We start from the raw sequence: 57671 nt of genomic DNA, 5'->3' as shown, positions 1-57671 counted from the left end.
GTATTTCCATAATTGGACCGGAAACCGCGTGACGTGCCGTGATTGGTTCCAGCTAAGTTTAAAAGAAGGCTTAACGGTTTTTCGCGATCAAGAATTCAGCTCCGATTTAGGCTCACGCGCTGTGAATCGAATTCACGCAATCAAAGTGATCAAGAATCAGCAATTTGCCGAAGATTCTGGCCCTATGTCCCATCCCATTCGTCCAGAATCTGTGATTGAGATGAATAATTTCTACACCGTCACTGTGTATAACAAGGGCGCTGAAGTGATCCGCATGATGCACACTTTGCTTGGCGAAGAAAAGTTTCAAGCGGGGATGAAACTGTATTTTAAACGCCACGATGGCCAAGCGGTCACCTGCGATGATTTTGTGGCGGCAATGGAAGATGCCAGCGGCGTAGATTTAACCCAATTCCGTTTATGGTATAGCCAAGCGGGCACGCCGATTGTGACTGCGATGGACAGTTTCGATGCGCTAACGGGCGTTTACCAATTAACCCTTAAACAAAGTTTAGCGAACTGTGCATCACCCTTGCATATCCCGTTCAGTATCGAACTGTTAGATGCCAAGGGCCACTCTTTAGTGAATGAAGTTCTCGACTTTACTCAAGCTGAACAAGTGTTTAGTTTTGAGGGATTAAGTCATAAGCCGGTGGCTTCACTGCTGCAAAACTTCTCCGCGCCCGTTAAATTGCAATATCGATTCAATGTGGATCAACTGGTTCACTTGATGCGTTTTGCCAGCAGCGAAGTGGCGCGCTGGGAAGCCTCAGTGACCTTAGTGAGCCAAGCGATTTGGCAAAATGTGGCGAGTTTACAGCAGCAACAAGCCATGACACTCGATCCCCGCGTGCGCGATAGTTTTAAAGGCGTGTTGTTAGACACTGAACTTGACCCAGCATTGATTGCCGAAATCTTAGCCATACCTACGGCATCTGCTTTGATTGAGCAAACAGAGAGCGTTGATCTCGATGCGTTAGCCTTAGCCCGTGAATTTGTGTTAACTGAGCTGGCTTCACACTCTGAAGATGAATTGATCGCGCTCTATCGCTCTTTGGTACCAGTCGATAGCACGCAGGCAAGAGCGCTTAAAAATCAGTGTTTAACGTGGTTAGCAAGAGTGTCGGATGAGGCTGAAGCGTTAGTGATTGCTCAGTTTGATAAAGCCAGCAATATGACTGATTCCCTCGGTGCACTGACTGCGGCGAACGTGGGTGATTTGCCTTGTCGCGATGAGTTGATGACCGCATTTGAGCTGCGTTGGCAGGACACGCCATTGGTAATGGATAAATGGTTTATGTTGCAAGCGACTCGTAATGCGCAAGATGTGATTGAATGTCTGCGTCAATTACAGCAGCACAAGCGTTTTAGTATGAGTAATCCAAACCGAGTGCGCGCGTTAGTGGGCAGTTTTGCGGCGGGTAATATTTACCAATTCCACCGTCAAGATGGTAAGGGTTATGCTTTCTTAACCGAATGCTTAATTACCCTTAATAAGCTCAATCCGCAGGTCGCGGCACGCATGGTGACGCCATTGATCCAGTTCCATAAATTCGACTTAGGCCGTCAAACCTTAATAAAAGCCTGTTTAGGGCAACTTTTGGCTTTACCTGACTTATCTAAGGATATGTACGAAAAAGTCTCTAAGGCATTGGCAAAATAGCGGTTTGTAGGAGGAGGGCGGCAATCGATGCCGCCCTGATATTATGGAATTGTATTTCAAACTAACGATCAGCTATCGAGATTTCTTACCTTACTATCAAGGGCTTGCTGATAAAATTGAGGTCCGCGAAACGCAAGGACGTATTTTGTGGATTAATGGCCGTCATTTCAGACGTTTTTTAACCGAAAATGGCATTCAAGGCTATTTCAAATTGGTTTTAGATGACAAGGGACAATTTGTTTCATTAAATCGAGTCTAGCCTGAATTTGTTTATTCGTGCTTAGAGTAATTACTTTAAACGGTCGGCTGATTATCAGGCTCGGTTTGTGATATTTAGTTTTTAAATATGTTAATGAATTATATGATTTTTTGATATCTTTTTCCGCTTCATTTCTCTCCCGCTTTTCTCTAATTTAAATCCCACCTTTTCAACTGCTGGCAAAAATGTACCTACATGCTTAATTCTTTAGAAAATTTTCTCTAACTGCGCCTTGCCCAAGGGGATTAATTGCTGTAACAATGATGTTACCTGTGAGCTAACAAGATGTTGGTTGTAATTCCTAAAACAAAGAATCCTGCAGGGTACGGAGAGCTAAAATGAAAATTGTTAAAAATAGTTTTAACAAATCGGCGCTTGCTTTGGGGGTGGCGTCGGCATTGAGTTTGTTAATGATCCCAAGCGTTAATGCAATATCTTTTGATTGGGGAGAGGTTGAGGGGACATTTGACTCAACTTGGACTGCTGGTGCGAGCTGGCGTGTTGGCGCGCGCGATTGGGAAGATCAAATTGGTAAGGTGAATCAACCCCAATTCGATTGGTCTAATTACAGCGCATTTGGCAATACAAAATATACTTCAGCTGAGATTTGGGCCCAGCCCGGGTCGTATTCCAGTAACAATGACTTAAGTAACTTACTTTATTCTCAAGGCGATACTACGTCTGAGATCGTCAAAGGTTTGCATGAATTATCGTTGAAATACAAAAACTACGGTTTGTTCGCCCGCGGTATGTATTTTTATGATCGTAAACTGAACGATGGCAATTATGACTACAACGATCCGATCACGGGTAAAGAATTTGACCCTTGCGAAGATAGCCGCGCTTCAGAAGTACAATGTAAAGATATCCGTTTATTAGATGCGTTTGTCTATGCCAACTTCGATTTGAATGAGGGTGCGAATCCATTATCTATTCGTGTTGGTAATCAAGTGGTGTCATGGGGTGAAAGTACACTGATTGCCCATGGGATCAGTGAAATTAACGCCGTGGATTTGAACATTCTTAACGCACCTGGTGCTGAGTTAAAAGAAGCGTTTAGACCGCAAGGTATGGTGTGGGCATCCCTTGGCCTGACAGATTCGTTAACGGTTGAAGCATTCTATCAATATGATTGGCAACCTATTTGGGTCCCAACTCCGGGCTCCATTTTTGCGACTAACGATTTTGCGGGTTTCGGTGGTTATGCTCAAAACGCTCAGCTTGGTTTTAACGCTAACCCTGACATCAACTTAGATTTTGTGATGCAAGAATATGAGCGTTTAGCGGGCATGATCGCCAGCGGCCAATCTATTCCGACGCAGCAATTGGTTTCTATGGCTTTAGCCTACCCAACGAAAGTGACGCTAGTGCAGGATGAAGAAGAACCAAGCAATGATGGCCAATACGGTATCAAGCTGGGTTATTACGCGCCTGAACTAGGTGAAACCGAATTTGGTTTCTATTTCATGAATTACCATAGTCGTCGTCCACTTATCAGTGGTACTGCTGCCGACTTTAGCACAGGTGCATTGTTATCTGATTTGGCGACGGTAGGCCAAAACTCGGGCAACATCAACCGTGAACTGCTGCTTAGCCTGAAGAGCTTCTCTAAGGCGCAAATCGTTTATCCCGAAGATATTAAACTCTACGGTTTCAGCTTCAACACCTTGATTGGTGATACGTCTGTCGCGGGTGAGATTGCCCATCGTCAAGATGAGCCACTGCAGATTGATGACGTTGAATTGCTGTTCGCCGGTATGCCACAACAGTTAGCCAATGCGGGGCTTCGTCCCGATCTTGATGGTATTTCACAGATTAAAGACGTTCAACCGGGTGAAACCGTGGATGGCTTTATTCGCGTGGATACCACACAGGCGCAGATGACTTTCACCCATCTATTTGGCCCAACCTTAGGTTTAGATAACTTAACTATGTTGGCCGAGGTTGGCGGTGTGTGGATCCACGATATGCCAGGTTTCGATGAGCTACGTCTCAATGGTCCCGGTACGTCACGTTCTGGCGGCAACCCAGATATGCCTGGCATCATTCAAGCCTTGCACAATGGTCCTGAAACTAACCCGTTCCCAACTGACTTTGCTTGGGGCTACCGTTTAGTGGCAAAAGCGGATTTCAACAACGTCTTTGCTGGGGTCAATATGTCGCCACGGGTCATTTTCTCCCATGACGTTGACGGTATTACTCCGGATCCTATGTTCCTGTTCACGGAAGGACGCAAGTCTGTCGCGCTAGGCGTTAACTTCGACTATCAAAACCGTTGGGGTGCAGATATCTCCTATAACAATTTCTTTGGCGGTGTCGGTACGACGAATGCGATGGCAGATCGTGATTATGTTTCATTCAATATCAAGTATTCGATCTAAAAGGACTCAAACAATGAAGAAACTGACGATATTGGCGAGTGCAGTGATGTTTGCACTCGTAGCGCCAGTCGCTATGGCTAAGGTATCAGAGGCTGACGCGGCTAAACTTGGCAATGAGCTCACCCCTTTAGGTGCTGAAAAGGCGGGTAACGCTGACGGTTCTATTCCTGCGTGGGATGGTGGTATCACTAAGCCTGTGGCGGGTTATACCAAAGGGATGCATCATCCAGATCCTTTCCCTGAGGATAAGATTGAATTCACCATTACCAATGCTAACAAAGCGCAATATAAAGACTTTTTAACACCGGGTCAGATGAAGTTGTTCGAACTTTATCCTGATACTTACAAGATGAATGTGTATAAGACTCGCCGTAGCGCATCTGTGCCGCAGTTTGTCTACGATGCGACTAAAGCTAACGCGACACGTGCAGAATTGATTGCACAGGGCAATGGTATTTCTGGCGCTGCTATTGGTATTCCATTCCCGATCCCTGCAAATGGCTTAGAAGCGATTTGGAACCACATTTTGCGTTTTCGTGGTATCGACATCGAGACTTCCCGTAGTCAAGCAGCACCAACGGCCGATGGAAGCTTTAGTTTGGTAGAAACGGCTGAGGAAATTCGTTTCGAGTATTCTCGTCCTGAAATGACTTTAGATCTGCTTAAAGCCAGCAATACGCTGTTCTACTTTAAGCAAGTGGTAACTCAGCCAGCCCGTTTAGCAGGTACTGCGTTATTGGTGAAAGAGACCATGGATCAAGAGGCCTTGCCACGCCAAGCTTGGACTTATAACACAGGACAACGTCGTGTCCGTAAAGCGCCAAACGTCGCTTTCGATACACCGGGTACAGTGTCTGATGGTTTGCGTACGACGGATGATTTCGACATGTTTAACGGATCTCCAGTGCGTTACAACTGGGAACTGGTTGGCAAAAAAGAAATTTATATCCCATACAACGATTACAAGCTGCACTCAGACAAACTGAAATATGACCAAATATTGAAACCTGGTCATGTGAACCCAGAATATGTTCGTTGGGAAAAACACCGCGTATGGCAAGTGAAGGCGACGTTGAAAGACGGTATGCGCCACATTTACAAAGTGCGCGATATGTACCTTGACGAAGATTCATGGCAAGTGTCGATAGCTGATCTCTACGACAACCGTGATCAGCTGTATCGTGTGGCCGTTGCACATGGCTTGAACTACTACGAAGTACCAACTCAATGGGACACGCTGGAAGTCTTCCATGATTTGCAATCCCGTCGTTATCTCGCCATGGGTTTAGACAACCAAAGTGGCATGTATAACTTCGATGCCAAACTGACCGAAGCTAACTTTACCCCTGATGCGTTGCGTCGTGAAGGTATCCGTTAATACGCCGTAAATAAAGGGGCGCTTTGCGCCCCTCATTAGTTTAAGGAAGTTTGTATGTCGTTTCGCATCCTTCAGTGTGTTGCTGCATTAAGTTTCGGTGGCGCTTTTTTCCCTTCTACCTTATCTGCAACTCCTTCTGATCCGATTTTTTCACAAATTCAACCGCTTGCGGCTTCATCTCTGATTTTAGATATTGCCAACGTGGGCAAAGGGTTAGTGGCTGTGGGTGAGCGCGGTCATGCTCTGGTGTATGACGGCAGTTGGCATCAAGTGGCGACGCCCGTAAGTTCACAGCTGACAAAAGTGTTTTTCCTTAATGACAAACTAGGCTGGGCCGTGGGCCATGATGCGACCATTTTACATACTCAGGATGGTGGCCAAACTTGGCAGCAGCAGATGCATTCGCCCGAGATTGAAAAGCCATTCCTCGATGTGGTGTTTTTAGACGAAAACAAGGGGGTCGCCATTGGTGCTTACGGTTTGTTTTATCGCACTAATGATGGTGGCGCCCATTGGAGTGATGAGTTCCATGAGGAGCTGTTAGCCGAAGAAGATGTGTCCTATTTAGCGGAGTTAAAAGACAGCGATCAATCTGCCTATGTGAGTGCGCGCGCGTCTTTACTACCGCACTTTAATCGTATTTTAACCTTGACTGACGGACGTTTATTACTGGTCGGCGAGTTAGGCCTAGTGGCGGTTTCTGGCGATAAAGGCAACACATTTGCGCGTACCAGTTTTGATTACGATGGCTCTATGTTTAATGCCATTGAAACGAAAGATGCCGTGTATGTGATGGGCCTTCGCGGGCATATATTCAAAGCTGATGTGAGTTTAAGTCAGTGGAATGAAATCGAACTGCCAGTTCAATCTTCAATCAATGGGGCTATGTCAGTGTCGGACGATGCGGTTTATCTCGTGGGTAATGCGGGGATTGTGATTAAACTGAACGAAGATGACACCAGCAGTATTGTTACTCGTCGCCAAGGGGAAAACTTAGTCTCTATTGCGAAGGATAATCAAGGGAATATGTGGTTATCCGGCAGCCAAGGGCTGTTTATTCTTAAGCCATAAAATTTTAAAACTACAATAACAGGGCCGAGAAGATGTTAGAAAAACTGGTCAACGGATTTGAGTCATTTTTATTCCGCAATCGTGCGTGGGTCGTCGGCATTTTTGTGTTTTTGACGTTGTTTTTAGGCTTTCAAGCCAGTCAACTCAAAATGGATGCGGCCTTCATCAAAAACATTCCACTGCACCACAGCTATATGCAGACCTACCTGAAACACCAAAAAGATTTTGGTGGCGCTAACAGCATTATGGTGGCGGTGGAAGATACCAGCGGCAATATTTTTAATGCGAACTATTTTGATACCTTAAAAAACGTGCACGATCAGCTGTTTTTTATACCTGGGGTTGATCGCGCGCAGGTGAAATCGATTTTTTCGCCTTCCACTCGTTTTACAGAAGTCGTTGAAGATGGTTTTGCTGGCGGGCCCGTTATTCCTGCGGATTTTTCGACCTCAGTATCTGGGCTCGAAACCGTGCGCGATAATATTGAAAAAGCGGGCATTGTTGGCCGATTAATTGCCAACGATTACAGTGCGGCCATGGTGTCGGCGCAGTTAATGGACTTTGATCCACAAACAGGTAAACCCTTAGATACCATTGCCTTTGCGGCGCAGCTCGAAAAAGAACTCAGGGGCAAGTTCGAAACCGACAAGGTTAAAATTCACATCATAGGTTTCGCCAAAATGGCCGGGGATGTGGCCGATGGTGCTAAGGGCGTATTGCTGTTCTTTGTGATCGCCATTTTGATCACCGCCGTCATGGTTTACCTCTTCTCTAAATCGATCATTCTGACCGTTTTACCCCTCGTCTGCAGTTTAACCGCTGTGGTCTGGCAGCTTGGATTATTGACTGTCATAGGCTTTGGCCTCGATCCCATGTCAATTTTGGTGCCGTTTTTGGTATTTGCCATCGGGGTCAGCCACGGGGTGCAGATGATCAACGCGGTAAGGCGCCGCGTGATGGACGGACAAACCACCAAAGCGGCGGCGGCTTCGGCATTTCGTAGTTTATTAGTACCAGGCGGTGTGGCTTTACTGTCTGATACTGTTGGTTTTATTACCCTGTTGTCGATTGATATCGGGATTATTCGCGAGCTCGCGATTTCGGCATCACTCGGTGTGGGCGTGATTATTTTCACTAACCTTATCCTGTTGCCTTTGGTGATTTCTTTTACTGAAATCAAAGTCAATAAAACCGCAGAGCCGACGGCTGAAGAAGTCCGCACTGAAGCGATTTGGCGTTTCTTAGCACGTTTTGCGACGCCTAAATACGCTGTAGTGGTGATTATTGCCACTGTAGTGTTGTATTTTGCCGGTCTGCAACAAGCCAATCAGATGAAGATTGGTGACTTACAGGGCGGGGCGCCAGCGTTACACCAAGATTCGCGCTATAACCTCGATACCTTCTTCATCACAGATCATTTCTCCATCACTACCGACGTGATGACTGTGATTGTTGAGGCGGCGCCCGAGGCTTGTACTTACCACGATGTGCTGACTCAAATTGATGAGTTTGAATGGTTAGTGCGTAATACGCCTGGGGTCGAGTCGACTGTGAGTCTGGCGTCGGTTGCTAAAAAAGTGAACGCAGGCTTTAACGAAGGTAATCCAAGGTGGGAAGTGCTGCCGCGCACGACCGCGAGTTTAGTGCAGGCCATTGGCCAAATTCCGACCACCTCGGGTTTGTTAAATGGCGATTGTTCTGTCATGCCTGTGTATCTGTTTATGAAAGATCATAAGGCAGAAACCATAGAAACTGTGGTCGCTAAGGTGAAAGCCGTCGCCGCGAAAATGGATAACGACAAGCTGCAGTTTAAACTGGCATCGGGTCCTGTAGGCGTGATGGCCGCGACCAACGAAGCAGTCGCCGAAGCGCAATTACCTATGATGTTATATGTCTATGGTGCCGTGTTTGTACTGTGCTTAATCAGCTTTAAATCCTTGAAAGCGACTGTAGCGGTAATTATCCCGCTGTATGTAGTGTCGACATTGGCGCAAGCCTTGATGACGCAACTGGATATTGGCTTAGCAGTCAGTACCTTACCTGTTATTGCACTGGGTGTCGGTATCGGTGTGGATTACGGTATTTATATCCTCTCGACCATGTCGTCTAAGCTCTCGAACGGTATGCCGGTGCAACAGGCATACTATGAGGCGTTGGTCGAACGGGGCAGTGCGGTGATCTTTACTGGCCTCACATTGGCGATTGGTGTCAGTACTTGGTTCTTCTCGGCACTTAAATTCCAAATGGACATGGGAATATTGTTAACATTCATGTTTGTGGTAAATATGCTCGGCGCCATAATTATCCTTCCTGCATTGGCCGCCGTTTTCTGGCGCCAACCTAAGTAGGGTCTACGAATGGGGAGCTTAGCTCCCCATTTGTTTTTGAATACTTAGTCTGCTTTATCGATTGTTTGGTCATTTGTCATTCATTGTTTACGCGAATACTGGATTTCAAGAGGATGTACCACTAAAATTTTCCTCGAAATACAGCGGTTTTAGTAATAAACTTCGCGCGATGATCCAGATCACATTAATTTATCTGAGATCGTTAAGCCGAAGCATCCAAATAATGAAAAAAGCGCTGCCATAGACGCTTAAGGAAACAGCAACATGGCCTTGAAAGATGCAATGCCTTCAGTACTACTTGAAAATGTAGTCAGTTTAATTCACGCTAAAGTCCCTAATTCACAAGCCAAGCAAGTTGAACAGTTCGCCACCTGCCTTTATGCCCACATGTCGAAAGACGATCTCAATGCGCGTAATGACAGTGATTTATACGGTGCGGTTCTCAGTTTATGGAACGCCCTGAACAAAACGCCAAAAGGTAACACTCACCTACGAGTGTTCAACCCTAGCCAGGCCAAACACGGCTGGCAATCTACCCACTCGATCATTGAAGTTATCCAACCTGACATGCCATTCTTGGTAGATTCAGTTGGTATGGCATTGAATCGTATGGGTATTACTGCTCACATGATGTTACACACTCCGCTGGCCATTGAGCGTTCAGATAGCGGTGTGACTAATGTCACTTATCTTAATCAGAGCCCAGAAAGCACTGAACATGTCGCCGTATTCTTGATTGAAATTGACCGTCAAAGCAGCACTGTTGATATCAAAGCATTAGAGCGCGAAATTCAGTCTGTGCTTGCCGATGTTGCTTCATCAGTCAATGACTGGGAAGCCATGTCTGCCAAGTTGGGTGAGATGATCAAGGAATTGCCAAAACGTCCGTTCCCGGGCGATAAGCAAGAGTTAGAAGAAGCGATTAACTTCCTGACTTACTTGAATAATCATCACTTTACGCTGTTAGGTTACCGCCAATACGATTTGAATCGTGTCGAAGGTGACGTTGAGTTAGTGCCTAATATCGCCTCTAGTTTAGGTTTGATGAACAAGCACACTAAAGCGCAACCTGAGCAAGGTTTGTTGCTATCTAGCTTCTCCGATAGCGCCCGCAAAGAAGCCTTAGATCACAGCTTGTTGATCCTCACTAAGAGCAGTGCCAAGAGCCGCGTACATCGCCCAGCGTATGTCGATTATATCGGCATCAAGCGTTTCGATAAGAAAGGCAATGTGGTTGGTGAAGATAGATTTATCGGTTTATATGCGTCAAACCTGTATAACCGCAGCCCACGTGAAATCCCACTGCTGAACGAAAAAGTGCAGCGTGTGTTAGATCGTTCAGGCTTAACCCCACGTTCACACGACTATAAAGCCCTGCTAAACATTCTTGAGAATTTACCTCGTGACGAGCTAATTCAAGCCAATGTTGATGATTTATCGCACATGGCCCATGGCGTGTTAGAAATGCAAGACAGAGACAAGCTGAAACTCTTTGTACGCAAAGATGGCTTTGGCCGTTTCTTATCCTGTTTAGTGTACGTTTCTAAGGATCGTTACAACACCAAACTCCGCCAAGATACTCAACGTATTCTGGCCCAGCATTTTAACAGCAAAGAAGATGTAGAGTTTACGACTTATTTCTCCGAGTCGACGCTAGCCCGCACTCACTACATAGTCAAAGTTGATAACAATAATATGGATGTAGATGTGGCTGCCATAGAGAACAACTTAATAGAAGCGGCTCGTTCGTGGGAAGATAAGTTAAGCACTGCGCTTAACAGTGCACTCGGTGAAGAAGCCGGCACTCATCTGACTAAGCGTTATTTCAATGCGTTTGAACAAAGCTATAAAGAAGATGTATTACCAAGCTCTGCCGTCGTTGACATGCAACAGCTCGAAGCACTGGATGACGAACACAAGCTCGGCATGTTGTTCTATCAACCGCAAGAAGCTGCACTGAACGACAACAAAGTGCGTTTAAAGTTATTCCATAAAGATGAGCCAATTCATCTTTCTGACGTGCTGCCAATGCTTGAAAACTTTGGTCTGCGCGTGATCAACGAGCGTCCATATGAAGTCACGACCTCAGACGGTTCTACCTTCTGGATCTTAGACTTCTTGATGACAGTTAAAGTCGTCAACACAGACAATATCGCCGATAGCCAAGATAGATTCCAAACTGCACTGTCACAAGTGTGGCAAAAGAAGTTAGAAGATGACGGTTTCAACCGTATTATTCTGGCGTCAGGCTTAACGGGCCGTGAAGTCTCGGTACTGCGCGCGTATGCCAAATACATGCGTCAAATCGATGCGACGTTCAGTCAGTCTTATATCGAAGAAACCTTCGGTCGTTACCCACAAATCGCTGATTTGTTGGTGAAGATGTTCATCCGTAAATTTAACCCTAAACTGAAAACCCGTACTCTGGGCAAGTTTATGGAACAGATCAATTTACGTTTAGACGAAGTGTCTAGCTTAGATGATGACCGTATTATTCGTCGTTATTTAGACTTGATTAACGCTACTTTGCGTACCAACTTCTACCAACAGGATGCTAAAGGCGAATCTAAGAGTTATATCTCGTTTAAATTCATGCCTTCACTGATCCCTGAAATGCCACGCCCACTGCCGAAATTCGAGATCTTCGTTTATTCGCCACGGGTTGAAGGTGTGCATTTACGTTACGGTAAAGTGGCCCGTGGTGGTCTGCGTTGGTCAGATCGTCGTGAAGACTTCCGTACCGAAGTATTAGGTCTGGTAAAAGCACAGCAAGTGAAAAACACTGTGATCGTGCCTGTGGGTGCTAAAGGTGGCTTTGTTTGTAAACAATTGCCAACCGAAGGCGGCCGTGAAGCTTTCTTCACCGAAGGTCAAGAATGCTACCGCATCTTTATCCGTGCCTTGCTCGATATTACCGATAACATTTTGAACGGTGAAATCGTCCATCCATTGGATGTGGTTCGTCACGATGAAGATGACCCATATTTAGTGGTTGCAGCCGATAAAGGCACTGCGACATTCTCTGATATCGCAAACTCGATTTCTCTTGAATACAACTTCTGGCTCGGTGATGCATTCGCATCAGGTGGCAGTAACGGTTATGACCATAAGAAAATGGGTATCACGGCCAAAGGCGGCTGGGAATCTGTTAAGCGTCATTTCCGCGAAGTCGGTATTGATTGCCAAACCACAGACTTTACCTGTTTAGGTATAGGTGACATGGCGGGCGACGTATTCGGTAACGGTATGTTGTTGTCTAAGCACACTAAACTGGTTGCAGCCTTTAACCACATGCATATCTTTATCGATCCAAATCCGGATACGGCATTAAGTTATGATGAACGGGCGCGTTTATTCGCTCTGCCACGTTCAAGCTGGGAAGATTACAACAGCAAGTTGATTTCTAAAGGTGGCGGTATTTTCCTACGTTCATCTAAATCCATTCCATTATCGGCAGAAATTAAGCAAATGTTGGCCACAGAGAAAACCTCTATGACCCCAACTGAGCTGATGAAAGAACTGCTGAAAATGCCAGTGGATTTGATCTGGAACGGCGGTATCGGTACCTATGTGAAATCTGCACGCGAAACCCATGCTGAAGTCGGCGATCGTGCTAACGATGCATTGCGTGTCAACGGTGGCGAACTGCGCGCTAAGATAGTCGGCGAGGGCGGTAACTTAGGTTGTACTCAGTTAGGTCGTATCGAATATGCGTCTAACGGCGGCCGTATCAACACTGACTTCGTGGATAACGTTGGTGGTGTGGACTGTTCAGATAACGAAGTGAACATCAAGATTTTGCTGAACGCTATGGTAACTGAAGGTGAACTGACGTTAAAACAACGTAACCGTTTACTGGAAGAAATGACTGAAGAAGTCGGCCACATCGTACTGCAAGACTGTAAAGATCAAACGCGTACTATCTCTGTGACTCAAGTGCGTGGTGCTGAGCAGTTAAAAGAGCAGATCCGCTTTATCCAGTATCTGGAAAAAGAAGGCAAGTTAGACAGAGCCTTAGAGTTCTTACCGTCTGACGACGAATTGGCTGAACGTTTAGCCAGTGGTCGTGCGTTAACACGTCCTGAGCTATCAGTACTGGTTGCCTATGCGAAGATGGTGCTGAAAGAGCAATTAGTGACCCCAGAAATCACTGAAGATACGCTGTTAAGCCAATTGCTTATTGCCTATTTCCCGAAAAAACTTCAGGAAAAATACAGCGACAAAATGGCAACCCATCCACTGCGTGGCGAAATCATTGCGACCTCACTCGCCAATGAACTCGTTAACGACATGGGCTTGAATTTTGTTCAACGTATGCAAGATGAGACAGGTGCCTCAGTTGCTGACGCGGCAATTTGCTACACTATGGCCCGCGAAGTATTTGGTTTAGCTGAATTAACTAAATCGATCACTGACTTAAACGGCATAGTTCCTGCTGTGGTTCAAGGTGAAATGCTGCATCAGTTACGCCGCAATATGCGTCGTGCTAGCCGCTGGTTCCTCCGTCACCGTAACCGCACTGGTAGCATCGAACAGACAGTTGCTTTCTTCAAACCTGTATTTGAACAAATTAAAGATAATGTTCATTTATATCTGGTTGAAGAAGAAGCTAAAGGTATCCAATCTGAGATCAATGCTTTGGTCAAAGAAAACGTACCACAAGCTGTGGCAACCATTGTGGCTAACATGAGCACCTTGTTCTCTGCCTTAGACATTGCCCAAATTGCCCAAACAGAAGATAAGACAGTTGCGCTAGTGGCTGAAACTTACTTCAAACTCGGCGCCCGCGTTGAGCTGCACTGGTTCTTAGAACAGATCAGTGCTCAACCTGTGGCTAACCATTGGCAAGCACTGGCTCGTGCCGCCTTTAGGGAAGAGTTGGATTGGCAACAACGTGCATTAAGTTCAGTGGTACTAAGAACCTGCAGTGCAACCTGTGATGCCGAAAGCGTGATTTCTCAGTGGATTGAGATCAATCAAGGCTTATTGGAAAGATGGTTCCACATGCTAGCTGACTTCAAAACGTCGCAAAGCCATGAGTTTGCTAAGTTCTCTGTCGCCCTACGTGAACTTAACCTTCTGATCCTTCACTGCGAAGGCCAAAAGTAAACTTATTATAACAATCAGAAGCCCTGGCGATCGCCGGGGCTTTTTTTAGGTCGAGGAAAGTACATGTTTTATAAAATCGCACAGAAAGTCATGTTTCAGATGGATCCTGAGCGAGCTCACCATCTTGCTATAGGTAGTCTAAAAATCACCGCCAATAGCCCGTTAACGTGCCTGTATGGACAAACGATTGCACCGGCCCCCGTGAGCGTTATGGGACTGACTTTTCCTAACCCAGTGGGACTCGCTGCGGGTATGGACAAGGACGGCGAATCGATTGATGCCTTTCATGCGATGGGATTTGGTCATGTTGAAGTGGGCACTGTGACCCCAAGACCACAACCTGGTAATGATTTACCCCGCCTATTTAGATTAAAGCCTGCTAAAGGCATTATTAATCGCATGGGGTTTAATAATAAAGGTGTCGATAATCTGGTCAAAAATTTGATCGCTAAAAAGACCGACATTATGGTTGGTGTCAATATTGGTAAAAATAAAGACACCCCAGTAGAACAAGGTAAAGACGATTATTTGATCTGTATGGATAAAGTTTATCTCCATGCGGCTTATATTGCGGTTAATATTTCATCACCCAATACCCCAGGATTGCGATCGCTACAATATGGCGATCTATTAGATGAGTTATTGAGCGCAATTAAAACTAAGCAACTTGAGCTGGCCGAAAAGCATAAAAAATACGTGCCCATCGCGCTTAAAATTGCCCCAGATTTAACCATCGAAGAAATTGAAAATATCGCGCAAGCTTTGATTAAAAACAAATTTGATGGCGCAATTGCGACTAATACTACCTTAACGCGTGATGGTGTTAGCGGTCTTGCTAATGCCAATGAAAGTGGCGGCTTAAGCGGCAAACCGTTGACAGAACTGTCTACCAAAGTGATCAAGCAGTTAGCGATATGTTTGAAAGGGCAGATCCCGATCATCGGCGTGGGCGGCATCAATAGTGCCGAAGATGCCTTGGCCAAATTTGATGCGGGCGCCGTTATGGTGCAGATTTATTCGGGTTTTATTTATCAAGGTCCGAAGTTAATTAAAGAAATTGTGAATGCATACCGCTTAAAATAATGATCTTAAGATCAATATAACGATCTAAAATAAGATCTTATTCTTTAACGGCGATCTAAAAGGATCCCTAGATCGCTGTTAAGATCCTATATTAGATCGACTAAGTAACTGTTAAATAATTTGTATTTTATTATTTTTATTTTGATATTGGATAAAATATCTACTATTATGTCCCAGTGTTCAAATATTGGGTCACCGTTATGTTATTAATGCCACAAAAAGATTGGCAATGGAAATATAACGATTCGTATGGTGTTTTAGGCGTATCGTTAGGTTCCGAGATAGAATTTCTGACGTCTTATAAAGCAAAATTACTCATTCCTGATGCCTTATCAAGCATGGAATTTAATATTGCGCACGCAAAATTCTATATGAGCTTACTCGATAGATTGCCTAAAACCCTGTCTTTGTCCGATGCCGCTATTGTTCAAATTGCCCTTAATGCCACCGCAGCCCATTTTATGCTGACACCGCAAATGCCAAAATCATGGTTTTTTGATACCAGTGATGTCTGTGTTTACAGCGATGTGGGTAAAGTCTTTGAGCTTAAATGCCAAAAGCAAAGAGTACTCGCCCTCGTGGTTGAAAATACCCTACAGTCCGCGTTAGTGATGTTATTGTCACCTGAATGTGTTTTGTCGGGTGCGAAAACCATGGTGCAGTTTGAAACCATCAAAGTGATGCATAATCGCTTACACCCACTGCGTGCGCAGCGCCACGTGGTCGCGGCATAACGGGGTTGTAGATCAAATAGTCATTGTTGATTTTTAATATCAACCATTAGGCATCAATTACTATTGTTTTTGATATCCATCACTAGCTGATTATTTGCTCAAATCCCTATGGCGCTGATGTGCTATCGATAGTATTTCCCCTAAGAAAATCCTTTTCTATCTCCATATTAATTTTCAACTCCTTGCTATTAAATGCCACTGAATGTTAGCTCGTGAGCCTTGCTACTCTTAATTCGGATTTTCTTTTTGTATAAAGCACTCTTTATCATACCAAGTAGGTTTGCCATGGCGTTCACTCGACGACTCGCAGCCAGTCCGTCCTTGGATGCTCGACCGCCCCATCCATGGGGCGGACGGTCGTCTCGCCAACCACCATGGCGTACCTTTTTGGCATTTGCGTAGTCTGTTGATTTGAAAGATTAGAGATTACATTTAACGGTGATTTACTTTGATTTTTTAGTGTTGTATGTGGAGCGCTAAAAGCCAAGAGAGTTATGGGTGTCAGGTCTTTTGATAACTTATTTTTTTGATAGCTTGAGATAATAGGTTTGAAAAACGTGTATGTCATTTTTGCTGATGGCATATCTAAACAAAAGCTGGCAAGTTCCTTTTATTACAGATAGTTAATCATGCGCGTTTTTACTGGTTTAATGAGGTAAACAGCGCAGCGCATAAATACTAAGACGTTATGTTTCTAGGCAGTTTCGCGAGTCAAATTAAATAAGGATCTAAAATGAGTAACCCTTACGAATCAAATTATGGTTATGAGAAATCACGACATACTCAAGAGTGTCACTGTGGGGCAGTGTTTGAAGTTGTGGCGCCCGGTCAAAAAGGGCACGAAGAGCCTGAAGAGTATTACTGTCCAGAATGTATGTGTGAATACCGAACACGCGCATCTAACTCCCCAGAAGTTACCCTAATTTCTCCAAGAACGGACGGTAAAACTGGCTATTGTAAAAAGTGATCCTAATTTGTCTTTACTTAAAACATAACAAAGCCAAGCACAATAGCCCAATGCAAAAAAACGCATTGGGCTGGACCTCGCTGTCGCTCGGCCCGTGTTGGCGGCGTTATAAATTCGGAGAAAATTCGTGGAAAATTTAGGCCCTTTTGCAGTTAGTATCATTGGCTCTATATCTACCGTGAGCATATTGGGTCTAATCGGTTATATTTCCCGCAACTGGATTATTGAAAGATTAAAGGCTTCTATCAAGCATGAATATGATCTAAAAATGCTAGAAGTGGAGAGTCAGAGGGAAGTGCGGCTTAAAGGTGAAGTAGTCGCAGAATTACTAGCCGAATGGATAAAGAAAAACGGAAAGCTTGATTACCACCAATTAAACCGGTTGTCGTTTCAAGCTTATCTTTGGCTTCCGAAAGAGTTAGCTGAAGACTTATCAAATTCTTTAGTTCACCAGAAAGGCTCAAAGGATGTTCGCTCTCTTTTGAAAGAGATCCGAACATACCTTCAAGGTGAAGATGATGGGCTTGCTTCTAAGCATGTAATTGTTTTTGATGAGCCTGATGTCCATAGCTCAACATTTTCTAGCAGTCAGGTTGCAAGTGAAGCAAGAGTAAAGCCGAAGCCGAGAAAGTGAGCGATTTATAACAAATAAGGATAGGTCGCGCGTAGCGGCGACCTTATCCCAAGTGTTGAACAAGCCCGAATTTAATAAGACACCCATTGTTAAATTTGGTTACCAGTATACGCAGGGGTTGATGAGATTAAGCACAATCACGTAAATGATCGTTCGTGACAGGGATATGATGGTCGAGCTTTTAGGTATGCTTTTTACTAGGAAATAGGACGGCGTGTCACTGCAATGAGTGTGCATAATCAAACTCCATCAACAAAAACGCCTGCAATTGCAGGCGTTTTGTTTATGTCTATTCGTTTTGCTTTTATGCGCTAGTGCGCTTTAAAAGCGGATTATTTTTTAATCCATTTGCCTTTGGCATCTTGCACATAGTTGCCTTTATCTGTGGCGGCTATGGCTTTTTCGCCGGCGAGCTTAGCGACGTCGGCAGGGGAGAGTTTGTTCTTCTTAGCGATGGTTTCGTAGTGGGCGCGACGTTTGTTATTTACGTCGTCCATCACGGCTTTGGCTTCGGGATTGGCTTGCACTAATCCTAAGTAGCCGTTGGCTTGTTCGCCTAAATAGCCCTGTGATTTAGCGTCTTGAAGTGACATGGCAAAAGCACTGAGGCTTAAGAAGCTGAGGGTTAATAGCAATAATAACTTTGTTTTGAGTCGGATTGATTTCATGGTGATTCCTCAATTCTTATTAAATTAGAACAGCTTATCGTCTGACAGGAGTTGGTCTAATTCCTTATCCACTTTGATCCGTATCTCATGTTCAATTTTCACATTGAGATTGATCACGATAGGTTTATCCGGCGGTTCTATTTTTACTGTGGGCGCACAGCCCTGCAATGCGGCGAGTGCGAACAATGCGACAAGCGCGCTTCGGGCACCTAGGCTAACTTGCTGTAATTGAATTATCTTCACTGAGGTTTCCTTGTTACTTCACTGATTTTTCGATTCTGTCCTGCAAGTCATTACCAATTTGCAGACTTCTAAATAATTGCAGCATGTTCTCTTCATGAGAGTAATTCAAGTGAATAGGACGTTCAACCCCTTGGCTGCGGCCTTTCACTTCGACGAGTAGCTTAGCATCACCGGCTTGGTCCATGTCAAAGCTGCTTGATAATTGACTGTATTGTAAGTGTTCTAGCGTCGAAAAGACAAAATCTAGGTATGGCTGAGATTGGCGCATCTGTTCAACCGCCGGATTACCCGAAATGGCGATTAAGCCGCCGGGGGCGCGGGCGGCGAGTTGACCGCCTGTGATCGACACTTTGCCGTTGATTAAATCGACGGGTAATACGCCATCAAATATGCCATCGGCATAGACGCCAATTTGCGGTTGAATGCGCAGAACCTCTTCCAGACTCATGGCCTGCAGCAGCAGATACGCATGGGATTTATCCTGCAATTTCAGATTAAATTCTGGTAGCAGGAACTGGCCGCTGAGTACTTTACCTTTGGCGGTCATGGAAACATCGGTGTCACTTAAGCCTGTGAGTTGTTGTATCCAATTGTCGGGCAGTTTCTCGGCATCTTTACCAAGGGCGATATCGGCTTCCACTTCGATATCGGTCAGTGGAAAGCCAGGATCAAACAGGTTAAAGGTCATCAGTGTCTGCGGACAATTGAGCTTACTGAGACTGCTAAAATAGCCTTTATCCTGCGGTTTTTTATGAGATTGGCCCCAAGTAAACTCACATTGCGCCTGCAGTTTCCCTCCCTCAAAGGTGGTGTCCTTATAAAAACCTTCAAGTTCGGTCATCGACTGAGTAATTTGCATGGCAAATTGGGTCTGATTGCGCTGTTGGGTTAAATTAAACTGTGCCTGTAATTGGTTATGACCCGTGACATTAAGCTCAGCAGGCAAGGGCTGGGTTTGATTGAGCAAGGACAATGCCTCGGTCATGCTGGTGTCGACAACCCATTGACCCGTCAGCACTAGAGGTTTGCTCGCGGTGGCAAGGTTCAGCTTGTGTTGGCTTTGCAGCTTAACCGTGCCCACTTGCCAGTGCTCATCACCAAAGAGCGTATTATTTTTCCAATCTAAGCTTTGTGCCAGCGTTAACTTGTCTAGCTTGAGTACGGTTTCTTTACGGCTTCGACCTTTGCTGCTGAGCTGTTTTTCGATATTGAGCTGATTGGCTTGCCATTCGAGTTGATTTTGCCAAGTGGCTGTGAGCAGCGAGTCGAGTGGGGCTTCGACCTCGGGCTTAAACTCAAATGACATGGCTTTTTGGAATGCAATCGAGAAACTGCCCGCGCTCATATCGGTTTTAGTTGTGATGCTCGTGTTTGTGCTTTTGTCAGCGCTAGCTTCTGTCACTTTCGTTTCAACAGCAGTTGTTTCAGCCTTTTTTGTATCAACAGCTGCTGTTTCACTAACAACCGTCTGTGTGGTTTGCGAAAAATGCAGCTGCTCCAGTGCCAAGTTCAAAGGCGGTAAGGCCAGTGTTAATTGGTTTGCAGTATCGGACGCGGGCACTGAAGTTTGTGCTGAGCTGGTATTTGAGTTGCGTTGTGAGCTTACGGTAAGCGGTGCAAGGGCGTTTATTGTGATACTGCCAAGGCTCACATCGGCATGTTTAGCCGCATTGTTATCTTGAGCGCTGAGCTGTTTAAGCTCGCCCACAGTGAACTGCAGCGTGTCGCCGGCATTTTGCTGTGTTTGGGTGGCAGCGCCGATAGGCGTCGTAATGAATTGCCATTCGGTTGAGCTTGGTGTCTGATTAAGGCTCAATTTGCCCGCAGTGGTTAACTGGCTGCTATTCCAGCTGAGATCTTGGGGCGTATTCGCCCACAATTCAGATAATTGCAGTGAGCTGGTTTGTTTAGCGTTAAGGCGCCAATCTGTTTTGAATGACAGCGTTTCGGCGGACTTGACCACTTCAACATTGGCCAAATCGATTTGAGTATCGAGTTTACTGCCTAAGGTTTTTAGTTGAATTCGGGGAAGCTTGAAGCTAAGCGGCTTATTATCAAGCGGCTTATTATCAAGCGGCTCATTCTTAAGCGGTTGACTCTGTGCATCTTGCTGGATTTGAGTCAGCGGATAATGCAGGGCTTCACTTAATGTCAGCGCGATTCCCACTGGTGCCTCTGTGCTTTTGAGCCCTGACAGTAGCTTCGCGATTTGACTCGCTGTCTGATTTTCAACTTGATTAGACACTTGCTCCGAAGCGGGCTTGGCTGCCGAGTTGGATGGAGGCTGAGTTAAAGGTTTAGCCAGCGTCTTATCGAGCAGCTGCATCAATCGCTGTTGCTGCGCGGCATTTGGCGTCAAGGCTAAGGTCAAGGGTTCAAGGCTTAGGTCAAGTTCGGCTAAATGTCCGGCAATCTTAAATGCTAACGTAGGTTTTGACCCAAGCTCGGGTTTTGGCGCAAGTTCTAACGCCGCCAACTGATTAAAGGTCAGCTTAGGATCAATTAGCTGGTGCTGGCTGATAAGTTCGCCCGAGGTCAATGTGATACGACTGTCGGACACTAATTGACCTTGTAGATCAATCGCTAATGCTTGCCACTCTTTATCAAGTTCCGTTAACGGACTCAGCACACTGTCTTGCGCTTGCCTCAGGCTGATTTGATGCAAGCTTGTAAGCAGCGGCGCGAGTGCAATCTGACTTGCCAGTTGCCACTGTTGGGCTGCGAGTGTGGCTTTGAGTTTGGCGATGCTTTCACCTTCGTGGCTAAACTCGCTGTTGATTTCCCCCGCGCCGTTAAGGCTCAACTTGTCCATCACCAAACGATAGGCGGGTAAATCATTGTGGGTGTCGAGTTGGTGAGCTTTGAGAATAAGGCTGGTTTTGCCGATATCGATGAGGGGTAATGATTTGATATCTAAGGCTAAGGCGGGGCCTTGTTCATCGATGGCATTTCGATTAGGTAAAAATAGCGATTGCCCTAACTCGACTTCAATATCACCCGTCGTGATTTGGGTGATTTTTTGAGTGAGGTAAGCGATTTGGCTGAACTGTTTCAGCTCAGCAAAGCTCTGCGGCCAATCAAGTTTTAGCTGAATATTCAGGTTATTCAGCCTGATATGGCTGTCATGCACCCTAAGGTTGGCAGAAGTAATGCGCCAATGTTCTAACTGACTTTTCCCTAATTCAATGTTAATCAGTTCGCTGTCCATGCCTACGAGAGCAAAGTTTGCCGCCTGCATGATCAGTTTTTCTGCCTGAGAATTCACAATCCACACAGTTAACGCCACGCCCGCCAAGATGCCCGTTAAGCTGGTCGCCAATAAGGTCTTTTTCAGTGGGAATTTACGGCGGCTTTGTGTTGCTACAGTGGCATACGTTCCAGAACCTGCAGCACCAGTGTGAGGGCCAGCGGATGTCTCCGTTGCCTCGTGTTGAGGTGCCTTGCTATCAGAGACACTGCTACGGCTTGGCTTGTTGTGGATTGGCATTGGGTTCGACTTCTTTCCTTATTCACTGAGCCCTGATCAAACTTGTGCCTTAGCATTGCACAAATACAATCACGCCTGCTGTGCATCGGTATCTTGCTGAGGTACTTTTTTAGCAACTGACTTTAGCAACTGACATTAGTAACCGTCTTTAGTCACTGACTCTAGGATCCGTCTTCTTCGCCGCTGTCGCCGCTGTCGCCGCTGTCGCCGCTGTCGCCGCTGTCGCCGCTGTCGCAGCGTGCACGAGCATCAGAGGCAGTTTAACACTCAAGGGCTTAGCTGACTAATGTGAAAGGATCATCGAATAGACAAGAGCCCGCTGTCAATAGTTGAAGCTTTACAGGCTCTTGTACCTAATCTGTTATTCGAGCTAGCGAATAGGGCTAACTAACTTTTGGTTAGTGAATTGGAGCTAGCTAAACATCTGCGCGCCAATCACCACGATTCCGCAAAGTGTGGCGAGCAGTAGGGCAAACTTACCGCCCGCGACCCGATATCCCGTCGGCAGATTGGCAGCATCTCGCATCTTGCGCTGTGTCCACACCATGGCCACGGGTAAAAAGATGGCGAGGATCACCAGTGCAATCGCCGCGTAGCCCAGGGCTGTGATAAAACCTTGTGGGTAGAAAAGCGCAAAACCTAAGGGCGGCAAAAAGGTGATGGCAGCGGTCAGACTACGGCCAGAAAAGTTATCCTCTCGCCTTAAGGTCGAGGCTATAAAATCAAACAAGCCTAAACTCACCCCTAAAAACGAAGTCGCAAGGGCGAGATCGGCAAACAAACTGATCGCGCTGCTTAAGTATTCGCTGTGCAGTACGCTTGCCAGTTGATTGATAAAGCTCGATAAACTTTGGTTTTCGAGCAATTGGCTTTGGCTCAATACGCCTTGGCTACCTACTTGCCACAAAAGATAAATGACCAGTGGTAAAGCGGAGCCGAGTAGCATGATCCTGCGCAGGGCTTTGACTTCAACGCCTAAGTAGCGCACCACTGATGGAATCGAGCCGTGGAAACCAAAGGAAGTAAAAATCACCGGAATAGCCGTAATAATCAAACCTTGGTTGAGCGGAAGTTCAAGCAAATGTGGGCTTTCTACCTGCGGCAGTAACAAGGCCAACATAAGCAGTAATGCCAATAGCTTAAGGGCAAACAAACCGCGGTTGATAAGGTCCACACAGTGAGTTCCCATGCCCACAATCGCCCCAATCAGCAGGGTAAACAGGATGGCGCCCGCCTGTGGTGGCAAACTTAGCCCTAGCCAAGTGCTCAGCTTTTGGTTCACTTGCTCACCGCCACCGGCAATGTAGGCGGCGCAAAGGGCGTACAGTAAAAACATCAAGGCGCTATTGGCGATCAACTGGCCCTTACGACCCAATAAGCGTTGCGCCAAGTGATTTAGGCTGGCATCGCTGGGGGCGAATTGATGGATTTCCACCATAAGCAGTGCCGTGTAGGCCATTAGCGCCCACAGGATCAACATGATGGCGGAGGACGTGCCAAAACCAAGTCCCGCCGATGCGATAGGCAAAGCCAGCATACCCGCGCCAATTGTGGTGCCTGCGATAAGCAGCAAACTGCCGAAAATTTTATTCTGTGTCATAACATAATCTCAAAAGCGTGTCGGATGAAAAAGAGCTAAAGATTTGATCCGAAAGTCACTGTCTTAAAATATTTTGATGCGATTCAATGTGAAACGATTCAAACACAAAATGATTTAAGCAAATGAGACAGTGGCGCTCAGCGGATCCGAAAGGATATGGCCACAATGGAAGGTCAGGCGAGGGAGCCTATCTATGCCATTGCGGCTACAGATAGGGAGTATAAAATGCTGTGAAACACATAAAACTTGCCTTAGCGTGTGTTGAGTAAAAACGGATAAGTGTTTTTATGCCTTGCCTTAATAACCTAACGGCAACGGAGGCTACCTTAGGGAATTGAGGTGTACTTGTCAACCATTACAGCAGTATTTTGTTTGTTTTTTGTCATGTGACTAAGCTGGAAGACATGCCTAACTCACGCTGAGTTTATGGTCAACGAGAGGAAGGAAAGAGGAGTTAGCTCGATTTATGGCAAGATAAAAAATGCCGCAGACTTGGCTTAGGTGTGCGGCATTTCAAGATGTAAGCGACCAGCGTGATATCAGAGCCAGTGAGCAGATTATGCTTTGCTCTGCAGTGCCTTTTGATGTCTTGCCAGCAAGTTTGCTGTGATGTCACTGAGGCTTAAGTCTTGATCTTCAAGCAATACCAGCAAGTGATAGATAAGATCTGAGGCTTCGTTAACCAGCTCTTCTTTATCGTGGGTCGCAGCGGCAAGGGCGGTTTCAAGACCTTCTTCCCCGACCTTTTGGGCGATACGTTTAGTGCCGCGCGCAAACAAAGACGCCGTGTAGCTGGAATCGGCACTTTGCCCTTTACGCGAGGTGATTAAGCTGGCTAGGTTGTTCAAAAATGGGTGCGCATTGTCATCTAACCAGCAACTTTCGGTGCCTTTGTGGCAGGTTGGGCCGTTGGGGATCACTTGCACTAACAGGCTGTCGTTATCGCAGTCCTTATCGATAGCCACCAACTTTAGCGTATTGCCCGAGGTTTCACCCTTAGTCCACAAGCGCTGTTTTGAGCGGCTGAAAAAGGTCACATCACCTGTGCTTAAGGTTTTTTCCAGCGCGGCCTTATCCATGTAACCGAGCATTAATACCTTGCCCGATAAGTGATTTTGGATCACGGCAGGAATAAGCCCATCCTGTTTGTCCCAATCCAGCTCGCTAAAATCCGCTTTAGTGTTTGTTTGCGTTGACATAGTGTTCACTCTTAATTTGTTTGTAGAACCTAGAACCTAGAACCTAGAACCGCTCTAGCGTCTAATCGCGATCCCTTCGGCCGCTAAATAGGCTTTTAATTCACCAATGTTGATAATCGCCTTGTGGAATACGCTCGCTGCCAGCGCCGCATCGACCTTGGCTTCAATAAATACATCGCGGAAATGCGCCATAGTCCCAGCGCCGCCCGAGGCAATTAACGGCACGTCGCAGATGGCGCGAACAAGACTTAACTGCTTGATATCGTAACCGCCGCGCACGCCGTCTTGGTTCATCACATTGAGCACGATTTCACCACAACCTCGTTTTTGCACTTCTTCAACCCAGTCTTGGGTAAACCATTGGGTATCTTTAGTCGCCGCTTCATCGCCGGTAAATTGCTTTACCTTATAGCTGTTGCTGGTGGCATCGAAAAAGGAGTCGATGCCAATCACGATACACTGGCGGCCGAACTCGTCCTGCAGGCGTGAGATCAAACTCGGATCGGTTAAGGCGGGCGAGTTAATTGAAATCTTATCCGCCCCAAAGGCTAATAATTCTCGGGCTTGGCTAATTGTTTTAATGCCACCTGCCACGCAGAAGGGAATATCAATCTGCTCGGCCACGCGGCTCACCCAAGATTTATCGACCACACGTTCGTGGGCGCTGGCGGTAATGTCATAAAACACCAGCTCATCGGCGCCTTCTTCGGCATAACGCGCGGCTAAGGGCACGATATCACCGACAATTTCGTGGTTACGAAACTGTACGCCTTTCACTACTTTACCGTCTTTGACATCTAAACAGGGGACTAGTCGTTTGGCCAGCATTGGATTGCCTCCACCACGTTAAACTGATTGATAAGCAAGGCTTTGCCTATAATGATGCCCGCCGCGCCGCTATCACGCACGGCGGCAACATCCTCAAGGGTTGCAATACCGCCGGAGGCTTGCCAAGCGATATCGGGATAACTCGCGGCAATTTCTTGATAAAGCGCGGTATTCGCGCCCGTTAAGGTGCCGTCACGGCTAATATCAGTTACTAGCGCATGCTTTAAGCCGACCGCGCTAAAGGTTTCTACGAGGGATTCTAAACTCTTACCGCCGCCACTTTGCCAACCGGATACGGCGACAATTTTCTCGCCGCTTTGGTTGATATTGACATCGAGTGCGAGGCAAATCGCTTCGCTGCCGTATTTGATAAACCATTGTTTGACTAACTCAGGTTCTTTCACCGCCAGTGAGCCAATCACCACACGTTTTACGCCGATATTTAATAATTCAGTGACTTGCTCTTCCGTGCGAATGCCGCCGCCCACTTGAATATTAGCGTTTAGTCCCGCCACGAGTTGACTGATAAGGAGAGTTTGGCGTTTAGCGGGATCTTTCGCGCCTGTTAAATCAACGATATGCAACCACTTCGCGCCTTGAGCCTCATAGGATTGCAGCTGCGCCAAAGGACTTAAATCAAAGGTGGTCTGCTGGCCGTAATCACCTTGATAGAGGCGGACGACATTGCCATCAATTAAATCAATTGCAGGAATAATCATAAGCTTAAATCCTTGGTTGATTTGTTTGTAAGTGATTTATTAATAAATGGTTTTTTGATGAGTAATTTATTCATTGGTCAGCCTTATTTACACCCGCTTGGCCATCAGCAGAGTTGCTTCGCAGCGCTTTGTTCATCAGAGCTTCGTTCATCTGTAACTCGTCCATCTGTAAAAAGTTACGCAGAATTTGCGCGCCCACGGCGGCACTTTTTTCGGGGTGGAACTGTACGCCCATAAAGTTGCCTTTGCCGATGGCGGCGCTAAAGCCTTCACCATAGGTACATTCGGCTAAGGTAAATTCGCTCAACGGCGCGCGGTAACTGTGGACGAAATATACATAACTGCCATCTTCAATACCCGCAAACAGCGGGTGAACGTTAGGGCTGTTGGCGCCTTGTGAGTTTGTCGTGAGCTTAAGTTGGTTCCAGCCCATGTGCGGCAAAGGTAGGCTTTCAGCTTTGAGTAACTGCGTATCCAGCTCACAAATGTCGGTTGGGATTATGCCTAAGCACTCACAATCTTGACCTTTGCCGCCGCGCTCCTTAGAAATTGCCGCCAACATTTGCATGCCAAGACATACGCCCAACACAGGTTGAGTCAGGCCTTGGATGAGTTCGACCAAGCCTTTTTCATGTAAGGACGCCATGGCGGCACCCGCTGTGCCCACACCCGGCAGCACCACACGTTTTGCCGCTTTGATTTTGGCTTTATCGTCTGTGACCAATACCTTAGCGCCTAAACGCTCGAAGGCGAAACGTACTGAGCTTAAATTGGCGCAGCCCGTGTCTATGATGACGGTTTCAGCATCTGATGATTCATTTGCTGTTAATTGCGGGCTAGCTGTTAATTGCTGGCCAGCTGTTAATAGAGTGTCTTGTTGCATCCTAACCTCTTAAACGATTTATGCTGATGCCTTAAAGTACGCCTTTGCTCGATGGCAGAATATCGCCTTCAACTTTAACTGCTTGGCGTAGCGCGCGGCCGAGCACTTTAAACAGGGCTTCAACCTTGTGGTGATCGTTATCGCCTTCGGTCGACACATGCAGCGTACAGCGCAGGCCATCGGCAAAGGAGCGGAAGAAGTGTGGCACCATTTCTGTGGCCATTTCGCCTACGTGCTCACGTTCAAAATCGGCCGAGAATTTGATAAAAGGACGGCCAGAGATATCCAGCAGACATTCGCCCTTGGCTTCGTCCATCGGCAGACTAAAGCCGAAACGGGCAATGCCGCGTTTGTCACCGAGCGCTTGGCGAAGGGCATCACCTATGGCTAGCGCAGTGTCTTCGACGCTGTGGTGATCGTCGATTTCTAAATCGCCATCGACTTTCACATCCATTCTAAAATTACCGTGGGTGGCAATTTGATCGAGCATGTGGTCGAAAAAGCCAATGCCTGTATCAATTTTACCTTTGACTGAACTGTCGAGATCCACAGTCACACGAATATCGGTTTCTTTGGTGGTACGCACGACCGTTGCGGTGCGGCCTTTATTGAGCAGCGCATCGGCGATGGCGTTCCAGCCCAACGTGTCGCGTTGATATTTCAGGCTTTTAATGCCCATGGTATTGCCCAGTTCCACATCGGTTTCGCGATCACCAATCACAGCTGATTGGGTGAAATCGATGCAGCCTTGGGTGAGATAGTCTTTTACTAGCCCAAGCTTAGGTTTACGGCAGCTGCAATTTTCATCGTTAAAGTGCGGGCAAATCACCACATCTTCGAAGTTCACCCCTTGGCTTTTGAGGATTTGCATCATCATATTGTGGGGCGCGTCGAAATCTTCCTGCGGGAAAGACGGTGTGCCAAGGCCGTCTTGATTGCTGACCATGACTAAACGAAATCCTGCCTTTTGCAGACGTAGCAAAGCGGGGATCACCTGTGGCTCAAACACTAATTTAGCCAGACTATCGACCTGTTTGTCGGTGACGGGTTCTTCAATCAAGGTGCCATCGCGGTCGATAAACAGAATTTTTTGTGCAACGTTCGGGATAAATTGTGGGTTCATGGCTCTACCTTCAAATTCAATTCGTTTAGCTAATGCTTAACCTGATTTACCTTCAGTGCTGCATTCGCTTTTTATTGGTTTTATTAGTTTTTATGTTCAGTTACTTATTATTCGTTTCTGGTGATTGCTCAGTGCGTTGCGATTCAAATAAATTCACTAACACATCGGTATCCGCCTTTGAACTGAAGCTAAAGCGGATAGCCTTGGCAAGCCTTGGATCTTTGTAGGCGCGAGCGACAACACCGCTGCCTTGCAGTAACGCCGCGACCTTGGCGACATCATCAAATTCAGCCAGCACATAATTGCCGTTAGGCTTAAGCACGCGGGCTCGAGAATCTGAGCTATTCGATTTTGAACAATAAGCGCTGATCGCCGCTGTGAGTCTGGCGCCTTGCTTATTTAATTGTGCAACTTGCACTTTCATCCGCGCAATGCCAGCGCTTGATAGCGCCTGTGTGGCGACTTCACTCACGGGCAGCGGCACAGGATAGGGCGCAATCACGCGCATAATGATTTCGACTACGGCCTCGTTTGCCAGCATAAAACCACAGCGTGCGCCGGCGAGTGCGAAGGCTTTTGACAGGGTGCGCAGTACCACCAGATTCGGATAGCTTTCCAGCAAATCCGCCACGCTGTATTCGGGGCAAAACTCAATATAGGCCTCATCGATGACCACAAGCGAATCGGGCAGGGCTTTGATTGCTTGCTCGATAATGGCTTTGTCGATCACTGTGCCAGTCGGGTTATTGGGATTGCAGATAAACACCAGTTTTGCGCCGCGAACGTCCACGGCATAGCTTGACGGCAAGCCATATTCCGCGCTGAGATTTAATGCTTTAACGTCCACATTAAAGGTGTTCGCACTGATGGCATACATGCCGTACGTCGGGCCAAAGCAGGCGATGCTGTCGACGCCTGGAATACAAAAGGCGCGAATTAACAGTTCAATCGCTTCATCGGCGCCGCGGCTGGCGACTATCTTACTGGCGCTTACGCCACTGTATTCGCTGTAGGCATTGATAAGCTGCGGCGGTTGGCATTCTGGGTAACGATTCAATTTTGATAAATCGAGTGCTGCCGTATCGACATTATTGAAGGGGGATTCGTTGGCATTGATCCAAATATCACCACGACCGCCCAGCCTGCGGGCACTCTGGTAGGGCGTTAAATCCAGTAACTCAGGGCGCGCTAGGCGCTCTGCTAAATTTAGCGACGCCGATTGCGCTAACGTTGATGGTGCTAACATCGATGCTAATGCTGCGGGTTCTGCTGTTTTTTCCATGCTGCTCACTTGGCTCATTTTCTTCACTCAGCTCTATTTTCAATCACTTAAGCGCTAATCATTTAAGATCTAGGCGGATCATTTCTCTAGGCTAGCTAGACGAATGGCTACGGCATTTTTGTGCGCATCGAGCAATTCGTTACTGGCTAACGTCATGACCGCTTGCCCCAATCCGATTAAGCCCTTAGCGCTGAGTTCCTGCACGGTAAAGCGGCGGCTAAAATCGGCTAATGACAGGCTCGACACGGCGCGGCTGTAACCGTAAGTCGGCAGCACGTGGTTGGTGCCACTGGCATAATCGCCAACTGATTCAGGTGTATAAGCGCCTAAAAACACTGAGCCAGCGGCGCGAATGTTTTTCAATACCTCACGTGGAAAGCGCGTTTGAATGATCAAGTGCTCAGGCCCATATTGATTAGAAACCTGCGCGGCTTGCAGCATATCGTCCACAACAAAGGTGCGACTGCTGAGGAGCGCCGTTGTAGCTATATCACAACGCGGCAGGACGGCGAGTTGTCTTGTCAGCGCGTCATTGACGCCGTCCGCGATAGCTTGCGAATCCGTCACTAAAATCACTTGTGAATCAGGGCCGTGCTCCGCTTGCGAAAGTAAATCGGCGGCGATAAATTCGCAATTGGCGTCACTATCGGCAATCACTAACACCTCAGAAGGACCTGCCGGCATATCGATACACACAGTGCAGCGACCATCCTGTGACACTAAGCGCTTAGCTTCAGTCACATAGCGGTTACCAGGACCAAAAATCTTATCAACTGCCGGAATCGTTTCCGTGCCAAAGGCCAGTGCCGCAATGGCCTGCGCGCCGCCCACTTGATAGATTTCAGTGATCCCGCAGGCATTGGCGGCATAGATAATGGCATCGTTGATCGGCGGTGGACTGACCAATACTCTTTGTTCGCAGCCGGCGATCTTGGCGGGCAGGGCAAGCATCATCACGGTAGAAATTAATGGCGCGCTACCACCGGGGATATATAAACCGACTTTTTCAATTGGTTCGCTACGTAGCTCACAGCGTACTCCCGCCTCGGTTTCCATATCAATTGGGCGAAATTGCTGGGCGCTGTGAAACACATCTATGTTCGCCATGGCTTTGGATATCGCAGCTTTCAGCTCTGGCGATACCCGTGCGCTTGCCGCAGCAATCTCGGCTTCACCCATGCGCAGCTCGCCACTTCCTTGTCCATTTACAGCTATGGTCGCGCTATTGAAGCCATCAAACTTTTGATTAAATTCGGTAATGGCGGCATCACCCCGCGTTGCCACCGCATCGAGAATGGCACGAACGCTTTGCTCTAAGCCGCTGTCACCAATTAAGGGCGAGCGTTTCAGCGCCGTTTTCTGCTCGGCGGTTGATAAGGTTGACCAAGTTAGGATTTCCATACATTACCCCATCATTTTTTCGATTGGCATCACCAGAATCGAGCTGGCACCGAGTGCGGTCAGCTGTTCCATGGTATCCCAGAACAAATCTTCGGTACTGACGGCGTGGATAGCGACGCGGTTAGTATCATCATTTAATGGTAATACGGTGGGGTTTTCAGCACCGGGCAGCAGGGCGACGATTTGGTCTAAGGTTTCAGTTGGCGCGTGCAGCAGGATGTATTTGCTCTCACGGGCGCGGATAACGCCATTGACGCGGGACAGAATTTTGTCGATGAGTGCTTGTTTAGTCGGCGTTTGGGTTTGGGTCGACTGAATGATGCAGGCCATAGAGCGGTAAATCACTTCGGTTTCGTATAAACCGTTGGCCTCTAAGGTGGCGCCCGTCGACACGAGATCACAAATCCCATCGGCAAGGCCGGCACGTGGGGCGACTTCAACCGAGCCTTTTAACATACAGTCGCGATAAGTTATGCCTTTTTGTTGCATAAAACGGCGCAGCAGGTTCGGGTAAGACGTGGCGATGCGCAGTCCTTCTAACGAGGAGGCATCGGCGTAACTGAATTCTGTCGGTACGGCTAACGAGAGGCGACATGAGCCGAAATCTAACTGACGCAGTTTGAGGCAATCTGCGGGCTTGTTCAGTGTTTGACGCTCAATTTGTTCCTCTTCGAGCACGTTTTCACCTATGATCCCCATATCAACCACACCATCCATCACAAGTCCTGGGATATCATCATCACGAACGCGCAGTAAATCGATAGGCATATTGTCAGCATGAGCGATAAGACGTTGTTCATTAATGGAAAATTTAACACCGCAGCTTTTTAGAAGTTGCTGAGAGTCAGTAGAAAGACGACCAGATTTTTGGATGGCGATGCGTAAACGGTTCGATTCAGTCATAGTGTTATCTCGCTCAAAAGTATCAAAATTAAAAGATTCAAAAGTGTGTTGTTTAATCGGTTTAATACGCCTGCCGTTCAATGGGCTCTAGCTAAGATCTCTAGTTAAGTGCTCTAGCTAACGTATTGATAATTTATAAAATATCTAAAATTTCTTATTAAATTAAAATCAAAATTAAAACCAAAATTAACGTCTAAAAGCAAAAACCCCCGGAATTCCTTCCAGGGGTTTTTGATTATCTTGAATCAGTCCGCCAGAAGGATATAGTCCTCCGGCAGTGAGCGTCCGAAGGCTACCGCATATGGTGGTGATGGTGGTGGATAGCGTTCAGTAGTGGGCTCATTTTACTCTCTCGGTATTTAACGTTATTGGCCCAACTGTTCGAAATAAAGTGCAGTCGAAAAACAGTGTAGCCTTGAATGCGTTGTTACGGACGTCTATCCGTATAAGTGGATTTAAACTAACCGCTTTTAAGAGCCTTTGCAACAGCCAATTTGAATTAAATGAGAATATTTATGCGTTTTTGTGAAAGGCAGAGGGTTATCGCTAAATAAAGCGATTGAGTCTATTTGTTGGCGGAATGTTTAAAGTGGGCCGAAATGTGTTGGTAAGTCGTGCCGAACTAGTATCAGCGTAATCTGTTCCAATGACCGAGAAAGTCGTGAAGTCAATGTGTATGTAATCATTAAGCACAGTCATTCCAGTGACACGCCGTGAATATATCCATATATGCCGCCGTTGAGCCTTCAGCGACGAGTTTATGGCGAGTCACTGGGGAAACAATGGCAATTAATGCTGCGCGTACTCAAGTATCTTGTTTTGGGAGCTTTGTATCAAAACTGACGACCCATAATGAACAACTTTAAATGGCGGCTCATGTATGGCGTGGTAAGATTTCCAAGCCACCCATGATGCGAAACATAACCTACAACACCTAAGTCGCATTTACCAAAGGTATTTTACAGAGGTTGAAAGTCACATTTCCGAGGAATTTTTGGTCGTTTTGTATTAATTTGCCGATAGTTAGCTGAAATTGGATGGATTAAGTTCGAGCCATATTCTCCACTGCGGTGGATTAATCAATTTGCACACTAACTTATCTCTGCTTCGGTCAGCTTGCCATTAAATGCTGGCAGCTGTGTCGATAGTGCCTTCGTCGCTTTTCAAGGTGTTCGCAGTAACAAGTAAGTTCTTGCAAAGTACCCACAGGACCTTTAAATAGCTGTCCGAAATGGTGAGTGAGCTTAAGCCAATGCTCAGGCGGAATATTAAGGCGACTCAGTAAGCTAGCACTGCTCGAACTGATACTCCCACGTTTATCATCGCTAATAATTCTGCCGGTATCGTCGACAAGTTGTAGATACTCTTGTAAATCAAAGTGCAGCCCTTTAGGCATATTGTCCAGCTCATTACCGATAAAAGGTAATAATGTTTGAGGTTGTTTGCCTGCTAGTGCCGCACGGATACGCCGTTGAATACTGGTGAAATCCGAGGTTTCTGGTGTTGTGGCCAGTTGAGCGCGGATAGGGTTGAGGTCAACATAGGTCATACATGCGAGTACTGCCGTCTCATCGAGTAGGGCTTGGGATTTAAAACGGCCCTCCCAGAAACGTCCAGTGCAGTTATCCTCTTGATTTGCCTTACGGGCGATAGGTTCATTTAACGCTCGCATAAACCAAGAGATATCACTTAAGCGACTGCGGTATAGGGCGATATGGTGTTTAAGGTTAGCCACGTCATGGGCTTCAACAACGTGCCCTTTGACAAATTGTTGTGTTAATTCAGTGCCTTTAAATACTTGATGCCAATGCTCAAGCACTTCTCTATCACTCCATTGATTGGCTTGGAAAATATCCACACAAAGTACCAAGTGCAGATGGTTGCTCATCACTGCATATGCTGCAACATCAATAGCAAAAACCTGAGCCAGTTTAAGTAATTGCTGCTCTACCCACTCACGTCTGTGGTCGTAATTTTTACCAGAGAAAAGGTCTTCACCACATAAATAGGCACGTCTGACTACCCGACTACAGCAGTGATAAAAAGGCGTATCTTCCAAACTGACTTGAGTTCTCCTTGGCTGTGGCATCATCACACTCCTTGTGCGGGGAAACAGACACTAAGCCTAGTTGCTAAATTGGTGACTCACCAAGAAGCACCATCAAATTCACAATAATTAACAATGGGTGGCTTAGAAAAACTGTCGAGCCTTCAGCGACGAGTTTATGGCGAGTCACTGGGGAAACAATGGCAATTAATGCTGCGCGTACTCAAGTATCTTGTTTTGGGAGCTTTGTATCAAAACTGACGACCCATAATGAACAGCTTTAAATGGTGGCTCATGTATGGCGCGAGGGAAAGAACCTGCGAAATTATCCTTGCTAACTTGTAGTCTTATCTCAAATCAGCATAATGCTTCGAGCTGTTAAGCTTAACGCTATTGTTTACGGCCGCGGTTTGCGGCACTAACCAGTACTTGTGGTTAATTAAGTCATTACAATGCACTCGCTCAGCAGCTTATAGTGTGGCCTTACTACATTGTTTTATAACGCTCCCTAACACCTTGATTAAGGATTGATTCTCCCTTTGACTCGCTCCCGCCAACCGACATCAAAGCATGCTCCCTCTAAAGAAATAGTGGCTAAGCCTGCTGCCGCAAAAGGCGCTGCTGCGGTGAGCCGACTTGCGTCTGAAGTGCAACGCGCATTTTTGCCCGATGGAGTATTGTCTAAGCACATTCAAGGGTTTAGTGCGCGAACAAGCCAAATGCAAATGGCGCAGCAAGTGAGTGAGGCGATAGCGTCTAAGAGTAATGTGGTGATTGAGGCGGGCACAGGGGTGGGTAAAACCTTTGCATATTTGATCCCCGCGATATTGAGCGGCAAGCAAGTTATCGTCAGTACGGGCAGTAAAAATCTGCAAGAGCAGTTGTTTTTTAAAGACTTACCCGCACTGGTCGCCATGTTGGGAATTGAGCCCAAACTGGCGCTGCTAAAGGGGCGCAATAATTATCTGTGCCAGTGGCGACTCGATAAGCAAATGAGCGAGGCGACACATATCGATGCGCGTTTGTTGGATGATTTGTTGAAAATCAATCAGTGGGCGAGCACCTGTAAAGATGGTGATATTGGCGGTTTAACCTCAGTACCTGAGAATTCCTCGGCGCTGCCGCTCGTGGTCAGTACCAAAGAAAGCTGTATTGGTAAGCGCTGCGATTTTTATGATGCCTGCTTTACCCGCAAGGCGCGCAGCCGAGCCATGGATGCCAAAATTATTGTGGTTAACCACCATTTATTTTTCGCCGATAGCGTACTGAAAGACACGGGCTTTGCCGAGTTACTGCCCGATCCCGACGTAGTGATTTTCGATGAAGCGCATTTATTGCCCGATATTTGCGTTAACTATTTTGGCCAGCAATGTTCTAGTCGCACTATCGATGATTTTATTCAAAAGCTACTCGCTATTTATCAGACCGAACTCAGTGACACGGGGCAACTCGCCCAATTTTGTCAGCGTTGCCTCGCTAAATTAAGTGACTGGCATAATCAGTTATATTCCTGCGGTGAATCCGACTGGCGTTTAGTGCTGGGCAATAAAGCGCTCGCTGCGGCGTCATGGGATTTATTAGCGGAATTAACTGCGCTGCAAAATTTATTAATGGCCCATATTGGCCGCAGTGAATTGTTAGATGATATCGCCATCAACTTGGCGGAGCTGAATAACAAGCTCAGTGTGTTTTTTAACTGTGATAATAATCTGGCTGCCTACAGCATTGAATTTGGTAGTCGTTTTGTGGTGCTGCGAATTTCACCCATCAATATTGCCCGTGAGTGCCAGCAGTTATTTGTGCCGGAAACCAGCTGGATATTTACTTCGGCAACTTTGCAGGTTAATCGCAGCCTTACCCATTTCGCCCGAGAAATGGGCATCGTCGATGCGCAGCAAAGCATTCTCGACAGTCCCTTTGATTATCCGCGCCAAGCGGTATTTTGTGTGCCAAGACAACTTGGCAGCGTAACCAATCAACAGCAAGCGTTAAAACAGCTGGTGGAGGTGTGCGTACAAGCGATAGAAGCGGCGCAGGGACGGACTTTTATTTTATTTACCAGCCATAAAATGCTCGAACAAGCGGCGCTGGCACTGCGAACTCGCACTCATTATCCGCTGCTGGTACAAGGCCAAGCGGGTAAACAGAGTCTGCTGACTAAGTTTCGCCAACTCGGCAATGCGGTGTTGCTCGGTACCAGCAGTTTTTGGGAAGGGGTGGATGTGCGCGGTAAATTGTTAAGCTGCGTGATTATCGACAAATTACCTTTTGTGTCGCCCGATGAGCCCCTGTATCGCGCCCGAGCTGATAATGTGAGTCGTCAGGGACTCGATCCTTTTACTGAAGTCTCGTTACCTCAGGCGATTATTGCGCTGAAACAAGGTGTTGGCCGCCTTATTCGTGATGAAAAAGATCGCGGTGTGCTGATCCTTTGTGATAATCGCATTGTGAATCGCTATTACGGCCAAGCCTTTTTAAACTCACTGCCGCCAATGGCGCGCACCCGTGACCTAGATAAAGCGCTGGAATTTTTAAGACAGATCCCTTAGAGCTGCTCCCTTAAAGCCGATCACTTAAAACAAATCCCTTAAGGCAGCTCGCTTGGGGAAGTGTTCTAAAAGTTCGAAAGCTTACAACGAATTCATAAAAAATGGGCTTGCGATAGTTTCGCAAGCCCATTTTCACCTTAATAACCCCATGTGTGTGGCAGATTGCCGATTAGAAATTTGCCGTTACGCCCGCATAAATACTGCGGCTCTTTTGAATGTAATCAAGATCGGTAGCCACTTGGTCGCGCTCAGCATCCGTTAGGTTAGTGACGCCGAGTTTGACTCTGAACATAGGATTAATTTGGTAATTTGCCCCTAGGTCGAGTGAACCATAACCTTCTGATTTTACATTGGTGCGTAGATACTGATCGCCAGTGTAGTGGTAGGCGATAAAGGTGGATAAGCCCTCCAATGCCTGCCATTGCAGTTTAAGGTTGTAGATGTCATCCGGCGTTAGGGTAAAAGGCGCGCCATTTTGCTTATCTTCGGCATCGGTTTTACTGTAATTACCGCTAAAGCTTACTGTGTCGCTTACATCGTACCAAGCCTGTAGTTCCCAGCCGGTGATCTTGGCTTCGTTCACGTTTTGGTAAGTTAACACTGCGCCGGGCGTTCTACCCCAAGTTTCTGTGATGATTTTATTTTCCACATCGTTGTGGAAGTAGGTGATTGAGCCACCAAAATCCGTGGTTTGATATTGGGTCGATAACTCGTAGTTCACTGAGGTTTCGGCTTGTAAATCTGGATTGCCCGCGACGGTACAGGCGCCGCGACAAGCTGGGATAATATAATCGGCTTGGGATTGCGACATATTCGGCGCTTTAAATGCCTTACCACCGCCACCTTTGATCACCCATTCAGAGCTTAAGTTATACACCAAATACAGGCGTGGGCTAAATTCGGTGCCGTACACATCGTGGTGATCGACACGCCCGCCTAAGGTGATATTGAGTTCGCCTAAGCTAAATTCATCTTGCAGATACAAGGCTGACTGGCTGTCGTCTAAGGTGCCATCACCCAAAATATTGCGGCTGTTTTCAAGCTGAGTCCAACGGTATTCCGCGCCGCTGGTTAACATGTGATCCCCCAGTAAGACTGTGGTTTGGCCGTCGAGATTGTGGTTGGTTTGGGTGATATGCCCAATCTCGGCGATCAGCGCTGAGTCGTCGGTAACCTCAACATTTTCATAGTAATAGCGCAGGCGAGTATCACCAAAATTCCAGTGGCCATTGTGGGTTAAACCTGAGCTTATCCGCTCGGCTTGTTGGTTATTGGTGAGGATAGTGCCGTAGTTATTCCAATCCGACTCGCGTTCGTCGTTGGCGTAACTTAAGTCAAATTGCAGATCTTGTTGGCTATCAATCAACCATTGCAGGTTAGCGAGGGCGCTGATTTCATCTCTGTCTTCTAGCGCATCGATTGGGGGCTTTAAGTCTGAACGCCATGCATCGCGTTTATTGCTGTCGATGATTAAGTTTGCCAGTAATTTATCTTTGATCAGCGCGCCGCTGGTGTAGAAATTGTACTTAGTGCTGTCGCCACCTTTGCCGCTGGTGGGCGTATCGTATTGCACGCCGACACTGGTCTGCCAGTCGTCAGTGGGTTGGCGCAAAATCACGTTAACCACGCCACCTAAAGCTTCGGAGCCATAAAGGGATGACATAGGCCCGCGCACGACTTCGATACGCTCAATCGCAGACATGGGAATGGATGATAAGTCAAAATCGTTACCATAACTTGAGGTTAGCGCTTCGCGGGAGTTGACTCGGCGGCCGTTGATTAAGATCAGCGTGTAGTCCGAATCCAGTCCGCGCAGGCTAATTTCATTGCGACCATAGGGCGTGCCTTCGCTGATGTTCACGCCCTGTAAATAACGCACTGCACTGGCCAGATCGTCGATCACTAGCGCTTCGAGTTCACTGCGATTTATCACAGACACAGAAGCGGGCGCCGACAGTTCCGAATGCTGAGTTTGCGTAGCTGTGATCACCATACGTTCCATTTCTGGCGTGGCATCTTGGGGAGCTGCGGCAGTTGCCCATGCAGCGGGTAACAACAGGCTTAAGCCAATGGCGCGCGATAGCAGGCTCAGTTTAGGTGACAGAGCTGCACCGGATGTATGACTTGTTTTGCGAGTACGGCAGATAAAGCGGGACATATCATTCTTCCTTGGATAATTTCGGCGAATGATAATTATTCTTAAATATTGCTTCAAGATCTAAGATCGCGCTTATGTGTAAATACCATGTAAATTTCACTCTTTGATAACAGTATGATGGTGGGTATGTCAGTTGTGGATCGCAGCTTGCACCACGAAACTGACACTTTTATTTGATCTTTGGTGTTCACCGTTTTGCAGTTTTGCAATGGGTAATTGTGATGGTCTAGCCGACTTTGTCATTGTGTGGCGCAAACAGGGCGAACAGTGGAAAGCCACCCGAGTGCTGAGCTATGGGCACAGAACTGCTGAGGCCAAAACGGACTAAACTAAAGCTAGCTTTTAACAAGAAACGAGCCCCTAACAAAAACTAGCCTCTAACAAAATGCTAGCCCCTAACAAAATGCAGCAGTCGATTATTGGCGGGCATAGCGACATCTTGCTTGAGTGTTAAGCCTTGCTCGCTGGCTAAACTGCAAATCCATTCGATATTGCGAATGCCGCTGGCGGGATCGCGCTGTTTTAAAAAGCTATCGAATTGGCGATTGCTGTCACTGCTAAATTCGCCTTGGTAGTTAAAGGGGCCGTAAATGCACAGGGTCTTGAGTTGGGGGAGATACAGACCAAGGCCAGTAAAAAACGCTTCAACCATATTTTTGCTCATAATATGCAAAGTGTTCGCAGTAAATACGCCATCAATATCAGGTGTTAATCCCTCCACCGGCCATGGCGCGGTAACATCAAGGATAAGCGGTAAAGCTAGATTTGCCGCTGCTTTTAATAGCCCGCCTTCTTGCTCACACCTTGCGCTAATGATCTCAATATACTCAGCTTTATCGCTGGTTTGCCAGATTAAATGGGGAAGATTTGTTGCAAAAAATACGGCATGTTGGCCTGTGCCACTGCCGATTTCGAGCACATGTTGGTTGAGTGAGAATGCCTGCGTTAATACGGCTAAAATCGGCGCTTTGTTGTTTTCGCACGCTTGTGAAAACGGCAGTTGGCTAAGTGGCTGGGCAATTGGCAATCGTGGCATAATGGACTCTAGGTTGCTGAGATAAAAAGAGGATGACGCCGCACAAGCCTATCTTAAACCAGCAAAAAGCATAAGGCTTAAAAGATAAAATGAGCCACGCCTTAATATTCGGCGCCTAAGCTCATGTTCTTAATCTCTGGCTCCTTAATCTCTAGCTCCATAATCACAGGGCCGCCATTTCAGATACTTTCATCTCAAGCTTTTCGATTTCAGGCTCGTCAAGCAGAAACCAGCCCAACTCCCTTTGTTATGTCCAGCAAGCGGTTAACTCAATCCACTATTGACCTCGATCTTAACTCAGATATACTCTCAAATTCTGAACGCGTGTAAAAAATATAAAACAACCGTCGGCGGAAAACGTGTTAACACTCGCGCCTATAAACTAAGACTCAACACCCATTACCAGCACACAGCTTTTAATATTTAACTTTCAACATCAAGGAATGACTATGCCAGCAGAGCGTTGCGCCTCCTACTACAATGCCACCATAAACCAAGAGTCGAATTATCCTGAGTTAGAAGGTGACATTCGCGTCGATGTGGCGATTGTCGGTGGTGGGTTTACCGGTGTAGCAACGGCGTTGGAATTGTCCGAGAAGGGCTACAAGGTGGCACTGGTTGAAGCTAACAAAATTGCGTGGGGCGCAACCGGACGCAACGGCGGGCAGGTGACCGGTAGTTTGTCTGGCGATGCTGCGATGACAAAACAACTGCGCCGCCAGATTGGCAATGAAGCTGAAGATTATGTGTGGAATTTACGTTGGCGCGGCCATGACATTATTAAAAATCGGGTGGCCAAGTACGGCATAGAGTGTGATTTAAAATTTGGTCATATCCAAACCGCTTACCAGATGCAGCACATGCAGGAGCTCAAGGCGATGCATGATGAAGCGCAGCGTCGCGGCATGGGGGAGTTTATGACGCTGGTATCAGCCGATGAAATGCCCGCCTATTTAGGCTCACCCTTGTATCACGGCGGCTTAGTTAATCGACGCAACATGCATTTGCACTCAGTCAATTTATGCCTGGGTGAAGCCCGCGCCGCAGCAGGTCTTGGGGCGTTGATCTTTGAACACTCGCCCGTGCTCGATATTGAGGAGGGCGATCTTGCTACCGTTGTCACCGCCAAGGGAAAAGTGCGCGCCAATAGCGTGCTGATCGCGGGGAATGCCTACCATAAACTCGCGCGCCCTCAACTGCGTGGCATGTTATTTCCAGCGTCCTTAGGCAATTGTGCCACGGCGATTCTGCCCGATGAGATCGCTTCGCAGATTAATCCGCAGGATTTAGCCGTGTACGATTGTCGCTTTGTGCTGGATTACTATCGCCTGACCGCAGATAAACGGTTGATGTTCGGTGGCGGCACTAACTACAGCGGCCGCGATCCTAAAAATGTGGCGGCGGAATTACGGCCTGCAATTGAGCGCACGTTTCCGCAATTAAAGGGTGTTGATATCGAATTTGCCTGGGCGGGAATGGCAGGAATTGTGATTAACCGTATCCCGCAGCTCGGCAAAGTATCGCCTAATGTATTCTACTGCCAAGGATATTCTGGGCATGGGGTGGCGACATCACACATTATGGCTGAGATCATGGCCAATGCGATGGACGGACAATTGCGTGAATTTGATCTGTTTGCCGGCATGCGCCATATCCGTATTCCGTTAAATGAATGGTTCGGCAATCAAGCGCTGGCGTTAGGCATGTTGTATTACACTTTACGGGAAAACTGGCGCTAGTTTGCGGCGTCTTGTCTGTTATCGCTTCGTTTGTTCAATATGCTCAATAACAGACGGCACCACAATACACCTCTCAGCAATAGATTGTTCAACAACAGGCGCTTCACAAGATGCTGTTAGCAACAAACTGGTCAACAAACGATCGCTCAACAACACATTAGTCCTGTTCGATGAGTTTTTCGGCGAGATAATCGACTAATACGCGGATCTTGGCCGACAGGTGGCGGTTTTGCGGATAGAGCGCCCAAATGCCTTCTTTGGCTTCGCGGTGACCGTCGAGTAAGGACAGTAAATGTCCTGCATTTATATCATCTTCAATATAATAATCAGGCAGTTGAACTATCCCTATGCCTTTTAGTGCCGCATCCCTTAATGCGTAGCCGCTGTTACAATTGAGATTGCCACGGACTTTGATATTACGCTCGCGGCCATTTTCCACAAAGCGCCAGTAATTATGATTACCGATCAAACAATTGTGCTGGCTAAGCTCTGATAGCGTATGGGGCTGGCCGTATTTTTCCACATAACTCGGTGAGGCGGCCACATAGTGAGTACGGCTGCTTAAGGGTTTGGCCATTAAACTCGAGTCGGCGAGTTTGCCGAGGCGAATGGCCAGATCGTAACCACCTTCAATCAAGTCCAAGGTGCGATTAGTGAGGTCGACACTAAACTCAACACTGGGATATTGCACCATAAAATCATTGAGTAACGGCATGATAAATTTCTCGCCATAGGCCACGGGCGCCGTGAGTTTGACTAAGCCTTGGGGTGAGTCCTTTAGGTTTGAGATGGCGCGCTCGGCTTCTTCCAACCCGGTTTGTAATTGGCGGCAATGACGATAATAAATGGTGCCTTCTTCGGTTAGCGACACTTTACGAGTAGTGCGGTAAAACAGCTTAGTGCCGAGGCGATTCTCTAAGGCGCTGACTTGGCGGCTCACGTGGGCGGTGGAGATATTCAGTCGCTGCGCCGCTAAGGTAAAACTTTCAGCCTCAGCCACTGCGACAAACTCAGAAATGCCATCCCAGAGATACATTGTTGTTACTCAGTAAAAATGAATTGCTTGAATACTAGATTGTCTCTCGCTGAGAAACAAATACAATCTTATTATTAATTAGCATCAGTGCAGTCGCATCAGTGCAATGGGCATCAGCGTATGCAGAGTCGGTATGTTTGAGCCAATATGTTTGAACCAAGATGCTTTAGCTTAAGTAGAATCGATTACAACAATAATTTTCTCTTATTACCTATCAAGGGACGGTAACAATGTCGAACGAAAAACCGCAGTTTATTAAATCAAAGGCCGCTGTTGCTTGGGGACCAGGACAACCACTGAAGATTGAAGAAGTGGATGTGATGTTACCAAAAGCGGGCGAAGTCTTAGTGCGCATTGTGGCCACGGGCGTGTGTCACACGGACGCGTTTACCTTGAGCGGTGACGATCCTGAAGGGGTATTCCCAGCGATTCTAGGTCACGAAGGCGGCGGTATCGTTGAGCAAGTGGGCGAGGGCGTGACTAGCGTGCAAGTGGGCGATCATGTGATCCCACTTTATACTCCCGAGTGCGGCGAGTGTAAGTTCTGCCTATCGGGCAAGACTAACCTGTGCCAAAAAATTCGTGCGACCCAAGGTAAAGGCTTAATGCCCGATGGCACCACGCGTTTTTATCTCGATGGCAAACCTATTTTCCATTACATGGGCTGCTCGACCTTCTCTGAATATACTGTGCTGCCTGAAATCTCATTGGCGAAAGTCAATAAGAGCGCGCCATTAGAAGAAATTTGTCTGTTAGGTTGTGGCGTGACTACCGGCATGGGCGCTGTGATGAACACGGCCAAAGTGGAAGAAGGCGCAACCGTGGCGATTTTCGGCCTCGGCGGTATCGGTTTATCGGCGATCATTGGGGCGACGATGGCAAAAGCCAGCCGCATTATCGCCATTGATATCAACGAATCTAAGTTCGAGTTAGCCAAAAAACTCGGCGCGACCGATTGCATCAACCCTAAATTACTCGATAAGCCCATCCAAGAGGTGATCGTTGAAATGACCGACGGCGGCGTAGATTACTCATTTGAGTGTATCGGCAACGTCAACGTGATGCGCAGCGCTTTAGAGTGTTGTCATAAGGGCTGGGGCGAGTCGGTAATCATAGGTGTTGCCGGTGCAGGGCAAGAGATTTCAACCCGTCCATTCCAATTAGTTACTGGCCGCGTGTGGCGCGGTTCTGCTTTTGGCGGTGTGAAAGGGCGCTCGGAACTGCCACACATTGTTGAGCGTTACTTAGCTGGTGAGTTCAAGCTCGATGACTTTATCACCCACACTATGGGACTTGAGCAAATCAATGAAGCGTTCGAGTTGATGCACCAAGGTAAGAGCATCCGTAGCGTGATCCATTTTGATAAATAAGCGGTTTCGCACGCTAACTTGATGCTTCAGCTTGATGTGACAAACCAGCAGGCAGGTGCAAATCTGTCTGCTGTGTTGCACAGAGCAGATGACAAACGCTAAGACAAATGCCATGACTAACTCTAAGACAAGCGCTATGACCAAGCGCTAACAGATTGAGCTTAAAAGGACTTGTATGACCATAGAAAATATCAGTTGTAACAAGAGTTTCGGCGGTTGGCATAAGCAATATCGCCATCAATCTCAGTCGTTAAACTGCGAGATGCGCTTTGCTATTTATCTGCCACCTGAAGCGGTGAATAAACCTGTGCCTGTGCTGTATTGGCTCTCAGGCCTAACCTGCACAGATGAAAACTTTATGCAGAAGGCGGGCGCCCAGCGGATGGCGGCTGAACTTGGGATGGCGATTGTCGCCCCTGATACCAGCCCTCGCGGTGACGATGTGCCCGATGCGGCGGACAAAGCCTACGATTTAGGCTTAGGCGCGGGGTTTTACCTCAATGCGACCAAAGCACCGTGGAATCGTCATTACAAAATGTACGATTACATAGTCCACGAGTTGCCGGCGTTGATTGAAGCCCATTTTCCTGTGACTACCCAGCGCGCTATATCAGGCCATTCGATGGGCGGTCATGGTGCTTTGGTGATAGGCCTGAGTAATCCGCACAGATACAGCTCCATTTCGGCCTTTAGCCCGATTTCGAATCCGAGTAATGCGCCTTGGGGCATTAAAGCCTTCAGTGAGTACTTAGGTGAGAATCGTGAACATTGGCGCCAGTATGATGCATGCGAGTTGCTTAAGCTCGCGATTAGCGAAGTGCCAGTACTGATTGACCAAGGTGAAGCTGACAGCTTTTTAGACACCCAATTAATGCCACAATCGCTGGTGGATATCGCCCATACCAAGGGTTATCCCTTAGATGTGCGGATGCAGCCGGGGTACGATCACAGCTACTACTTTATCGCGAGCTTTATTGAAGAACACCTTAAGTTCCATAGTTTGTACTTTAAGGCCTGAATCGTCGATTCAGCATTCATGCCGATGAGCTAAAACAAAAATGCCGCAACTTTGTGAGTGGCGGCATTTTTTATGGTGCGATTTAAGCGATTAGTGGGAGTGAACTAACACTCAGCACTTAGCACTCAACAATGTTTACCGCTAGACCGCCTTTGGCGGTTTCTTTGTATTTGCTGCGCATGTCTCTGCCGGTATCCATCATGGTTTTGATCACTTTATCCAGTGAAACCTTATGGTTACCATCACCACGTAGGGCCATACGAGAGGCGTTGATCGCCTTGATCGCGCCCATGGCATTACGTTCGATGCATGGTACTTGCACTAGACCGCCCACAGGATCGCAGGTTAAACCTAAGTTATGTTCCATGCCGATTTCAGCTGCGTTTTCAACGTGCTCAACCGTGCCGCCCATGATTTCAGTCAGTGCGCCTGCGGCCATAGAACAGGCTACGCCGACTTCACCTTGACAACCGACTTCGGCGCCAGATATTGAGGCATTTTTCTTGTACAAAATACCAATTGCGGCGGCGGTTAATAGGTAACGGGCGCAGACATCAATATCCACTTCTTGTACGAAAGTATCGTAGTAGCATAATACTGCTGGGATAATTCCCGCAGCGCCGTTTGTGGGTGCTGTCACTACGCGATCGCCGGCTGCATTTTGCTCATTGACCGACAGGGCGAATAAATCGACCCAATCCATAGCGGTTAATGGATCGACATTGTTACGGCCTTCGGCTTTCAAACGACGGTACAGGGCAGGGGCGCGGCGACGCAGTTTTAAGCCGCCAGGTAAAATGCCTTCCTTCTGATAGCCGCGTTCGATACAGGTTTTCATGGTCTGCCAAATGTTCCACAGCTTGGCTTTGACTTCATCTTCGGTGGCTAAACTCAGTTCGTTCGCCATCATCAAAGAAGAAATACTCAGACCTTGTTCGCCACACAATTCTAATAATTGCGCTGCGCTGCCAAAATCAAAAGGTGCCGCTTCGATTTGTGATGCTGGGGATGCGTTACGTTGGCTGATTTCGTCTTCATCTAAGATAAAGCCGCCGCCGACAGAATAATAAGTACGCTCGAAAAGACACTCATTTTTACAATAAGCGTACAGGGTCATGGCGTTGGCGTGTGCTGGCAAGGTTTTGCGTCTGTGGTAAGTAATGCCTTGCTCGCGGGTAAATTTAACCACTTTGCCACAGTGCAGGGTTAAGGTTTCGTCCTTAGAGACGTGCTCTAAAATGCCGTCGATACTGTCAGTGTCTACGGTTTCTGGATCTTCACCCATTAAGCCTAAAATCACTGCTTTGCCCGTGCCGTGGCCTTTGCCTGTTTGGCCGAGGGAGCCAAAGAGCTCGGCTCTTAATTCATCAATCTGGGTCACGAGTCCTGAGTCAGTCAGGTTTTGCATAAAAATTTTGCCCGCTTTCATTGGGCCGACGGTATGTGAACTCGATGGACCTATGCCGATCTTGAACATGTCAAATACGCTAATCATGATAGAAGTCCTGTTGTGTCTTGTTTATTATTTTAGTCTGAGTGCATGGGATTGCTCGCTCTGCAGATTGAAGCACGCTAATCTTCAACGTGAACTCTGGTCAATGGCGGCGCTCTTTCATGCGAAATCTGCTTGTGTGATACTCTAACCTCAGTATCCCATAGATTAGTGTGACAATTCACATTAGTTTTTTTAATTCGATATAGTTCGGATAAGCTGAACTTAATTGGGACTTTTTTGCTGGCCATTTTATGGCCAAGAATACAGGCTTTAAAAGCGCTACAAGGGCAGATGGTTCGCTTTTTTGAGCATTTTTGTGAGCGCGGACTACTTATGGCTTGAGTGGTTATTTTTTGAGTATTAATGAAAATTTTTAGGGAGAAGTATGAGCTATTTAATGTTGGACCTACTGTCGTTGGACGTCAGTGAGGCAGAATCTGAGATGCTACGCCATCCACAGGTGGGTGGTTTAATTCTATTTTCCCGCAATTTTTCAAGCCGTGATCAGTTGATCCGTCTGGTACAACAGATACGCCAAATCCGCCCTGAACTATTAATTGCCGTCGATCATGAGGGCGGTCGAGTACAACGCTTCCGCGATGGCTTTACCGTTATTCCCGCCATGGGCGACATTTTACCTGCGGCAAAAGGTGATATAGCGTTAGCCAAACGCTGGGCCTGTGAGCTGGGTTTCTTGATGGCGATTGAACTACTGGCCTGCGATATCGATTTAAGTTTTGCGCCCGTATTGGACTTAAACGGCGTGAGTCAAGTCATCGGTAAACGCAGCTTTAGCCCAGAGCCCGCTGAGGTCATTACACTGGCCGAAAGCTTTATTGCGGGTATGGCCGCCGCAGGCATGGGCGCTGTGGGTAAACATTTCCCCGGACACGGCAGTGTGGTGGCGGATTCGCACTACGAGAAACCCATTGATGAGCGTGATGCCGAGGCGATTTTTGCAAAGGATATCCTGCCGTTTAAAGATTTGATCGCAAAAGAGAAGTTATTAGGCGTGATGCCCGCGCACGTGGTTTATCCTAAAGTCGACCCCAACTCTGCGGGCTTCTCTGAATACTGGCTAAAACAAGTGCTGCGCAAAGAGCTTGGCTTTAATGGGGTGATTTTCTCCGACGATCTTGGCATGCAAGGCGCAGGATTTGCGGGCGATTACCGTGCAAGGGCCAGCGCGGCGTTAGCTGCCGGCTGCGATATGATTTTGGTGTGCAATGACAATGCGGGCGTGATGTCGCTGCTGGATGGCTTTACATGGCCAGCGAGCGCGCCGCAGTATCCAGCAAGTTTACTTAAACCCAATGCCGCACAAACGGCCGCAGCGCTCGATAATACCGCCCGTTGGGAAAACGCGAAGCAGCTTGCCGAGCAAATTTGTTTGGCCCAACAGGCGAAAGTTTGATGTAGCGCAAGGTGTGAGATCACTCTTTTGCTAGGGTTAGTTAATTCACTGTAATCAAAAATGATTAAAAGGCCTTGATATGATTTTCTATCTTCATGGATTTGATGCGACTAGCCCAGGTAATCACGAAAAAATGCGTCAGCTGCAATTTATCGACCCTGATGTACGTTTGATCAGTTACAGCACCTTGCATCCTAAGCACGACATGCAACACTTGCTCAAGGAAGTCGCTAAGCAAATGAAGCATAGCGACGATCCCGCGCCGTTAATGGTCGGCGTGGGACTTGGCGCTTATTGGGCCGAGCGCATTGGTTTTTTAAATGGGCTTAAATCTGTGCTGATTAATCCTAATTTGCACCCAGAAGATAATATGCAGGGCAAGATTGATCGCCCAGAAGAATATGCCGATATTGCCAATAAGTGCGTGTCGCAATTTCGTGAAAAGAATACTCACAAGGCCATGTGCATATTTTCTGTGAATGATGAGATGTTCGATAATCAGCAACTCGCCAGTGAATTAAGCGCCTATTATTCGATTGATTGGGATGACGTTCAACCCCACAAATTCCCCCAACTCGCTGCCCATCTGCCCAAAATAAAAGCCTTTAAGTTGGCTTGATTGATATCGATTGAATAAAAGTATCACTCCTCTTTTTCTATTTAAGAGGGGAGTGGGTTTGTCTCATCGGCTATTCCGCCTTATGGTTTGGCTTTCGTACTTCATGTGGCGGACATATGACTGTGACTATTGGGGATAGATTAAGTAGGATTTTAGTGTTGGCTGATATCCCCGCATATAGGCTTGCCATGGTATTTACTCACCGACGCGCTGCTAGTCCATCCTTGGATGCTCGACCGCCCCGTCCATGGGGCGGACGGTCGTCTCGCCAATCACCATGGCTCACCTTTCGTGCATTCACGTAACCTGTAGATTTAAAAGACATACGCAACACACTTTGGGACAGAAACCAGTTAGAGCAATCAGTCTAACTCGGTGCGATTGATTAGCAAATCTATGTCTATTTTTTAATGCAGTAAGCAATATTCCTAGTCACAATAAGTTAACTAATGAAGTTAAATAATTCTGTGGGCATCAACGCGGCACTTTTTTATCAGATTTATCCCCGCTTTCTTTTCAAACAGAAAAATCACGATACTGTACAGTCATTTACCTTAAGTTATAAACATGTCATATTACCTTTGATTTCCTATTTACTCTGCCAAAATCTAAAAAACTATGACTAAAAAAATTCCAAATACAGATTTGCTAAAGGTTTTCAATACTAATGATGATGCAGGCAGAGACGAGTCTAGCTCAACTCTTAAATATGACTCTCTAACGTCTAAACTAAAGAATGATAAAAGCACGATACCTTATTTTGAAGCGCTGGATTTTGCATTCTCACAAGATGACGTAAAGAATATTGCCGTTACAGGGCCTTATGGTTCAGGAAAGAGCACCGTCATTGAGTCCTTTCTTTCGCTTCATAAAAAAATACTTTCGGTAAATGTCTCCTTGGCCGGATTTAATATTGCAGGAATAGAGGCAAAGCATGATCCCCGAGAAGTAGAACTCAGTATTCTCCAGCAAATTCTTTATAAAGTGGATAGGGATACTGTTCCAGACTCTCGTATTGACCGTATTCAAGATCGAAATGATAAGCATGTCTTAAAGCTTTTTATATCATTAGCTAAAATTTCTATACCAATACTGGTATTAGTAGCTTTAATTTTTACTGACGCTAGCGGTCAATTTCTTTTTCTTCCAGTGAGTTTAGAGGACTCGCTCAAAGAGCATTTTATTTTAAGAGCTATAGCCATCGGCATGTTATTCCTTATGGCCCTTTATTATTTGACCCAGTCAGCTTCTAGAGCAGGGTTCTTCGACAAGAAGCTAAAGCTTAGTAAAATAGCCTTTCTATCCGGTGATACTGAAGTTCAGGAACAGGAGTCCCCTTCTTCACTTCTTAATACATGTCTTGATGAGATTGTGTACTTTTTTTCTCGTTCCAAATACAGGACTGTAGTATTTGAAGATCTCGACAGATTAGGGACATCCGACATATTCGTAAAACTTCGAGAAATCAATAAAATAGTTAACAACAATCGAAAGAATAACGAACCTGTTAGATTTATATATGCAGTCAAGGATGATATTTTTCTTGGAGCAGATGTAAGAACTAAGTTCTTTGACTTCATTGTCCCTATTGTACCGATAATGGATAGCCGCAATGCTTACAGCATCCTAAAAAGCAAAATCCTTCAATTTCCAGAAGAACACATTCAATGTCTACGAGGGGCCTCTCAATATATTATTGACATGCGCTCACTTCAAAATATTACTAACGAATACAACCTGTTTATGGATATTGTAGACAATCAGTCCAACAAACCTAAGCTTTTCGCATTAATCTTTTATAAAAATCTTTTTGCTCTTGATTACAACCTCGTCGATAAAAAGCTTGGTATTTTATATTCTTATATGCGTGATTTTCGCACTAAGAAACTGCATGTTGGCCATTTCTCGAATCTCGATACACAATTAGCACTACTTGAAAATAAACTTGATAGTGCAAAGAGTGAGTTAAGAGCTACCTCTACAGATGTTCGTGATGAAATACTATCCCGCTTGATTCCTAAAAACCTAAGACCTCATTATTTTTTTTGGAAGCAAAATGTACAAGGCTATTCCTACAACTGGATAATGCAAGACTCAGATAGCTTAGTTTCAAATGAAGAGGCTTTCATCGACTTATTTTCAACAGACAATATTTGTTTAGGACCTAACAATAAGCAAACACAAGTCTCACTAGAACCACAAGAGATTCGTAAAATCGTCGAGGAATATAAGGAAAGAAAAGAGTTAACGCGGGAGGCTAGAGCCAATGTTATTAAACAGTTACAGCAGGATATTTCTGAAGTCCGAAAGAACATTCGTAGACGAAATGAAATAACCCTTTCAGAGTTAACGCTACTTAATGGGCAGGAAGTATTTAACTCACTAGCAAGTGACTACATAAAAGCTATCAATGACGTAAACATTCTTTCTAAAGAACAAGAAAGAACAGTGCTCGACAGCCTTAAATATGGCGGTTTTGATGCGCTTTACTACCTGATAATTAATGGTTATCTGATGCAAGATTTTATGATGTACCGATCCATTTTCCATAAGGGATCGATATCAGCTGAAGATAATGAGTATATCAAAAAAGTCGGTCTACATATTAGCCACTTGGAAGCCAATGACTCTTGTATTATCGAGAATGTTACCGACGTTACGAGAGAACTCATCGAAAACTCTTACACTCATCGTGACGGTGCACTTCATCACCAAGTGTTAGCTTACCTTCTTCATAATAATACCGCAGTCTTTGACGATATTATCAACAGCCTTTTAAGCAGAAAAAGCGAGGAAGTTATCTCAGTAATGGAAATTATTGATCAACGATTTGAAGATCAGAAGAATTTTGATTATTTTATAATTTCCGCAACAAAAATTGCTGAACACCAAGACAAAATGCTAAAGGTGCTACAAGAAACCGAAAAAACTCTGCTGCATACACGAATCATTACGTCCATGATGGTCTATTCAGATTTAAGCAAGTCTCACAGACAAAGCGAATTCAAGCAATATATTCAGTTTTGTGGTTGGAGCCTAGTTTATGAACTCGAATTACAGCAAGTTGCTCTATTCATGAACAATGCTAAATTATTAAAAGTAATGTTCGACAATGTGGAAGTGACGAGCGAAGTCGGACAGGCAGCCGCTGAATTTATTGCTGACAATTGTATGTATGTTCTTAGCAAAGAGAACTTCTGTAGCCTAGTCGTAGCAAAAATAAATCAGGAAGACTTACTTACTGAAGAAGTTGCCAACTCACCCTGGTATTTACTTCTGAAATACAATCTCAGAATAATTAAAGATTATGTAGATTCAAACATCAACAGCTTTGTTAAAGAGATTTTCCTATTCTCCACCGAAGGTCGCGAAAGTGTACTAGCTATGCTCAATAATGAGGATGTTGACATAAACCTTAAAGCCGAAATCATAACTCATATGGATTTTATCGTGAAAGGGCATTTTGAAGTATTAAATAGCGCTCCATTAAATGCCGATGAGAACTCACTCACACTCCATGACTTATTGTATAAACATGACAGAGTAGCACCTAACTGGTCGCCTTTGATTAAATACGTTAGCACTAAATGCAATCCACATGTTCTACACGACTACCTAGCTCGTCATGCAGAAGTCTTGTCAAGTGAAAACTCACAACCGCCCAAAGAAGTGTCAGATGACATCTATAGCAAGATTGTTTGTGATTCTAGTTTCACTGAAGATGTTTACAGGCTTATAACCTCACAACTGTTTATCCCTTATGACTTGCTGGATGAAAGAATATCGGTCAACAATTTAAGACAGTTAGTAAAAAACGAAAAACTTCCGTTGGATATGGATAGCTATCTTCATATTCTGTATCACTTTCCAGTATCTTCCAGTAATTTAGAGTTTATATTATTTTGGTTTGGAAAATACCAAAGTGAACTAGCTGAAAACATGAGCTTCTATATGAGGAGAGAAGAAGACAATGAAGCTTTTAATCAACTACTTAGAGAATCTATAACTTCAAGTGAACTTAGCGATGAGTTGAGTGCAAAAATCATTTGTGAATTTATTACACTATCTAATACTTCTACTCTAGATGAAGTTAATGTGCCTCTTTCGGTATTGAGGATGGTTTTAAAATCATCTAAACCGGATCCATTTAAGTTAACTTTATTGAGTCGATATGCCCGAAACTATCAAAGCACAAAAATCGAACTTTTAGATCTTCTTAATTATCTTGATGAAAAAGAAGTCAGAAAAGTGCTTACGCAAAAAGTTCAGGCTACTTTTCAAACGATGATGGCAGATCAGGTTATTGAATTTCTATCTGTACTTAAGGCTCGACATTTCATCACTCAATACACAGATAATGGAAACGGAAGAATAGTAATAAAGATTGGAGCTGACTTTTAAGAATTAATACATTAGTAATGTATGGGGAAGCTGACCTATTTTTATATGATTATCTTAAAAAATCGGGATAGATTCTATTAAGACATCTATTTTTATTTCCTTCAACAATGTAATAAAATTGTCATTTTGGCCAGTGTTTTGTATTTTTTTCAAACAAAAAAACAGTGACTTTCATTAGATATAGTTATGATAGCATCAATAGATTGAAACACGTTTTGGGGCAAAAGCTGTTTAGGGCGGATTTGTGAATTAAGGACTTAGTTAAGATTGGCATTGTTGCAACAGTGACCGTTGGCGACATGGATGTCGCCGTCGAGCCCTCAGGGATGAGTTTACGGCGTGTCACTGGGAAAACAATGACAATCAATGCTGCGTAACTCAGTTGTCTTGCTTTGGGGCAATAGCTTTTTAGCTAAACGAACTGCGAAAGTGATAGTTAGGATTGGCATTGCAGCTACAGTGATAGTTGACATGATGGGTGTCGCCGTCGAGCCTATAGGGATACTTCTTATTAAATAAAAATCGAAGAGTCACTGGGCATTAATGATAATTAATGCCGCACAGCTCGCTGTTTGCATCAGTTCTTGATGCCGGATTCGTCATTAAAAACTTGCCTAAGATTGGCATTGCAGTACCTGTGACTATCTAAAAAGGATATTTTAGTCGCGCATTCAGGTGTTGTGCTGAACTGGCATAAATAGCAAAGCATTTTATTTACTGGGCGTGAAAGGGCATAATGCGGCGCTTACTATTTGTTTGAGATACAAGGAATAACCATGAAGTACTTGGTTAGCGTAGTTGCATGCTGTTTATTATCGGCCTGTTCTTTTGGGGATGCTGATGTTGAGTTCACACCTGAGAAAGGGGAAGAGCGCTCGTATCAGTTGTATAGCACCACCAACATCACTGTAGACAATGGTCAGCGTACCGAAACGGTTAATACTAGCTCACATCAATTGCTGCGTTATAAGGTCCTCGAAACAGGCAAAAACAGTCGGTTTCAAGTGCATGTCGATTATATGAACATGCGCGATGGTCAAGGGAGCGGCGTCAGTAGTGGCCAGCGGGCCGATCGTAATCCCGAAATGCACGCTATTTTCTCGCAGGGATTTGAATTTACGTTAAATCTAGACGATGGCAGCGTTAAAGAATTCAGTGCATTGAACAAACCGGTATGGCAGGCGCTGCTGGCTGAACGCGGCGCAGAGCTTGAGCAGGAACTGAAAAAACTCTTTAGCTCATCGGCCTTCCTTAGCACCATACCCGCCAAAGCGGGGGCGGTCGTCGCGCTTCCTACCTATCAAGGCCACGCCAATGCCAAACTTACTGTATTGCAAGTCACTGATACGCATGTATTAGCCAAAGTTGAAAGTGACGGCGAGCAAGCCAAAATATACGGTCAGCTGATGTTAGAACGTGAGCGGGGTTGGTTAGCGCAGTTAGCTTTAGTGGCAGAAGCGCCGTTTGAGCGCTACGGCTATAAGGGCACAGTGCGCAGCAACGTTATTATGTTGCCGCAGCAGCGCCAGTTGGGTGATTTAACACAGCGTTTAGGTTTTGATTATGATTTCCCTGCCTTTGAGTATCAAAAACAGCCTGACTTTGTGCTGGATGACATCAATAAGACCTTAGGCCTTGATGCTGTGTTTGCCTATGATGCGGGTTACTTTTACCAGCAAGATGATCTATTAAATCTAACCTATCATCATGACTTTTCAGGTTTTAAACCCGAAGGCGGATTTAGCTTAACCGATATCACGGCATACAGCGCGGATGGCACTGTGCTGCCGCTGCAACTGAGCAAGGTGGGCAGTTACAGTTATCCAGAACAGGATGGTTTCCATCAATCTGTGCAGCAAAATCTGCTTATTGGCTGGAATGCACCAAATGACCTCTTAGCTCAGGTTGCTGAGTTTCGCGCGACGGCCCATTATCATGGTGCGAAACTGGTCAAGCTTAACCTGACCCCCGACCCCAACAAAACTGTGAGCTTGCAGTATGAAGATTTACAGCTGGAACTTTCGCCAATCACCGACAAGCCATTCAGTTATCTGCTGAAATCGCGAGGCGGCGCTGACAAAACGTGGTTATACAGGCGCTATGACGGCGCCGAAGGCGCTATGGTGCACTATCTGCCACCGCCAGCCACTGGACCGGATTGGCTAACGTCGGCAGAGCAAAATATGCTGTCGCTGGCCTCATCGGCGCAATATGAAACGATTACACAGTTTACCTTTGCCGCCGCGCCGTCGACACTGACACTCTATGTGAATACTGCGACTGACAGCGGCGAACTGACTAAGAATATTCGTTTTATGCCGACCTTAGATTACGCGCAAAATATGGCGTATCCGCCGGCGCAGCAGCAACTGCTTTACAGCGATGATATGTATGCGTCCTATGATAATCAGCCGCAACCTAGCACACCTGCTGATCCCGCCTTACTTGAGCCGCAAATCGTCGCCAAATATGGCGTCAGCATGCTGTTAACGTCCGAGCAGGCTGCGGTGTGCACCCTTAGTGTGGTCGATGCACCTAAGGTCAACGGACATACACTGCAATGGACAAACACCAGCGCAAGCAGCAACACGGGTTTTGGTGCTGGGCTGGATAAGTTTGTGCAGTACCAACTGAGCAGCGCCGATGGGATCCGCCGCAATTTTTACGACATCAAGGTCAGCAGCACCTTGGCCTGTACTGGTACGCCCAAATGGCAAGCGCTAGCGTATCAACCTGAGCAAAGCTGGTTGATTGATATCACTCAACTGCCGAATCTTGATGCCACTCAAACCGTCGCCGAATTTATGCGGCGCTATCGTTTTTTAAATGCGCAGAATTTACCCCTTGCGCCTGCTATGCAAGGTGACAGTGACTTTTATCAGCGTCCGTTGCAGCAAGTATTACGTGAGCAACGCTGGTTTGTATTGGCGGGGCGCGCAGCACAAATAGAACAGCTTTCGATAAGCGGAGAACCTGTGAATAAACAGTGGGTTAATATATTCCCTGCGTTACCTTAAGGAGCAGAAAATGCGAGTCTTATTACTATTATCTGCGCTACTTATGTCGTTTAATTTGTTGGCTGAGCGAATTTTACTCGACCAAGAATGGCGGCTTAACGATGTACCTGGCGAAGCCATTTATTATCTGGAGCAAGCGCCGACAGAACAAAATGGCGAGTGGCCATTGCAGCTATTTTATTTAGAAACGGATAAACCGGTTTTTAAGGGCAGTGTCAACAATCCCAATTTAGTCGAGAGTTTTATCGTTGGCGATTTCGAGTTTTTCTACCCCAACGGTCAATTGTCTCGCAAGGGCAGTAGCGATGCGCAAGGACATTATCAGGGCACGCATCTGCATTATTGGGAAGACGGAGCGCTTTCGGGAGAGTACCACTACCAGAATGGCCAGTTGAACGGCGAGCAGAAAAGCTACTATCAAAATGGTCAACTGCAGCGCCATGAGCATCGAGTGAATGATGCACAGTTGGGGTCGGTAGAAAGTTATCATGCCAACGGCCAGCTGGCATCGCGCGCAAACTATAGTGCGAACGGTATGGAAGGGCGATATGAAAGCTTCTATGACAATGGTAAGCCAGAACAAAGCGTGAATATGGTGGCGGGAAAATACCAAGGTGAACGACTGTATTGGACTAAAGAGGGCTGGTTATTCACCAAGGAGCATTATCTGAATGGAGAAATGCACGGAGAAGTGTTGAGTTATCAGGCCGCAGACATTCTGCAAGAGATTAAACATTATCAGCATGGCAAGCAGGTGGGTTTACAGCAGCGTTTTAAAGGGCTAGGGCTGTTAGCCATGCAGCAAGAGTACGATAATGCTGGCCGCGAAATACAGAATATTACCTATGATAATGCCGGTAATGTCGCCACTCAAACCGATACTCAATATCTTGCAAAAGGCCGGATTAGCACTGAACAGCGCTTCGATGGCACTGGAAAGTTAACCCATCAATATCAGCGTGATACTGCGAAAAACTGGAGTTTACGTCAGCGCTTCGACTCTGCTGGTGAGCTGCTTGAACGGGATGAACAACTCAAGGGGCAATACGATGGCTTGTATATTGGGATTGGCTGGAATGGCGCTGTCCAACGTGCGAGCTATAGCAAAGGTCAAATGCACGGTGCCTATCGGGAAGATAATGTAGAGGACGGCAGTTTTGTCAGCGGCCAATACCACTTAGGTTTAAAGGTCGGCAAGTGGGTCACGCAAACCCGTGACACGACGCGCAATGAGCAGTTTAACCAACAAGGTGAGCTGAGTGGCGAACAAACAGAAATCGCAGCCGATGGCACGATAATGCGCCGAGAGTTTTATAAAAACGCTAAGTTACATGGCGCGTATTTACTGCGTGGTTTTGATAAACAGCTGCAAGCCCAAGGTCAGTATGTTAACGGTCAGCGCGAAGGCCAATGGCTGCTGCAAGATGAAAGCAGCTACAGCATGGTTAAGCTCTGGCATGGTCACTATAAAGCAGGACACGAAGTGGGTCACTGGCAAGCCTTTTCCGCCAACGGCCATTTATTAGGGCAGATGCAGTATGATGATAAAGGTCAATTGCAGGGTAAAGGTTACAGTTTTAACGAAGATGGCAGCCTGCTACAAAGTGATGAGTATCTTGATAATCAACTGCACGGCAGGTCGGTGTATTACTTTAATGGCGAACCCTCATCCGAGTATCGCTATCATAATGGTCAGATGATCAGCGAGTAGCAGGTTATCGCGTAATCAACTTATCGCGCAATAAAACAGAAACCGGCAGACTATGCCGGTTTTTTACTTTTGTCTTTTGAATGTGTAGCTTGCATATT

The 57671-nt window shown here is 46.3% G+C and carries 38 protein-coding genes and 1 other annotated feature (1 of these 39 running past the window's edge); of the genes, 19 read left to right on the top strand and 19 right to left on the bottom strand.

The window, feature by feature from the left end; translation table 11 throughout:
- The 10 genes from pepN to Q4Q52_RS14260 form a co-directional block, all read left to right on the top strand.
- On the top strand, positions 1–1663 hold the 3' portion of the coding sequence (pepN, locus tag Q4Q52_RS14305; protein WP_115334477.1) for an aminopeptidase N. It extends 887 nt beyond the left edge of the window; 1663 of the gene's 2550 nt are visible here — the last part of the coding sequence; its start codon lies beyond the left edge, outside the window; the stop codon is at positions 1661–1663.
- Positions 1664–1706: 43 nt separating this feature from the next.
- Positions 1707–1922, top strand: coding sequence for a DUF2835 domain-containing protein (locus tag Q4Q52_RS14300; protein WP_006086278.1), 216 nt, complete (start codon positions 1707–1709; stop codon positions 1920–1922).
- Positions 1923–2260: 338 nt separating this feature from the next.
- Entirely contained in the window at positions 2261–4303 is a 2043-nt protein-coding gene (locus Q4Q52_RS14295) for a DUF1302 domain-containing protein (RefSeq protein WP_311990915.1), read from the top strand.
- 13 nt (positions 4304–4316) lie between these two features.
- Positions 4317–5681, top strand: a complete 1365-nt coding sequence (locus Q4Q52_RS14290; RefSeq protein WP_106650706.1) for a DUF1329 domain-containing protein — start codon at positions 4317–4319, stop codon at positions 5679–5681.
- Between the two features lie 54 nt (positions 5682–5735).
- Positions 5736–6752 carry a YCF48-related protein gene (locus Q4Q52_RS14285; protein ID WP_311990914.1) on the top strand — a complete coding sequence of 339 codons (1017 nt, stop codon included), beginning with the start codon at positions 5736–5738 and terminating at the stop codon, positions 6750–6752.
- A 32-nt stretch (positions 6753–6784) separates the two neighbouring features.
- Positions 6785–9100: an RND family transporter gene (locus Q4Q52_RS14280; RefSeq protein ID WP_012089377.1), complete on the top strand. Its 2316-nt coding sequence runs from the start codon at positions 6785–6787 to the stop codon at positions 9098–9100.
- Between the two features lie 264 nt (positions 9101–9364).
- Entirely contained in the window at positions 9365–14209 is a 4845-nt protein-coding gene (locus tag Q4Q52_RS14275) for an NAD-glutamate dehydrogenase (RefSeq protein WP_011846980.1), read from the top strand.
- Between the two features lie 63 nt (positions 14210–14272).
- Positions 14273–15292, top strand: coding sequence for a quinone-dependent dihydroorotate dehydrogenase (gene pyrD, locus Q4Q52_RS14270; protein WP_311990913.1), 1020 nt, complete (start codon positions 14273–14275; stop codon positions 15290–15292).
- A gap of 200 nt (positions 15293–15492) precedes the next feature.
- Complete coding sequence (locus Q4Q52_RS14265; RefSeq protein ID WP_006081901.1) at positions 15493–16026, top strand: cell division protein ZapC; 534 nt, start codon at positions 15493–15495, stop codon at positions 16024–16026.
- Between the two features lie 1094 nt (positions 16027–17120).
- Positions 17121–17627, top strand: a complete 507-nt coding sequence (locus Q4Q52_RS14260) for a hypothetical protein (protein WP_311990912.1) — start codon at positions 17121–17123, stop codon at positions 17625–17627.
- 332 nt (positions 17628–17959) lie between these two features.
- Here Q4Q52_RS14260 and Q4Q52_RS14255 read toward each other — a convergent pair whose 3' ends face one another.
- From Q4Q52_RS14255 to Q4Q52_RS14190, 14 genes are all read right to left on the bottom strand, one after another.
- The gene (locus Q4Q52_RS14255; protein ID WP_259562897.1) at positions 17960–18295 is read right to left on the bottom strand and encodes a YdbL family protein; all 336 of its coding nucleotides are present in this window, start codon (positions 18293–18295) and stop codon (positions 17960–17962) included.
- Between the two features lie 24 nt (positions 18296–18319).
- On the bottom strand, positions 18320–18538 hold the full coding sequence (locus Q4Q52_RS14250) for a YnbE family lipoprotein (RefSeq protein ID WP_006081898.1): 219 nt from the start codon (positions 18536–18538) through the stop codon (positions 18320–18322).
- Positions 18539–18551: 13 nt separating this feature from the next.
- Complete coding sequence (locus Q4Q52_RS14245; protein WP_311990911.1) at positions 18552–22025, bottom strand: YdbH domain-containing protein; 3474 nt, start codon at positions 22023–22025, stop codon at positions 18552–18554.
- Between the two features lie 148 nt (positions 22026–22173).
- Positions 22174–22296, bottom strand: a complete 123-nt coding sequence (locus tag Q4Q52_RS14240; protein WP_311990910.1) for a hypothetical protein — start codon at positions 22294–22296, stop codon at positions 22174–22176.
- A 141-nt stretch (positions 22297–22437) separates the two neighbouring features.
- The gene (locus Q4Q52_RS14235; protein ID WP_311990909.1) at positions 22438–23625 is read right to left on the bottom strand and encodes an aromatic amino acid transport family protein; all 1188 of its coding nucleotides are present in this window, start codon (positions 23623–23625) and stop codon (positions 22438–22440) included.
- A gap of 557 nt (positions 23626–24182) precedes the next feature.
- On the bottom strand, positions 24183–24824 hold the full coding sequence (hisIE, locus tag Q4Q52_RS14230) for a bifunctional phosphoribosyl-AMP cyclohydrolase/phosphoribosyl-ATP diphosphatase HisIE (protein WP_311990908.1): 642 nt from the start codon (positions 24822–24824) through the stop codon (positions 24183–24185).
- A gap of 54 nt (positions 24825–24878) precedes the next feature.
- On the bottom strand, positions 24879–25652 hold the full coding sequence (gene hisF, locus Q4Q52_RS14225) for an imidazole glycerol phosphate synthase subunit HisF (RefSeq protein WP_006081894.1): 774 nt from the start codon (positions 25650–25652) through the stop codon (positions 24879–24881).
- The gene (gene hisA, locus Q4Q52_RS14220; protein ID WP_311990907.1) at positions 25634–26371 is read right to left on the bottom strand and encodes a 1-(5-phosphoribosyl)-5-[(5-phosphoribosylamino)methylideneamino]imidazole-4-carboxamide isomerase; all 738 of its coding nucleotides are present in this window, start codon (positions 26369–26371) and stop codon (positions 25634–25636) included. Before hisA ends, hisF begins: the two co-directional genes overlap by 19 nt.
- Positions 26372–26441: 70 nt before the next feature.
- Positions 26442–27254 carry an imidazole glycerol phosphate synthase subunit HisH gene (gene hisH / locus Q4Q52_RS14215; RefSeq protein WP_259522645.1) on the bottom strand — a complete coding sequence of 271 codons (813 nt, stop codon included), beginning with the start codon at positions 27252–27254 and terminating at the stop codon, positions 26442–26444.
- Positions 27255–27285: 31 nt separating this feature from the next.
- Positions 27286–28377 carry a bifunctional histidinol-phosphatase/imidazoleglycerol-phosphate dehydratase HisB gene (gene hisB / locus Q4Q52_RS14210; protein ID WP_311990906.1) on the bottom strand — a complete coding sequence of 364 codons (1092 nt, stop codon included), beginning with the start codon at positions 28375–28377 and terminating at the stop codon, positions 27286–27288.
- Between the two features lie 100 nt (positions 28378–28477).
- On the bottom strand, positions 28478–29677 hold the full coding sequence (hisC, locus tag Q4Q52_RS14205) for a histidinol-phosphate transaminase (protein WP_311990905.1): 1200 nt from the start codon (positions 29675–29677) through the stop codon (positions 28478–28480).
- A 60-nt stretch (positions 29678–29737) separates the two neighbouring features.
- On the bottom strand, positions 29738–31060 hold the full coding sequence (gene hisD / locus Q4Q52_RS14200) for a histidinol dehydrogenase (protein ID WP_311990904.1): 1323 nt from the start codon (positions 31058–31060) through the stop codon (positions 29738–29740).
- A gap of 3 nt (positions 31061–31063) precedes the next feature.
- On the bottom strand, positions 31064–31963 hold the full coding sequence (gene hisG, locus Q4Q52_RS14195) for an ATP phosphoribosyltransferase (protein ID WP_006086295.1): 900 nt from the start codon (positions 31961–31963) through the stop codon (positions 31064–31066).
- A gap of 197 nt (positions 31964–32160) precedes the next feature.
- Positions 32161–32280 (bottom strand) — a sequence feature (His leader region).
- A 794-nt stretch (positions 32281–33074) separates the two neighbouring features.
- Positions 33075–34052: a transposase gene (locus Q4Q52_RS14190; RefSeq protein ID WP_311990935.1), complete on the bottom strand. Its 978-nt coding sequence runs from the start codon at positions 34050–34052 to the stop codon at positions 33075–33077.
- Positions 34053–34549: 497 nt separating this feature from the next.
- On the opposite strand from Q4Q52_RS14190, the gene Q4Q52_RS14185 reads away from it, so the two are divergent.
- A complete protein-coding gene (locus Q4Q52_RS14185; RefSeq protein WP_311990903.1) occupies positions 34550–36559 on the top strand; it encodes an ATP-dependent DNA helicase in 2010 nt (669 codons plus the stop codon).
- A gap of 169 nt (positions 36560–36728) precedes the next feature.
- Here Q4Q52_RS14185 and Q4Q52_RS14180 read toward each other — a convergent pair whose 3' ends face one another.
- The 3 genes from Q4Q52_RS14180 to Q4Q52_RS14170 all read right to left on the bottom strand — a co-directional run bounded on the left by Q4Q52_RS14180 (position 36729) and on the right by Q4Q52_RS14170 (position 39753).
- The gene (locus Q4Q52_RS14180; RefSeq protein WP_311990902.1) at positions 36729–38717 is read right to left on the bottom strand and encodes a TonB-dependent receptor domain-containing protein; all 1989 of its coding nucleotides are present in this window, start codon (positions 38715–38717) and stop codon (positions 36729–36731) included.
- Between the two features lie 226 nt (positions 38718–38943).
- Positions 38944–39066, bottom strand: a complete 123-nt coding sequence (locus Q4Q52_RS14175) for a hypothetical protein (RefSeq protein WP_311990901.1) — start codon at positions 39064–39066, stop codon at positions 38944–38946.
- Positions 39067–39105: 39 nt separating this feature from the next.
- Positions 39106–39753: a DUF938 domain-containing protein gene (locus Q4Q52_RS14170; protein WP_311990900.1), complete on the bottom strand. Its 648-nt coding sequence runs from the start codon at positions 39751–39753 to the stop codon at positions 39106–39108.
- Positions 39754–40202: 449 nt separating this feature from the next.
- On the opposite strand from Q4Q52_RS14170, the gene Q4Q52_RS14165 reads away from it, so the two are divergent.
- Positions 40203–41492 (top strand): FAD-binding oxidoreductase, encoded by a 1290-nt coding sequence (locus tag Q4Q52_RS14165; RefSeq protein ID WP_311990899.1) that lies wholly within the window; start codon positions 40203–40205, stop codon positions 41490–41492.
- A gap of 157 nt (positions 41493–41649) precedes the next feature.
- Here the strand turns inward: Q4Q52_RS14165 and Q4Q52_RS14160 are convergent, their stop codons facing one another.
- The gene (locus tag Q4Q52_RS14160; RefSeq protein ID WP_006086303.1) at positions 41650–42528 is read right to left on the bottom strand and encodes a LysR family transcriptional regulator; all 879 of its coding nucleotides are present in this window, start codon (positions 42526–42528) and stop codon (positions 41650–41652) included.
- Between the two features lie 230 nt (positions 42529–42758).
- Here Q4Q52_RS14160 and Q4Q52_RS14155 point away from each other — a divergent pair, with 230 nt between their 5' ends.
- Positions 42759–43898, top strand: a complete 1140-nt coding sequence (locus Q4Q52_RS14155) for an S-(hydroxymethyl)glutathione dehydrogenase/class III alcohol dehydrogenase (RefSeq protein WP_025007830.1) — start codon at positions 42759–42761, stop codon at positions 43896–43898.
- 175 nt (positions 43899–44073) lie between these two features.
- The gene (gene fghA / locus Q4Q52_RS14150; RefSeq protein ID WP_106650680.1) at positions 44074–44916 is read left to right on the top strand and encodes an S-formylglutathione hydrolase; all 843 of its coding nucleotides are present in this window, start codon (positions 44074–44076) and stop codon (positions 44914–44916) included.
- Between the two features lie 118 nt (positions 44917–45034).
- On the opposite strand, the gene Q4Q52_RS14145 is transcribed toward fghA, so the two are convergent.
- Positions 45035–46411, bottom strand: coding sequence for an L-serine ammonia-lyase (locus tag Q4Q52_RS14145; RefSeq protein ID WP_106650679.1), 1377 nt, complete (start codon positions 46409–46411; stop codon positions 45035–45037).
- 385 nt (positions 46412–46796) lie between these two features.
- Between Q4Q52_RS14145 and nagZ the strand changes: the two genes are divergently transcribed.
- The 5 genes from nagZ to Q4Q52_RS14120 all read left to right on the top strand — a co-directional run bounded on the left by nagZ (position 46797) and on the right by Q4Q52_RS14120 (position 57573).
- Positions 46797–47825: a beta-N-acetylhexosaminidase gene (nagZ, locus tag Q4Q52_RS14140; protein ID WP_012089352.1), complete on the top strand. Its 1029-nt coding sequence runs from the start codon at positions 46797–46799 to the stop codon at positions 47823–47825.
- Positions 47826–47904: 79 nt separating this feature from the next.
- Positions 47905–48444, top strand: a complete 540-nt coding sequence (ycfP, locus tag Q4Q52_RS14135) for an alpha/beta hydrolase YcfP (protein ID WP_220590378.1) — start codon at positions 47905–47907, stop codon at positions 48442–48444.
- 618 nt (positions 48445–49062) lie between these two features.
- The gene (locus Q4Q52_RS14130) at positions 49063–52845 is read left to right on the top strand and encodes a hypothetical protein (RefSeq protein ID WP_311990898.1); all 3783 of its coding nucleotides are present in this window, start codon (positions 49063–49065) and stop codon (positions 52843–52845) included.
- Positions 52846–53621: 776 nt separating this feature from the next.
- A complete protein-coding gene (locus tag Q4Q52_RS14125; RefSeq protein WP_311990897.1) occupies positions 53622–55862 on the top strand; it encodes a hypothetical protein in 2241 nt (746 codons plus the stop codon).
- Between the two features lie 10 nt (positions 55863–55872).
- The gene (locus Q4Q52_RS14120; RefSeq protein WP_311990896.1) at positions 55873–57573 is read left to right on the top strand and encodes a hypothetical protein; all 1701 of its coding nucleotides are present in this window, start codon (positions 55873–55875) and stop codon (positions 57571–57573) included.
- Positions 57574–57671: the final 98 nt, after the last annotated feature.

This window comes from Shewanella sp. SP1S2-4 (assembly GCF_031932075.1).
Classification (GTDB): Bacteria; Pseudomonadota; Gammaproteobacteria; order Enterobacterales; family Shewanellaceae; genus Shewanella; species Shewanella baltica.
This window is presented reverse-complemented; position numbering and strand designations above follow the sequence as displayed.

Bases quoted from the DNA above. Each gene is read 5' to 3' on its own strand.
- Q4Q52_RS14275 (WP_011846980.1), top strand. From the start codon at position 9,365: ATGGCCTTGAAAGATGCAATGCCTTCAGTACTACTTGAAAATGTAGTC.
- Q4Q52_RS14155 (WP_025007830.1), top strand. From the start codon at position 42,759: ATGTCGAACGAAAAACCGCAGTTTATTAAATCAAAGGCCGCTGTTGCT.
- hisA (WP_311990907.1), bottom strand. From the start codon at position 26,371: ATGATTATTCCTGCAATTGATTTAATTGATGGCAATGTCGTCCGCCTC.
- hisF (WP_006081894.1), bottom strand. From the start codon at position 25,652: ATGCTGGCCAAACGACTAGTCCCCTGTTTAGATGTCAAAGACGGTAAA.
- Q4Q52_RS14295 (WP_311990915.1), top strand. From the start codon at position 2,261: ATGAAAATTGTTAAAAATAGTTTTAACAAATCGGCGCTTGCTTTGGGG.
- Q4Q52_RS14180 (WP_311990902.1), bottom strand. From the start codon at position 38,717: ATGTCCCGCTTTATCTGCCGTACTCGCAAAACAAGTCATACATCCGGT.
- Q4Q52_RS14290 (WP_106650706.1), top strand. From the start codon at position 4,317: ATGAAGAAACTGACGATATTGGCGAGTGCAGTGATGTTTGCACTCGTA.
- ycfP (WP_220590378.1), top strand. From the start codon at position 47,905: ATGATTTTCTATCTTCATGGATTTGATGCGACTAGCCCAGGTAATCAC.
- Q4Q52_RS14120 (WP_311990896.1), top strand. From the start codon at position 55,873: ATGCGAGTCTTATTACTATTATCTGCGCTACTTATGTCGTTTAATTTG.
- Q4Q52_RS14235 (WP_311990909.1), bottom strand. From the start codon at position 23,625: ATGACACAGAATAAAATTTTCGGCAGTTTGCTGCTTATCGCAGGCACC.
- hisB (WP_311990906.1), bottom strand. From the start codon at position 28,377: ATGAACCCACAATTTATCCCGAACGTTGCACAAAAAATTCTGTTTATC.
- hisIE (WP_311990908.1), bottom strand. From the start codon at position 24,824: ATGTCAACGCAAACAAACACTAAAGCGGATTTTAGCGAGCTGGATTGG.
- hisH (WP_259522645.1), bottom strand. From the start codon at position 27,254: ATGCAACAAGACACTCTATTAACAGCTGGCCAGCAATTAACAGCTAGC.
- hisD (WP_311990904.1), bottom strand. From the start codon at position 31,060: ATGGAAATCCTAACTTGGTCAACCTTATCAACCGCCGAGCAGAAAACG.
- fghA (WP_106650680.1), top strand. From the start codon at position 44,074: ATGACCATAGAAAATATCAGTTGTAACAAGAGTTTCGGCGGTTGGCAT.
- pyrD (WP_311990913.1), top strand. From the start codon at position 14,273: ATGTTTTATAAAATCGCACAGAAAGTCATGTTTCAGATGGATCCTGAG.
- hisC (WP_311990905.1), bottom strand. From the start codon at position 29,677: ATGAGCCAAGTGAGCAGCATGGAAAAAACAGCAGAACCCGCAGCATTA.
- Q4Q52_RS14130 (WP_311990898.1), top strand. From the start codon at position 49,063: ATGACTAAAAAAATTCCAAATACAGATTTGCTAAAGGTTTTCAATACT.
- Q4Q52_RS14255 (WP_259562897.1), bottom strand. From the start codon at position 18,295: ATGAAATCAATCCGACTCAAAACAAAGTTATTATTGCTATTAACCCTC.
- Q4Q52_RS14245 (WP_311990911.1), bottom strand. From the start codon at position 22,025: ATGCCAATCCACAACAAGCCAAGCCGTAGCAGTGTCTCTGATAGCAAG.
- Q4Q52_RS14280 (WP_012089377.1), top strand. From the start codon at position 6,785: ATGTTAGAAAAACTGGTCAACGGATTTGAGTCATTTTTATTCCGCAAT.
- Q4Q52_RS14190 (WP_311990935.1), bottom strand. From the start codon at position 34,052: ATGCCACAGCCAAGGAGAACTCAAGTCAGTTTGGAAGATACGCCTTTT.
- Q4Q52_RS14160 (WP_006086303.1), bottom strand. From the start codon at position 42,528: ATGTATCTCTGGGATGGCATTTCTGAGTTTGTCGCAGTGGCTGAGGCT.
- Q4Q52_RS14145 (WP_106650679.1), bottom strand. From the start codon at position 46,411: ATGATTAGCGTATTTGACATGTTCAAGATCGGCATAGGTCCATCGAGT.
- Q4Q52_RS14165 (WP_311990899.1), top strand. From the start codon at position 40,203: ATGCCAGCAGAGCGTTGCGCCTCCTACTACAATGCCACCATAAACCAA.
- Q4Q52_RS14265 (WP_006081901.1), top strand. From the start codon at position 15,493: ATGTTATTAATGCCACAAAAAGATTGGCAATGGAAATATAACGATTCG.
- Q4Q52_RS14285 (WP_311990914.1), top strand. From the start codon at position 5,736: ATGTCGTTTCGCATCCTTCAGTGTGTTGCTGCATTAAGTTTCGGTGGC.
- nagZ (WP_012089352.1), top strand. From the start codon at position 46,797: ATGAGCTATTTAATGTTGGACCTACTGTCGTTGGACGTCAGTGAGGCA.
- hisG (WP_006086295.1), bottom strand. From the start codon at position 31,963: ATGACTGAATCGAACCGTTTACGCATCGCCATCCAAAAATCTGGTCGT.
- Q4Q52_RS14300 (WP_006086278.1), top strand. From the start codon at position 1,707: ATGGAATTGTATTTCAAACTAACGATCAGCTATCGAGATTTCTTACCT.
- Q4Q52_RS14170 (WP_311990900.1), bottom strand. From the start codon at position 39,753: ATGCCACGATTGCCAATTGCCCAGCCACTTAGCCAACTGCCGTTTTCA.
- Q4Q52_RS14125 (WP_311990897.1), top strand. From the start codon at position 53,622: ATGAAGTACTTGGTTAGCGTAGTTGCATGCTGTTTATTATCGGCCTGT.